Below are 57,671 nucleotides of genomic sequence, written 5' to 3' on the forward strand. Positions count from 1 at the left end.
AGCGTCGTGACCGGGCACGTCTCGGTCTGTCCGAAAGCGGAGAAGATCGAGGCCGACGGAAAAGTGTCGAGCAGTGTCCGGATCAGCGTCGTGGTGGCCGGCGCGGCTCCCCACGAGATCAACTGCAGGGCAGACAGTTCCCGTTCCGCGATTCCGGGGACCGCGCAGATAGCCTGCCACTGCGCGGGCACGAGGAAGCAGTAGCCGACACGCTCGCGTTCGAGGACGTCGACGATCTCGACCGCGTCGAAGGCCCCCGACCGGGCGAGCACGACCGTCGCGCCGACCTGGATCGCCGGCAGCATCCCGGAGAAGGCCCCGATATGGAACAGCGGGGTCGCGATCAACCACACGTGGCAGTCCGTGGGCAGACCGATGTGTGCGATCCGGCTCATGCACTGAACCATGAGGTTGTAGTGCGACAGCATGGCGCCCTTGGGCCGACCGGTGGTGCCGGACGTGTACATGATGAGCGCCGGAGCGAGTTCGTCGACCGCGATCGCGACCGGGGAGGGGTCGGCCGCACTCAACGCCGCGTCGAATCCCTCGGCGTCCGCGGTTCCGTCCCATGCGCCAACCACCAGACAGGTCCGCAGGGTCCGTCCGGTCGACGCCAGGGCAAGCACGGGAACCAATGCCGCGTCGACGACGACGTGCTCGGCGCCGCTGTCGTCGAGCAGGTACTCGACTTCGGCTGCGGCGGAACGGAAGTTGAGCGGAACGCAGATCGCACCGATGCGGGCGCACGCGAAGTACGTTTCGATCAGCTCCGGGCTGTTGTGGCACAGGGTGACGACACAGTCACCGGCCGTGACGCCGCGGTCGAGGAGTGTCCGGGCGAGCCGGTTCACCCGCTCGTCGAGTTCGCGATACGAGCGGTCCAGTCCGTCGAAGCGCAGTGCCGAGACGTCGGGGGTCCGTCGGGCATGTCGGGCGAGCTGATCGCTGATCGTCATTCCACCGCCGGGAGATGGTGTCTCGACCGTGTGCATGGAATTTGCCTCCTGAATATGTCTGCGGAGCAGTTGTTTTCCTCAGAAATGCTCGAATCGTGTGATGTGGATCGCACCATCCGACACGGAGCTGAGCAAAGATCGATCGGCTCATGCCGTGTTCGGCCGAAACTATGTGCATTCGGGCGTCGAGTCCGATATGCCCGAATGCAGGTGGAGTGAACCACCAGTGTCGGCTATCCGACTGCTCGGCCTTTCGTATTGGACTCCCCGTTCCGTACCGCGGAGGGTTGAACACGTGCCGGGTACGCCGGACACGCGAGCGATGCCCCACTCAAAGGAGCGAGAAGTGAACCCTTCCCCGTCGGCCACGCCGGTGCTGTCTTACCCCGATGTTTCCATGGCCGCCGTGGCACCCAGTGTCGCGTCCCTCTACGGTGAGCGGGTCGCGATCGTCGACGGCGACGAGGTGTGCACCTAGATCGACCTCTATCGGCGCGCCGCCGGGTTCGCGGCGGGACTGCGGCGGGCGGTCGTCCAGGAGGGGATGTCGTGCTGCTCCACCTGGCGAACAGCATCGATTTCGTCGTCGCCTATCACGGGATCCTGATGGCCGGGGCGACGGTGACACCCGTGAACCCACTCCAGCCGGCGGGTGGCCTACGCCCACAGATCGTCGACACGGGGGCCGTCGTGGCGGCGGGGCAGACGTCGACGATCGATACGCTGATCGAAGCCGCGTGGGGCACCAGTATTCGTGTCGTCGTGGTGTCTGGGAAGGACGGGGACATCCCGCCCGACCGGCGGGACGGGGCCGTCGTCGGGTTCGCCGACTTCGTCACCGGCGGCGACGTCCCGGACGAGGTCCTGCCGCCGCGCTTGTCGCAGGTGGGCGGTGAGTCGGTCGCTCATTTGGCCTATACCGGAGGCACGACCGGGACGCCGAAGGGTGTCCGGGTGTTGCAGCGCAACGTCATCGCCAATGTCGCGCAGATGACCGCGCAGCGTGCCGGGATGCTGCCGGTGGCGGACCACCGTGGGCTGCTCACACTGGAGCCGATCGCCGGGCTCGAGGACTGCGCAGTGTCGCCGGGGCACGGGTCGACCGTGGTCGTCTCACCGCTCTTCCATGCGCATGCACTGATCAACATGTCGTTCCTGATGCTCTCGGGAATCACCCTCGTGCTGGCGGGGCGCTTCGCCCCGGAGCGGATGCTCGAACTGATCGAGCGCCACCGTGCCGTGTATCTCACGGGAAGTCCCGCCATGTGGCACGCCCTCACCGGGCACCCGGACATGCGGCGTCGCGACCTCTCCTCGGTGCGGGTGGTGTCCTCCGGTGCCGGCCCGATCGACCGTCCCACGCTCGACAGGCTTCGGGAGGGCTTCCCGGAGGCGCGGATCGTCGAGGGGTACGGACTGACGGAGGCCACCTGCGCGGTGACGACCGCACCGGCGTCGGCAGCGGACGGGTTCAAGATCGGCAGTGTCGGGGTGCCCCTCTTCGACACCGAGGTCGAGGTGAGGTCGCTCGACACCGGCGGCCGAGTGCTCGCGGCCGGGGAGCGGGGCGAGTTGTGGGTGCGCGGGCCGCAGGTCGCGGACGGCTACCACCAGCGTCCGGAGGCAACCTCGGAACAGTTCGTCGACGGGTGGCTGCGAACCGGGGACATCGCGTACCGCGACGAGGACGGTTTCGTCTTCATCGCCGACCGCGCCAAGGACATGCTGATCTACAAGGGCTACAACGTGTATCCGCGGGAGCTAGATGTAGGAGGCCAACACGTTGCTGACACTCGCCGTGAGTCGTGATGCTGGCGAGTCTCCGTCGGCCGCACTGTGGGGCCGGTGGTAGTTGTAGTGGATGTTCCAGACGCCCAGAGCTTCTCGGCGTTGGTCTTCTGATGTCCAGGTCCGGGCGTAGAGAAACTCCTCAGAGAGGATCCTGTTGTACCTCTCCACTTTCCCGTTATGGCGCGGCGTGTACGGAGTAATCCGCTGATGCCGCGAGCCGAGCAGCGCCCGGGCGAAAGCCTCGGCGCGGTAGCAGGCTCCGTTGTCGGTGACGATCCGCTCGATATGGGTGATGCCGTGGGCGGCGAACCAGGCTCGGGCCCGGTGCATGAACGCGATCGCCGTGATGGCCTTCTCGTCGGGGAGAGCTTCGGTGTAGGCAAGCCGGGAGTAGCCGTCGATCGCGGGATGGAGGTAGACGTAGCCGCCGCGCTTGGTCTTCCTCTTTGACTGTTCGGCCGCTTTGGCTTGGTCTGTGCCGCGTCCGTGGGCTCTCCATCCGCCGCCGTCGGGGATGCGGCCGACTTTCTTCACGTCGATGTGGACCATGTGCCCTGGGCGTCTGGCGATGATCTTGCGCGGCTCGCGGTTCGACTCGCCGTTGGGATCGATGAAGCGTCGGTGATTCAGCCCGAGCGCGGCCAGGTGGCGGGTGACGGTGCGGCGACTGATGTCCAGGTTGTCTGCCTGGAGCTCGAAGGTGATCCGTGACGCCGACCATTTGTGGGTGCGGCGCATGACCTCGATCCGGGCCACGATCGCTGGATCGGTGGCGGTTGGTTGGTGATGGGGTGCGGATGCACGGTCGAGCAGGCCAAGTTCGCCGTGGCGGCGGTAGCGGTTGACCCACTTCGACGCGGTGGCGCGTGAGATGCCCATCTCGGCCGCTACGTGCGCGATGGGACGGGTCCGGCAGCGCTCGATCAGGCGCTTACGGCCCTCTGGGGTCAAGGGGCTGTTGCGGTGAGTCATGAGGACCGGGATTGCTGGCTTCGTGCGACGCCGAGGCAGAGCAGGCCGGCGAGGACGAAGAGGGCTGCTGAACCTATGAACAGCGCAGTCGAGTGTGAGCTGAAGCCAGGCGCGGTTGCAGACCCGGCGACGGCGGCGAAGACCGCGATGCCGAGCGCTCCGCCGGTCTGCCGGGCGGTGTTGCTCGCACCGGAGGCGAGGCCAGGTGCGCGAGGCGTGGCCTTCAGCGCTGCCGCGACGATCGCCGGAGTGAGAACGCCGAGGCCGGTGCCCCACAGGGCAAGGAAGCATGCCAGGACGATGTAGCCGGTTCCGGTGTTGGTGAGGCTGACGGCGATCCCGACCATTCCGGCCGCGGCGACGAGCAGGCCGAGAGCGGCGGTGCGCCATACGCCGATGCGAGTGGAGAGTCGCCCTGCTGGTGCTCCGAGGAGCGGAAGCGGCAGCATCGCAGGGAGGGTCAGAAGACCTGCGGCGAGCGGGTCTAGCTTGTGTACGTCCTGGAATGCCTGCGTCAACAGGAACAGCCCTCCCAGCGCGCACAGGTTCATCAGTCCGGCCACCAGGGACGCCAGCCCGAGCGGGCGTCGCGCCTCGCGGGATACCGGGAGCAGCGGTCGCGGCACCCGCCGCCCGATGACGAGCAAGGCCGCCAGCGCGCAGGCGGCGACCGCCGCGAACAGCACCGCCGACGACGGCGCGGCGGGAGCCTGGATGATCGCGGTGACGAAGCAGGTCAGCGCGGCCACGAGCAGCGCAGCGCCCGTCCAGTCCACGTTGCGTCCCGGTTGCTGCCGGGGCGTGGACCTCGGTAGCCGGATGACCGGCACGAGTGCGAGCGCGATGACCGGGACGCCCAGCCAGAACACCGCCCGCCATCCGGCGGCCTGGACCAGGAGCCCGCCGATGACGGGGCCTGCCGGGTGGGCGGCCCCGCCGATCGCCGCCCACGCCCCCGACGAGCCGGTTTCGGGAGGTCTCGTCCGGGCTGTTGTCGATGAGGAGCGCGAGCGTGCCCGGTAGCATCAAGGCCGCGCCGACGCCCTGGACTGCGCGTGCCGCGACGAGCACGGCGATGGTCGGTGCCAGGGCGCACAGTACGGACGCGCCACCGAAGCCGATGAGGCCGAGCAGGACGACTCTGCGGTGGCCGATGAGGTCGCCGATCGCGCCGGAGGCCAGCAGGAGCGCAGCCAGTGGCACCGAGTAAGCGTCCACCGTCCACGCCAGCCCGTTGCTTCCCGCGTGTAGCTCAGCGCCGATCTGTGGGAGCGCGACGTTGACGACGGTCACGTCGAGCAGGACGAGGAAGTAGCCGCCGCACAGCGCAAGGGTCAGAGGCCATCGGGAGGGATTTGGTGCCATGCTCCCGATCCTCGGTCCGGGACGTTTCAGCGGGCGTCGAAGTGTTCCGCTCGTAGCATCGAGGTATGAGCCAGGATCGGACATCACCGGGTGAGCCGGACATCGCCGGTGTCGCCTCCGCCTTCGCTGACCCCAGACGCGCCCGTGTGCTGATGGCGCTGGCCGATGGGCGTGCGCTCCCGGCCGGACGCCTTGCCCAGGAGGCGGGCGTGTCCGCCTCCACGATCAGCAACCATCTGACGGTGCTTCTGAACCACGAGCTGGTAGCCGTCGAGCAGCAGGGTCGCCACCGCTACTACCGCCTGGCCACCGACGATGTTGAGGGAGTCCTGGAAGCTCTCGCTCGCCTCGCGCCACGTACTCCGATCACTTCCCTGCGTGCCCACTCCCGCGCGCATGCGGTCCGGAGCGCTCGGACCTGCTATCGCCATCTCGCCGGGCAGGCCGGGGTTGACCTGTTCCAGCGGTTCATCACGGCAGGCTGGATCGCCGGAGGCGATGGACTCCACCACCCGGAGATCACTGGTGACCGGCTCTCCTCATCGGGGAAAGGCGACCAGTACCGGCTCACCGCTGACGGAGCCGAGTCGTTGATGGCGTGGGGCGTAGCGCGCGACCGGCTCTCGACCGTGCGACCGCTGCGCTACTGCATCGACTGGACCGAGCAGGCACATCACCTCGCAGGGCCGCTCGGCACAGCGATCACCGACAGACTCTTCGAGCGCGGCTGGATCACACGAGGCCTGGTCCCACGCAGCGTCAACGTCACCGCCGAAGGAGTAGCGAACCTGGCGGCGTGGCTGTCACCTCGCTGACATCGACGTCAGATCGCCGGTCGCACTCTGTCAATAACGTCCCGGCCAGCAACAGCTAGAGGACATCCTGGCCCGCCACCCCGATGTCGAGAGTGCCGCAGTCGTAGGTCGGGAGAACGCGGCGGTCGGCCAGGAGCCGGTGGCCTTCGTGGTCCCGAAATGGGGACGGTCGGTGCAGCCGCAGGCCGTCGTCGACTTCGTCGCCCGGGAAGTGCTGCCGTACAAGAAGTTGCGAGATGTGGTCGTCGTCGGCTCGCTGCCCGTCTCGGCGGCGGGCAAGGTCCTCAAGGCCGAGTTGCGGAACCGACTCGACCGGGGCGCGGCGTCACCCTCCTGATCTCGCGATTCCCGTCAGCCGGCGAGTTCGCGGGTCAGCGCGACGAACGCGGCCGCCGGCGGCTGGAGCGAGGACTCGTCGAACACGAGACCGAAGGGTCGGGTGATGCGTGGTTCGATCGCTCTGACGATGACCCGGCCCCGGGCGGATTCCGCAACCGAACGCTCGAGGAACGTTCCACCGAGTCCGGCCGCCACCATCGGGAGTCGGGCCTCGCGGTGCTCGGTCACCACCGAGGCGCGAAGCGTGTATCCGGCGCGTCGAACCGTCTCCTCGATTTCGTCGGCGTACGACGAGCCGGGCGGCACGATGATCATGGGGATGTCGGGCAGGTCCGCCAACGGAAGTGGATCCGCGTCGGGCACGTCCGCGTCCGGGGGATAGACCAGCCAGTATTCATCCTCGCCCAACTCGAGCGTGTCGAGTTCGTGCCCGTCGACCGATGGCAGATGCGCGACGACGATGTCGCACAGGCTCTCCCGGAGCAGTCCGGCACCGCGCGCCTCGTCACGGAGTTCGCTGATCCGGATGTGGACACCCGGATGGCGCTGCCGGTACTCGGTGACCACAGACACCACCCCGACGACCAGCGACGGGGTCGACGCGATGTGCAACTGTCCGCTGATCTCGCCGTCGGGCACGGTCACCGACTCGACGGCGGCGGTGACGTCGCGCAGGATGACCCGGCCCGGGCCGATTAGTGCCCGCCCGGCCGACGTGAGGATCATGCCCCGACCGATCCTCTGGAACAGTGACGTCTTCAACTCGCGTTCGAGCACTTGGATCGCCTGCGACACGGTCGGCTGCGAGACCCCGAGGGCCGCTGCGGCGCCGCTGATGCCCTCGTGCTCCGCGACCGCGAGGAAGTACTCGATCTGACGTAGTTCCATCGCTCAGTTCCGAATCTCGCCGGTGGACAGTGCCTTCACCGTCTCGAGGAATCGCTCGGCGGCCGGAGACAGAGCATCCTGCCGCACGACTGCGCCGATCATCCTGCGCAGCGGCGGCTCGGTGGATCTCCGCTCCATGTTCGGAAGCTCCTGTTCTGCAACATTTCTCGGCATGACGGCGGCAGCGGATCCCTGGGACACGAGATTCCAGAGCCCGGGCATGTTGTCGCAGTCGACGACCACGTGCTCGAGCGTGGACTCCCCGATCGCGTCGAGACCTGCGCGGGTGCCCTTGTCGGACAGGTCGGCGACGAGCGGGAGCTGCGAGACGTCGGCCAGTGGAACGGGGTCGGCGAGCCCGGCTGCGAGGTGGGTGGGCAGCACGACGACCATCTCCTGCTTGCAGATCGGCCAGGAGCGGAGGGACCCGATGTCGACCGAGAGGTCCGTGACGCCGACTTCGGCCACCCCCTGCCGCAGTGCGTTGAGGACGCCCAACGGGCCGTCGGTGTCGATGATGTTCACCACCACCTGCGGATGCGCCTCGCGGAACCGGGTGACGAGCGGTACGAGCGGGTCGATGGACAACGACGAGTGCGCGACCAGGTCGAGCCGACCCGACTGCAACGTACGGACCGTCTCCACGGCCTGCTTCGCGCGCTCGACGTCGGTGAGGATGCGACGAGCGAACACCTCGAACGTGCGGCCGTGGTCGGTCAGTTCGAGTCGTCGACGGCTGCGGTCGAACAGGTCGACCCCGAGTCGGCGCTCGAGGGTTCGAATGGCCTGTGACAGGGAAGGCTGCGAAATGTACAGTTCGCGCGACGCCGGTGTGATGCCGCCGTGGTCCACGACCGCTACGAAATACGTGACGAGGTGGAGGTCCATTGGAACATCTTAAGGCCGCCCGCCCGCTCCGGATTCCGCGGTCGCTCCCGCCCCCACGGCGCGAGCGAGATCCGTTCAGGCTCAGTGGTTTCTTTCAGGAAGAGCGGTCGACCCACCGCGCCGGCTCGCTCTCGGCCCGGTGGGCGCGACCCTGGTCCGCGAGCACGATCAGATGGGCCTGGGTCTCTCGCACGGCGAGGCGGCGCAGACGATCCGGCATCGCCTCGATCGGGCGTGACCAACTGATGCGTTCGGTGATCTCCCAGGCGTTGGATCGTGGCGACTCGGAGACGGCCTTCTCGATCTCGTTCAGGCGCAGACGATGGTGCTCGATGAGTTCACGTGCGCGCTCTGGCAGGCCGCGGAAGCGGTAGTCGTGCGCGGGGAGGGCCTCGCCGGCGGAGACGTTGGCAATCCTGTCGAGTGATTCGAGATACTGGCCCAACGGGTTGCTCAGGTAGCCCGGAATGCTGGAGATGTTGGGCGAGACCCGGGGCAACACGTGGTCGCCGGTGAACACCAACGACCGTCCGTGCTCCACCAGGCAGATGTGTCCGGGCGTGTGTCCGGGTGTCCACACGACCTCGAGATCCCAACCGGGAAATTCGATCCGGTCGCCGTCCCCGACCACGACGTCCACAGTCTCCGTTCGGGCGAACCGGACCAGATCGGCCGACCTTGCCGCGGTCACCACAGTTTCGGGGGAGCCGAGCCAGCGCAGTTGCTCCGCGTCGATCCGCTCGGTGACGGCGTACTCGGTCTCGTCGAGGTAGCGCAGCCGGTGCGCATCGGCCGCATGCATCACGATCGAGGCGCCGCTGGCCTTCCGTAGCCGTGGAACGAGACCGAAATGGTCGGGATGGAGATGGGTGATCACCGCGGTCTTGACGTCGGTGATGTCGTGGCCGGTCGCTCGGACGCCGGCAACCAGCGCGTCCCAGGATTCGACGTCGTCGAGTCCGGTATCCACGAGAACCAGACCGTCAGGAATGACCAGCGCGTAGACGAGTGTGTAGCGCAGGGGATTTCGAGGCATCGGCACCGGAATCGACCATAGGCCCGGACGGAATTCCTCGACCGGCGGAAATCGCCCGTCAATCCAGGCTTCCCGCTGCACGACTCCCGTGACCTCGAACAACGCTGCTTCCCTTCGCCTTCGGACGTGTCCTCGTAGTCGACCACCGCGGGGGCGTCGGGGCAAAGATCGAAGTCCTCACCGCGCGTTAGGGGCAACCTATCGTTCAACGCTCGAGCCGACTGGTGGCCCGTTCCGGGTCCTAAATCGGTCAGGGTGCCTGGAAGAGTCCGAACCCAGGACGGGCAGAACGCCGAGGACATGCCGCGCATCCTCGCCCTGGCCCTGCGTAACCTGGCCCCACGCTGAGTCGGCACCGGCGGCGGGGCGGTCAGAATGATCGGGTGTTCCGATTCCGCCGGCCCCGGCACTCCGATGACGGACGAGGTCCGTTCGATCCGCGAGACCTTTTGCGTGCCTACGAGACCCGGGCCTCGCGCGAGATCAGGCCCGGCGGCGAACTGCTGGTCGTGATCCCGCTACGAGACGAAACGACGCTGGAGATCAGCGTCCCTGATCCCGCGGCGGACTGGATCGAGTCGCGGATCCGCGGGCTGTGCGCCACATTGTGCGAGATCGACCGCCGCGCCCAACTCACCCTGCGCGGCGAGTTCTGCATCGGCTGGATCGAACTGGACTCGGCCGACCACGGCACCGTCGACTACTGGGAGAACGGCGTCAACAGCGAGTATCCCGTCGACATCGGGTGGACCGGGGACGGCTGGGCGCAGTCGTCGACGTCCGACTGAACCCAACCGGGCCCGTCCGGCGTCAGCGGGCGACGCGGCCGCTGCGGTATTCGCGGCCGCCCCACACCCCGGACTGGCGGGTGGCCGCGGCGTAGTCGCCGCACGCCGCGGCAATGGGGCAGCGCGCGCAGACCCGCGCGGCGTACTCGAACGACTCGCTCGGATCCGGGAACCACCGGTCCGCGTGCACGTCGCCGCGGCAGGCGGCGTCGTCCCAGTCAGGCGTCGTCGGCAGCGGTTCGGCCGACTTCAACAGGGTCATGAGGTGCTTCCTTCCAGGGCGAGGTCGCGCCAGATGCGCCGCTGCCGCTTGACGTCGTCGCGTGGCGCGCGCGGTGTCCACAGCAGCGGCATCGCGGCCTCCTCGGGTGTGCGGTCGGCCTTGCGCTGGTTGCAGGGTGCGCAGGCGGCGACGAGATTGCCGTAGGTGTCGCCGCCGCCGCGGCTCCGCGGGAACACATGGTCGACCGTCCGGGCGTCCCGGCCGCAGTACGCGCACCGGTACCGGTCGCGCCGCAGGATCGCCACGAAGCACGCGCGGGTGTCGTCGTCGACGACCGGGCGCGGCGGCGTGTGGACGTAGTCGACCAGTCGCACGACCCGGGGGAGCGGCACCGCGACATGCTGCGAGCGGACCACGAACCGTGGGGCGTGTTCGACGACGGTGACCGCGAGAGCTTCGACGACGAGCACGACCGCGCGGGCGGCCGGCACGACGTCGAAGTCCTCGAACGTCGAATTCAGCACCCGCACTCGATGATTCATCCAGGTGCGTGCGGTGGTCGCGGTGGGATTGGGGTGTGCCATGACAACACGGGCCTCGTCTCGGGTATCGGGTGGATGGGTCGGACCCGAGGTCGTGACTGTCCCGTGCGCGGCGGAGCGCCGGCCGATGCTGGTGCGAGTGGGGCGGTCACGCCCCGGGCAGGGGCGTCAGCGGATGCCGGACTCCGGCAGCAAGCCGAAATGCTGCGGCTGCATGGGCCGGCGGACGTCGGCGGCATACTGCGCCATCGACCCGATCGGGGTGGTGCAGAGATTCGATGCACGCATCGCGCCGGCCGTCCTTCCTGAGCTCGCGGTGACTGGGGAAACCGAGCGAACGGTCTCACACCGTCGACCGCATGCGCACGTGATTTTCGGCACCGGAAGCGCCCGACGCCCCGGTCGCCGTTCGGTCCCACGGGCGGGCGCCTCCTACGCTGCTCGCCATGCGGAGGTTCAGTCTGTGGCTGCGGGAGCGGCCGATGGTCGCCGATGGGATGCTCGCCGGGCTGCTGTTCGCCCTCGAGATCGCGTCGGCGTTCGGTCGGACGGCACCGGTGCTGTATGCACTCACCGGCGCCGGGCTGTCCCTGCCGATCGTGTGCCGCCGCCGGCACCCGCGCAGCGCCGCGACCGCCGTGCTCGTGATGTCGATCGTGTGCACCCTGACGCTGTACGCGACCGGCGACCTGAACGCCGACGAGAACTCGCATCCGGCGGTGTTCGCGCTCGCGGTGTCGCTGTACACGCTGGTGGCGTACGTGGGTCGGCGGGCGGCGGCGCTCTACACGGTCGGGCTCGTGATCGACACCACGGTGTCGATCACGCTGCTGCAGCAGGAGGCGCTCGCGTCGGTGATCTTCTCCGCCCTCGCGTTCGCGCTGTCCTGGATTCTCGCCGAGTTCATCGGCGCGCGCCGCGCCTACGACGAGGAGGTCGCCGCGCGCCTGGCGGTCGCCGAACACGAACGGGACCGCAGCGCGGACGACGCCGTCTACGCCGAACGCACCCGCATCGCCCGCGAACTGCACGACGTCGTCGCCCACGCGGTGAGCGTGATGATCGTGCAGGCCGACGGCGCGTCGTACGCCCTGCGCCGCGATCCGGAGAAGGCCGAACGCGCGCTGTCGAACATAGCCGGCACCGGGCGCGAGGCACTCGCAGAGCTGCGCCGCACCGTCGCCCTGCTGCGCACACCGCAGACCCCGGAGGAGATGCCGCAGCACGGCACCGCCGGGGTCGCCCGGGTGGTGGAGACGATGCGGGCCGCCGGGCTGGCGGTGGAGCTGACCCAGGCCGGTGCCATCGACGACGTCCGTCCCGCGGTGAGCCTCGGCGTCCACCGGTTGGTGCAGGAGTCGCTGACCAACGTGCTGCGGCACTCGGGCGCCGATCCGAAGGCCTGGGTCCACATCGCCCGCCGCGAGCGGGACGTGCTGGTCGAGATCGTCGACAACGGCAGCGCCCGGTACGGCAGTGCGGCCCGTCGCCGACGCGGCGCCGGCGGGGCACTCGGCGGCAGCGGCAACGGACTCGTCGGCATGCGGGAGCGGGTCGCGGTCCTCGGCGGCACCCTCGAGGCGGGTCGTCGGGCCGACGGCGGGTGGACCGTCCGCGCCGAACTACCGCTCGACCCGGACGAATGAATGTGCGGCGGGCGGCCGCGACCCACTAGATTCGTTCCGTGCCGATCTCCGTTCTCCTCGTCGACGATCAGGAACTCATGCGCATGGGCCTGAACATGGTCCTCGACGCCCACGACGACATCGTGGTGGTCGGGGAGGTCGCCGACGGTGCGGCGGCGATCCGCGCGGCGCACGATCTGCGGCCCGACGTGGTGCTCATGGACGTGCGGATGCCCGTCGTCGACGGCGTCACCGCCACCGCGCGGATCCTCGAGGCCGACGGCCCCACCAAAGTGCTGGTGATGACCACGTTCGACGTCGACGAGCACGCGCTGGGTGCGCTGCGCGCCGGTGCCAGCGGATTCCTGCTCAAGGACACTCCGCCCGAGGACCTCGTCTCGGCGATCCGCAGCGTGGCCGCCGGTGACGCGGTCGTCTCGCCGCGCGTGACGCGGCGTCTGATCTCCCGTTTCCTCCGCGACGACCTGCCCCCGACCCGTGATCCCGCGATCCTCGACGTCCTCACCGACCGGGAACGCGAGGTGCTCGTGCTGGTCGCGAGCGGGCTGTCGAACTGCGAGATCGCCGCGAAGCTGTTCGTGTCCGAGGCGACCATCAAGTCGCACGTGGGGCGGGTGCTGGCGAAGCTGGACCTGCGCGACCGCGTCCAGGCCGTCATCCTGTCGTACGAGACGGGGCTGGTGCGCCCCGGAACGGCATCGACGCAGCGTCAGCCGTAGCGGTGCTCGGGTCCCGGGTATTCGCCGGCCAGCACCTGGTCGGCATACGCCCGCGCCGCGTCCACGAGTGCGTCGCCGAGATGCCCGAAGCGTTTGACGAACCGTGCCGTGCGGCCGCGGTTGAACCCGGACATGTCCTGCCAGACGAGCAGTTGCGCATCGGTCAGCGGCCCGGCGCCGATACCGATCGTGGGGATTGCGAGGGTCCGGGTGATCTCCGCGGCGACGTCGGTGGGGACCATCTCCAACACGACCGCGAACGCGCCGGCCTCCTGCACCGCGACGGCGTCGGCGATCAGCGCGTCCGCGTCGTCGCCGCGCCCCTGCACGCGGTAGCCGCCCAGTCCGTTGACGCTCTGGGGCGTGAATCCGATGTGCGCCATCACCGGCATCCCGGCGGCGGTGATCGCGGCGATGCGCGACGCCACCCGCCGTCCGCCCTCCAACTTCACCGCGCGGGCCCCGGTCGCCTCGACGAACCTCGCCGCGGACTCCCGTGCCGCGGCGGGGCCGTGCTCGTAGGCGCCGAAGGGTAGGTCGGCGACCACCAGCGCGTGCGGGGCACCCCGCACCACGGCGCCGACGAGCGGCAACAGTTCGTCGACGGTGACCGGGACGGTGGTGTCGTAGCCGTACACGACGTTCGCCGCCGAATCACCCACCAGCAGAACGGGAATGTCCGCGGAGTCGAGGATGCGCGCCGTCGAGTAGTCGTACGCGGTGAGCATCGACCACTTCTCGCCCCGGATCTTCCAGGCGGCGAGATGCTCGGGTCGGATCGCGACGCGTGTCGTCACGTCCGGAGCGGCAGTTCCGAAAGTTGCCATCGGTGTTCTCTTTTCGTCCCTCGAGTCCACTGCGGGTACCCGGGTGTCCATGTGTGGCAGGGAATCTAGCCACACGCGGTCCGCGGCGGAACGGGCACGTGAGATACACCACACTCACGCGGTCGTGGGACACGCCTGTCGTGAAGGGTTCCTCCCGACGCCCGGGAGGAACCCTTCACGACCGGGAACCGCGGCCTAGGCGGTGAACTGTCCGACGGTGCCGAGCGCGGTGCAGGTGGTGCCGGACTCGTACGTCACCTGGCCGAACAGCGCGGCCAGCACGTTGCCCTCGCCGGTGTCGACCGTCTTCGACAGCGTCGGCACGTTCAGCAGCGTGTCGTCGAGCGGCACCACTCCGCCCTTGAGCGTGGTGGTGTTGAACCAGGCCACCTGCAGATCCGACTGCTTGGGGATCTCGAGGTGTGCCGGGACGGCCTGGAATCGCAGGTTTCCGCGCGCGATCCACGGCGGCAGCGGGAAGTTGGGGCCGGCCTGCGCGCTGGCGACGGTCACGGTCATCGGATTGTCGGCGACGCCGCAGCCGAAGGTCGGTGCCGGGAACAGGAATTCCTTCGCGGTCGTCTTCCCGACCTCCTGGCCGGTGACGCCCTCGATGAGATCGGTGACGCCGGGCGCGCCCAGTAGGCCGCCGAACAGATCCGTCGCCTGCGGCGCGTTCTTCGTGAACTGGCCGATCAGCTCCTGCAGCGACGGGGGAGCGGCCGGTACGGGGTCCGCGACGGCGACGCCCGAGAACACGACGGCACCGGCCGCCGTGGCCGCGACGGCGGCGGAGAGGCGGACGAGCACTCGGCGGGCGGTGCCTCGCTCGAAACGTCGTGACATATGAACTCCTCCCTGAGGGATCGGCCCTCCCAGCCGATCGGTACCCGTACTGCACCATGCGCGAAGTCTCTACGTCAACTTTAGGGTTAGACCGTTACGGGATCGAATCCGGACACGTGGGAGCATTCCGGGGTCGTCGATCGTTGAGCAGTCAGAGTGCCCGCCATCGTCCGGCCGGCGCGCCACCGAAAGGACCCACCATGATCGCCCTGCTGTTCGTTCTCTACGTGGTGGTGGAGCTCGGCGCCCTGATCTGGGTGGGCAGCACCATCGGCGTGCTGTGGACGGTGCTGCTGCTGATCGCCGGTTCGGCCGTCGGCATGATCCTGGTGAAGTCCCAGTGGCGCGCGGTGATGGTCGGCTTCCGCCGCGCCTCGCGCGGCGAGGGATCGCCGACCGGCGCCGTCGCGGACGGGGCGATGGTCGCGGCCGGTTCGGTGCTGATGTTCGTGCCCGGCCTGGTGACGTCGGTGCTCGGTCTGCTCATGCTGCTGCCGCCGACGCGGTGGGCGCTGCGCCCGGCCGCGGTGCTGCTCGCCGGCAAGAAGGCGAGCGTCACGCTCACGGGTGTCGAGTTCGCGTCCCGCGCCGCGGGTGCGCGCCGGGGGACCGTCATCGACGGCGAGGTCGTGGACGTGTACCCGGACTTCCGGCCCGACACCCCGCCCCAGGGACCCCGCGCCCTGCCGTAACAGGCAGACTGGACGTCCGTGAGTACCCAACTGTTGGTCGACGGCCGTATCTACAGTCCCAGCGCACCCGACGCGACCGCGATGGCGGTCACCGACGGCATCGTGGTCTGGGTCGGAGAGGACCGCCCGGGCCGCGCACTGCATCCCGACGCGGAGATCGTCGAACTCGACGGCGCGTTCGTCACGCCCGGTTTCGTCGACACCCACGTCCACGTCACAGCGCTCGGTCTGCAGCTGACCGGGCTCGACCTCGGCGGCGCGCGCAGCAAGGCCGAATGCCTGGATCTGGTGCGGCGATTCGCGGGCGAGCGGGACGACGCCGTGATCTGGGGACAGGGATGGGACGACACCCGCTGGCCCGACATCGCGCCGACCACCGCCGAACTCGACGAGGCCGCGCCGGGTCGGGCGGTGTACCTCACGCGCATCGACGCGCACTCCGCGCTGTGCTCGACCCCGCTGCGGCAGGCGACCCCGGACCTGGCGGCGGCCGCCGGGTTCTCGCCCGACGGCCCGCTCACCGGCGCCGCGCACCACGCGGCCCGCGCCCAGGCGCGCGCGCTGCTGACCCCGACGCAGCGCGCGGCCGCCCGCACCGCGGCCCTCGACCACGCCGCCGCGCAGGGCATCGTCGCCGTCCACGAGTGCGGCGGCCCCGACATCGGCGGTCTCGACGACTTCCGCGAACTGCTGGCGCTGGCGCACGGCGTCGAGGTGCGCGGCTACTGGGGCGAGGCAGTCGACACCCCGGAGGCGGCCACCGCACTGCTCGCCCGGACCGGCGCGCACGCGCTCGGCGGGGACCTCTTCATCGACGGCGCGCTCGGCTCGCGCACCGCGGCCCTGGTCGAGCCGTACCACGACTGCGCCGGCCACCACGGAAACACCTACCTGGGCGTCGACGCGGTCGCCGCGCACGTGCGGGCCTGCACGGTCGCCGGGATCCAGGCCGGCTTCCACGTGATCGGTGACGCCGCCGTCGCCACCGCCGTCGCGGCGTTCGCGGCCGTGGCCGCCGACCTGGGCGGCCCGGCGCTCGCCGCGCGCGGGCACCGGCTCGAGCACCTCGAGATGGTCACCCCGGACCAGGCCTCCCAGCTCGGCACATGGGGCGTGATCGCGAGCATGCAGCCGGTGTTCGACGCGCTGTGGGGTGGACCCGACGGGATGTACGCGCAGCGCCTCGGCGCCGAGCGGGCCGCGGGGATGAACCCGTTCGCGCCCATCGCCGCCACCGGGATGTCGCTCGCGTTCGGGTCCGACGCCCCGGTGACCCCGGTGGATCCGTGGGCGATGCTGCGCGCGGCCGTCCACCACCACACCCCCGGCAGCGGGGTCTCGCCGCGCGCCGCGTTCTCCGCGGCCACCCGCGGCGCCTGGCGGGCCGGCGGTGTGCGCGACGGCATGGCCGGCACCCTGACGCCGGGCGCGCCCGCGTCGTACGCGATCTGGGACGCCGACGAACTGGTCGTCTCGGCACCCAAGGACTCGGTGCAGCGGTGGTCCACCGACCCCCGTTCCCGGGTGCCCGCGCTGCCGCGACTCGAGGACGGTGCCCGCACGCCCGTGTGCCTGCGCTCGGTGCACCGCGGAGTCACCGTCCATGAGCGGTGACGACCGCACCAGCCGACGGCCGCTGACGGCGACACTGCGCGACTGCGTCCCGGCGGTCGCGTCGGGCCTGCTGCTGTTCGCGAGCTTCCCGCCCCGGCCGCTGTGGTTCCTGGCGCCGCTCGGCGTCGCGCTGCTCACCGCGGTGCTCGCCGACTACGGGCGGCGCGGGCGCACCCTGCGCGCCGGCTTCGGCTACGGCTACCTGGCGGGCCTCGGTTTCCTGGTGCCGCTGCTGCCGTGGATCGGCGAGTACGTCGGCCCACTGCCGTGGCTGGCGCTGTCCGCGGCCGAGGCCGTCTTCATCGGCCTGTTCGGTCTCGGCGCCGTGCTGGTGGCCCGACTGCGCGCGCCGCGGTGGGTGGGGGCGCTCGCGATCGCCGCGGTCTGGAGCCTCACCGAGTGGCTGCGCTCGACGCTGCCGTTCGGCGGATTCCCTTGGGGCAGGCTCGCATTCGGGCAACCGGAGGGCTGGCTGCTGCCGCTGGCCGCGCTCGGCGGCGCACCGCTGCTCAGTTTCGGTGTGGCCCTCACCGGCACCGGACTGGCCGCGGTCGCCTACGTCGTGGCGCGAGACCGGTCGCTGCGGGCGCTCATCGGGCCGGTCGTGGTGGCCTGTGCCGCGTCGGTCGTCGCGCTGGCGACCGTGCCGTACGTGCACGCCGACGCGGACGGCGACCGGACGATCACCGTCGCGGCGATCCAGGGCAGCGTGCCCCGGTTGGGGCTCGAGTTCAACGCCCAGCGCCGCGCGGTGCTCGACAACCACGTGCGCCGCACCTACCAGCTCGCCGACGACATCGCCGCCGGGCGCGAGCCGCAACCCGACCTGGTCGTGTGGCCCGAGAACGCGTCCGACATCGACCCGCTCCGCAACGCGGACGCGGCCGAGGAGATCACCGCGGCGTCGGAGGCGGTGGGGGCGCCCATCCTGGTCGGCGCGGTCCTGGTGAACGCCGACCGCACCACCACCAACTCGGTGATCGTGTGGGACGGCGCGAACGGACCGGGCGAGCGGCACGACAAGCGGATCATTCAGCCGTTCGGCGAATACCTGCCGTATCGGGACTTTTTCCGCCACTTCTCGTCCTACGCCGACCAGGCCGGCAACTTCGTGCCCGGCCACGGCAACGGGGTCGTCACCGCCGACGGCATCCCCGTCGGCATCGCCACCTGCTACGAGGTGGCGTTCGACCGCGCGCTGACCCAGTCGGTGCGCGACGGCGCGCAGTTGATCGCGGTGCCGACGAACAACGCGACGTTCGGCGACACCGAGATGACGTACCAGCAGCTGGCGATGTCACGGGTGCGCGCCGTCGAGCACCGCCGCGACGTCGTCGTCGCCGCCACCAGCGGTGTGAGCGCGATCATTGCCGCCGACGGTGCGGTGGAGCAGCAGACTGCGCTGTTCGAGCCGGCCGCCCTCGTGTCGCAGGTCTCGCTGCGCACCGGAACCACGCTGGCAACCCGCCTCGGTCCGATTCCGGAGGTTCTCCTGTGTCTCGGGGCCGCCGTCGCCCTCGTGTTCGCCGCCGTGCGCGGCCGGCGGGGTGACGGGTCGGCGAGCACGACGACGCAGCGGACAGACAGCGCCGTCGAGGACGCACACGAAGCGCCGGGTTCGCCGTAACCGAGGTGCTGATCACGTTCACCGAACGCGAGCTCGGTGAGTCGAAGATTAGCGGCAACATCGTCCGTGAAGCGCTGCCGAAGGTGAGCCGGTGGGGGCTCACCAACCGGCTCGCGAAGGCGAAAGCGCTGGTCGCCTCGGCTCGGTAGCGGCTTCTCCGGCCACCGCGAACATGTTCTCCACGCATGCGCCCCGTGGGTGCTCTCCCGTCCAGGGACGGCATCGACGGGGCGCAACTGCGTTCGAGTCGCCTAGCATGGTGTAACGGACCCGGCAGGGAACTCGATCTAACTTGTGGTGTGCACCACTCTGCATCGGAACACGATCGAGAGGTGAAGTGGTGACAAGTCCATCAAGTCCCTTTGATGACCCCGAGGCTGACTATCTGGTGCTGGTGAACGAAGAGAACCAACACTCGTTGTGGCCGGCGTTCGCCGACGTTCCCACCGGCTGGGCGATAGTGCACGGGAAGGCGTCCCGCCGTGCCTGCGTCGACTACATCGACCGCAATTGGACGGATCTCCGGCCTACCTCCGCGGTGGCCGCGAGGGACCATGATCCGTCGCTCGACTAGGCGGCCCGGTGACGCCGCGAGGCGTCCTCGATCCGGCCTCTCCACGGGGGCCGGACCATTCGGACCGAAGGGTCATTTCTGCCTATCTACCAGGCCAAATGAGGTCCTGGCGCGGGTCGGGAAACCGTCCGAGCGCCGAAAGGATCTTGATATGGTGTGGTCCCGATGCAACCAGGGCATTCTGCTCTCAGGGGGCGAGTAAATGAAGATGTCAGGATCTCGGGAACCGAACACTCACGGTTCCGATACTCCGAATCTTCCCGCCGAGGCATTCCCGCTTTCCTCGGCCCAGCGGAGTATGTGGTTCGCGCAGCAGCTCACACCGGGCGTCCCCATATTCATCGCCCAGTACGTGGCCCTGCACGGCGATCTCGACGTCGACCTGCTCCATCGCTGCGCGCTGACCGTCGCCGAGGAGTTCCAGTCGCCGTACGTGCGGCTGATCGACGTCGACGGCGAGCCGTGGCAGCTGATCGATCCGGAGACCGACACCTCGATGCGCCTGGTGGACCTGCGCGATCGCCCCGATCCGATGGCGGCCGCGCACGAGTGGATGGACCACGACTATTCGGTCCCGATCGATCTCACCCGCGAGCGACTGATCGACTTCTCGATCCTGCGCGTGGGCGACCGAGACTACTTGTGGTACACGAGAATTCACCATGTCGCGCTCGACGGGTACAGCGGTATGACGCTGGCGAATCGCATGGCCGCGCTCTACACCGCGGCGGTCGAACATCGCGAACCCGAACCCAATCGGGCCCTCGACCTCCGTGAGCTGCTCGAGATCGACCGGAAGTATCGGGCATCCAGCCGATTCCAGGCCGACCGCGAGTACTGGGCCGACCACATCGCCGGCATCGAGGCCGGCTCGACCCTCGCCGAGACCGACGGCCCCGCCGCCGCCGTCAGCCGGCTCGCGAGTGCCCCGCTGCCCGCCACCGTGATCGAGGCGCTCGACTCCAGCGACCGCCGCTTCGAGGCCACGCCCGCAGCGGTCCTGATCGGGGCCTTCGCGTGCTATCTCGCCAGGATGACCGGCCGCACCGACGTGCTGGCCAACATGCCGGTCTCGGCCCGGACGACGGCCCCGCTGCAGCGCTCGGGCGGCATGCTGGTCAACGTGGCGCCGCTGCGGGTCACCGTGCTGCCGAACGACACCGTCGCCGACGTCGTGGGTCGGATCCAACTCGAACTGATGGGTGCGCTGCGGCACCAGCGCTGCAGCATCGAGGACATCCGCCGGGACGCCGGGCTCACCGGGACGGCGCGCGGGCTGGCCGGGCCGATGGTCAACGTGATGCTCTTCCACCAGAAGATGACACTGGGCCCGATGGAGGGCGAGTACCACATCGTCACGTCCGGCCCGGTCGAGGACCTGCTCATCAACTTCTTCCAGAGTGGCAGTCCGGCAAGGACATTCGTCGAATTCCGGGCAAACCCCAACCGGTACGGCGAGGAGGAGCTGCGCACCCACCACCGCCGGTTCCTCGAACTGGTGGAGGAGTTCGTGCTCGCGGCCCCGCAGACCCGCGTCGCCGACATCCACGCCGAGAGCTCGGTCGTCGGCGCCCGGCTGTTGCGGACCGCCGCGCAGCTCGAGTTCTGGTCCCGGGAACTGGACGGGCTGCCGGACATCCTGTCGCTGCCGTCCGACCGGCCCCGGCCGGCGCGGCGGGCGCTCGACGGCGGACGCGTCGACTTCGCGATCCCACCGGAGACGCATCGGGCGCTGGTGGAGATGGCACACGAGCGCGGTTGCACGGCGTTCACCGCGGTCCATGCCGCACTGGTGGTGCTGCTGGCCCGGCTCGCCGACGTCGACGACGTCGCGGTCGGCACGCCCGTCGTCGGACTCGGCGCGTCGGGGTCGTTCGTCAACACGCTGGCGCTGCGCACCCGGCTGCGCTCGGGGGTGACGTTCGACGACCTGCTCACCGAGGTGTGCAACGCGGACCTCGACGCGTTCCGGCACGCCGAGACACCGTTCGCGCAGATCGTGGAGGCGCTCGACCGCACCCGGGAGAACGCGCACTCGCCGCTGTTCCAGGTGATGCTCGAATTCGTCGACGGCCGCAATCCGCATCTGGAGGACGACGGGCTGGTCGTCCGCGGCACCGACGCCGGTCCCGACATCTCGGCACTCGACCTGCGCCTGTCGATCGAGGAACGCTTCGCCGGCAACGGCTCCGGCGACCACGTGCCCGCCGGCATGGACGCCGCGTTCACGTACGCGACGGACATGTTCGACCACGAGACCGTCGAGGAGCTGGCGGGACGCTACGTGCGGGTCCTCGACGCGGTGCTCGCCGACGCCGCCGCCGCCGTCGCCGACCTCGAACTCCTCGCCGAGGACGAGCGGCGCGCCCTGTCCGGGGTGTGGGGCGGTGACGGGGTGGCCCCGCGCACCCTGGCGGACCTGCTGGGCTCGGCCGCACAGCGCGATCCCGACCGGCCTGCGCTGTCGTACGAGGGCCGCGAGGTGAGCTACCGCGAACTCGACGAGCAGTCGAATCGCCTCGCCCGCATGCTGATCGCCCGCGGGGTGGGGCCGGAGACGGTGGTGGCACTGTCGATGCCCCGGTCGCTCGAGTCGGTGACGTCGGTGTGGGCGGTCGCGAAGACCGGCGCGGCGTTCGTGCCGGTGGACCCGAACTACCCGGCCGACCGGATCGAGCACATGCTCACCGATTCCGGTGCGATCCTCGCGCTCACGGTCGCGGCGCACGCCGACGCGGTGGCCGATACGGTCCCCACGCTGGTGCTCGATGCGCCCGGCTCCGCCGAGCAGGTGCGGCAGTGGTCCGGCGGTGCGGTCACCGACGCCGACCGAATCGGGGCCGTGCGGATCGAGAACCCCGCGTACCTCATCTACACGTCCGGTTCGACCGGTACACCGAAGGGCGTCGCGGTCACCCACCGTGGGCTGGCCAACTTCGCCGAGGACGAACGCACCCGCTACCGGGTGGGCCCCGTGTCGCGCACGCTGCACTTCTCGTCGCCGAGCTTCGACGCGTCGGTGCTCGAGCTGATGCTCGCGTTCGGGGCCGGCGCCACGATGGTGATCGCGCCGCCGACGATCTACGGCGGCGCCGAGCTGACCCAGCTGCTGCGCCTCGAGCGGGTCACCCACGCCTTCGTCACGCCGGCCGCGCTCGGCTCGGTCGACCCGGTCGCGCTCACCGACCTCGAGTGCGTCGTCACCGGCGGCGAGGCGTGCCCGCCGCATCTGGTGGAGCAGTGGGCGCCGCGGCACCGAATGTTCAACGCGTACGGCCCCACCGAGGCGACGGTGGTGTCGAGCGTGTCGTCGCAGCTCGAGGTGGGCCGCGACGTCACGATCGGCAGCCCGCCGCTCGGGATCGGCGCGCTGGTGCTCGACGGCCGGCTGCGCCCGGTGCCGGTGGGGGTGGCCGGCGAGCTGTATGTCTACGGCGACGGTCTCGCCCGCGGCTACCACGACCGCGCCGGCATCACCGCCGAGCGGTTCGTCCCCAACCCGTTCGGGGCATCCGGCGAACGGATGTACCGCACCGGCGACCTCGTCCGCTGGACGCGCGGCGGCCAGCTGGAGTATTTGGGCCGCACCGACTTCCAGATCAAGATCCGCGGCTACCGCATCGAGCTCGGCGAGGTGGAATCGGCACTGCGGGCGCACCCCGAGGTCGGGTTCGCGCTCGCGACCGGCTTCGTCGGACCGTCGGGCGACACGCTGCTGGTCGCGTACGTCCAGCCGGACACGAAGCAGGACCTGCACGCCGGCGGTGCCGGCAGTCGACACACCGGCGGTGCCGGTAATCGGCTCGGCGCCGACGTCATCGCGCACGTCGCCGACGTGCTGCCGCCGCACATGGTGCCGGCGAGCGTCGTCGTGCTCGATTCGCTGCCGCTGACCCCCGCCGGCAAGCTGGACCGGCGGTCGCTGCCGGAGCCCCGATTCGACATCGGCGCCGGGGAATTCCGGGCGCCCGCGACGCTCGACGAGAAGAAGATCGCCGGGGTGTTCGCCGAGCTGCTCGGCGTCGAACGGATCGGTACCACCGACAGCTTCTTCGACCTGGGCGGCAACTCGCTGACCGCCACCCGCATCGTCGCCAGGATCAACGCCACCCTCGGCACCGAACTCGGTGTCCTCGACCTCTTCGAGGCGCCGACGGTCGGCGAGCTGAGTGCCCGTGTCGAGGCCGCCGGTCCCGGGCACGGGGCGCGGCCGCCGCTGGTGCCGCGCGAGCACACCGGACCGGTGCCGGTGTCGCTGTCACAGCAACGGATGTGGTTCGTCAACCAGTTCGACACGGCGTCCGCCGCCTACAACATCCCGATCGCGGTACGACTGACCGGCGACCTCGACGTGCCGGCGATGGAGGCGGCGATCGGCGACGTGCTCGAACGCCACGAGTCGCTGCGCACCGTCTTTCCCAACACCGCCGACGGACCGATCCAGTCGGTGCTGCCCGCCACAGCGGTCACCGTCGGCCTCGACCCGGTCGAGGTGACCGAAGAGGAGCTGGCGGCCGGCATGCGCGCGTCCGCCACGGCCGGGTTCGACGTGACGGCCGAGCCGCCGGTGCGCGCGAACCTGTGGCGGTTGGGTCCGCAGCAGCACGTGCTCACGCTGGTCGTGCACCACATCGCGGCCGACGGGCTGTCGATGGCCCCGCTGGCCCGCGACGTCATGCTCGCCTACGGTGCCCGTGCCGCCGGCGCCGCACCGGAATGGTCGCCGCTGGCGGTCCAGTACACCGACTACTCGCTGTGGCAGCGGGAGTTGCTCGGCGCGGAGGACGATCCGCACAGCGTCATCGCGCGCCAGCTCGACTTCTGGCGCGACGAACTGGTCGGCGCGCCGGACCTGCTGGAACTGCCGACCGATCGACCGCGACCGCCGCAGCAGTCGATGCGGGGCGGATCGGTGGAGTTCACCATCGCGTCGCACCTGCACCGTCGGCTCCTCGACGTCGCCGGTGACCACGAGGCGAGCCTGTTCATGATGCTGCACGCCTCCCTCGCGGTGCTGCTGGCGCGTCTGAGCGGCTCGTCGGACATCTCGGTGGGATCGCCGGTGTCGGGGCGTGGCGAGGCCGAACTCGACGACCTGATCGGCATGTTCGCGGGCACCATCGTGCTGCGCAGCCTCGTCGAACCGGAGTCGACTTTCAACGACCTGCTGGCGCGGACCCGGACTACCGATCTGGCCGCGCTCGGCAACACCGATCTGCCGTTCGAACGGCTGGTGGAGGTGCTCGACCCGCCCCGCTCGGGCGCGTACTCGCCGCTGTTCCAGGTGATGCTGGTGCTCCAGGGCGACGACCGGAACCGGATCGAGCTGCCCGGCCTGACCGTCGAGGTGGACGAGATCGACACCGCGACAGCGAAATTCGACCTACAGCTGATCCTCACCGAGACCGCGGACGAGGAGGGGCGCCCGGGTCCCATCGAGGCCACGTTCTCGTACGCGACCGACCTGTTCGACGAGGACACCGTCGCGGCGTTCGCCGACCGGTTCGTCCGTGTCCTCGAGTCGGTCATCGTCGACCCTGCCGTCCGCGTCGGCGACATCGACGTGCTCGTCGACGGCGAGCGCGAACTGGTCCTGGAGGAATGGAACGCCACCGGGCACGACGTGCCCGCCGCCACGCTCGCGGACCTGTTCGACGCACAGGTGCGCCGGACCCCGCACGCCGTGGCGCTCACGTTCGGCGACGACGAACTCACGTATGCGCAGTTCGCGTCCCGCGTGCACCGACTGGCCCGCGAGTTGATCGCGCGCGGGGTGGGCCCCGAATCCCGCGTGGCGCTGTCGATGCGCCGCTCCCTCGACCTGCTGGTCGGGATGTATGCGGTGGTCGAGGCCGGCGGCGCGTACGTCCCGCTCGACCCCGACCACCCGTACGCCCGCACCGAATACGTGCTCGGCAGCGCCGAACCGGTGTGCGTGCTGACCACCCGGCGCGACCACGGCCGGCTGCCCGACGGCGTCGAGGTGCTCGAGATCGACCGCCTCGACGTCAGCGGGCACGACGACGGGCCGATCCGCCCCGGTGAACGCCGCGGCGTGCTGCGCGGCGCCGACACCGCCTACGTGATCTACACGTCCGGATCGACGGGCCGCCCCAAGGGCGTCGCCGTCAGCCACGCCGCGATCGTCAACCGTCTCGCCTGGATGCAGGCCGAGTACGCGCTGACGGCGTCGGACGTGGTGGTGCAGAAGACGCCGGCGACGTTCGACGTGTCGGTGTGGGAGTTCTTCTGGCCGTTGCAGACCGGCGCCGGCCTCGCGATCGCCGTCCCGGACGGCCACCGCGATCCCGCATACCTGTCGCAGCTGATCGCCGACCGCCGCGTCACGGTCGCGCACTTCGTGCCGTCGATGCTCGCGGCGTTCGTCGTCGGCGCCGACGCCGAGCAGTGCCGGTCGCTGCGGACGGTGTTCTGCAGCGGCGAGGCGCTCCCGCCGCCGACCGCGGCCGCGTTCACCGAGTTCGCCGCGTCCTCGGGTGCGCGGCTGCACAACCTGTACGGGCCCACCGAGGCCGCCGTCGACGTGACCTACCGCCCGTACACCGACACCGACACGGTGTCGGTCCCGATCGGCGCGCCCGTGTGGAACACCCGGGTGTACGTGCTCGATTCACGGCTGCACCCGGTCCCGGCGGGCGTGCCCGGAGAGCTGTACCTCGCCGGCGCCCAGTTGGCCCGCGGCTACGTCGGCCGGCCCGACCTGACGGCGGATCGGTTCGTCGCCGACCCGTTCGGCGCGCCGGGGGCGCGGATGTACCGCACCGGCGACGTCGTCCGGTGGCGGCGATCCGGCGGACTCGACTACGCGCTCGACTACCTGGGCCGCTCCGACTTCCAGGTCAAACTGCGCGGCCTGCGGATCGAGCTGGGCGAGGTGGAAGCCGCGCTGCTCGACCGGCCCGGGGTGGCGCAGGCGGTGGTCGTCGCCCGGCGTGACGAGATTGTCGGGGAGGCACTCATCGGCTACGTGATCGCCGAGCCCGGCGCCGACGTCGACCCGGCCGCGCTGCGGGACGCGGTCGGTGCGTCGCTGCCCGCGTACATGGTGCCGTCGCAGATCATGATCCTCGACGAGTTCCCCCTGGGCGCGACCGGCAAGCTCGACCGGCGGTCGCTGCCCGAACCCGAGTTCCGTTCCACCGAAGCCGAATTCGTGGCACCACGCAACCCGGTGGAGGAGATTCTGGCCGGGATCTTCACGGAACTGGTCGGCGCGCCGCGGGTCGGCGTGTACGACAGCTTCTTCGACCTCGGCGGCAACTCGCTGACCGCGACCCGCCTGGTCGCCCGCGTGAACGCGGCCCTCGACACCCGGGTCGGGGTGCGGGAGGTCTTCGACACCCCGACGGTGGCCGCGCTCGCGATGCGGATCGAGGCGGCGGGCGCCCACGGCGCCGATCAGCCCGCTCTGGCCGCGACGGAACGCCCGCCGATCGTGCCGGTGTCGCTGGCGCAGAAGCGCATGTGGTTCATCAACCAATTCGACACCGCCTCGCCCGCCTACAACGTGGTGCTGCCGGTGCGCCTCGACGGGGACCTCGACCGCGGTGCGCTGCGCGCCGCGATCGCCGACGTCCTCGGTCGGCACGAGTCGCTTCGCACCCGGTTCCCGATGGTCGACGGCGAGCCCACCCAGGTGATCGTGCCGACCGCCGCCGTCGCCCCCGACCTCGAACCGGTCGCGGCGACCGAGGTCGAGGCCCCGGAGCGGATCGCGGAGTTCGCGGGCGAGGGCTTCGACGTGACGGTCGCCCCGCCGGTCCGGTCGATGCTGCTGCGGATGGGGCCGCGGGCGCATGTGCTCGTGATCGTCGTGCACCACATCTGCGCGGACGGCTTCTCGCTCGCGCCGCTGACGCGGGACGTGATGAGCGCCTACGTCGCCCGCGTGGAGGGACAGGCCCCGCAGTGGCACCCGCTGCCGGTGCAGTACGCCGACTACACGCTGTGGCAGCAGCGGGTGCTCGGCGACACCGACGACGCCGACAGCGTGCTCTCCACCCAGTTGGACTACTGGGCGGGTGCCCTCGACGGGCTGCCCGAGGTGCTGGAACTGCCGACCGACCGCCCGCGACCCGCCCGCCGCTCGATGCGCGGGGCCCAGCACGCGTTCCGCATCGACGCCGACGCGCACCGGCGCCTGGTGGCGATCGCACACCGGCACCACTCGACGGTGTTCATGGCGGTCCACGCGGCCGTGGCCGCGCTGTTGGCCCGGCTCGGCGACACCGACGACGTCGCGGTCGGCACCCCCATCGCCGGTCGCGGTGAGGCCGCGCTCGACGAGCTGGTGGGCATGTTCGTCAACACGCTCGTGCTGCGGAGCCGGTTCGATCCGGCGGCGTCGTTCGCCGAGCTGCTCGACGGCGTCCGGGACACCGACCTCGACGCGTTCCACCACGCCGACCTGCCCTTCGAACGATTGGTGGACGCCCTCGCCCCGGAGCGCTCGACCGCACACTCGCCGCTGTTCCAGGTGATGCTCGAGTTCCGCAACACCGACCAGCCGCGGCTCGAGCTGCCCGGCCTGACGGTCACGGTCGTCGACACCGGCGCCGCGATCGCCAACTTCGATCTGCAGCTGACGCTCACCGAGGAGTTCGCCGAGTCCGGTGAACCCGCCGGCATCGCAGCCGGATTCACCTACGCCACCGACCTGTTCGACCGGACCACCGTCGCGCGCCTGGCCGAACGGTTCACCGCAGTGCTGCAGGCGGTCACGACCGATCCGGCGACCCGGGTCGGCGACATCGACCTGCTCACCACGCCCGAGCGCGCGGACCTGGCGCCGGTGAGCGGCGGCGCCGGGGTGCCCGCCCGCACCCTGCCCGAGCTGCTCGCGGCCGCCGCGGTGGTCGACCCCGACGCCGCCGCGGTGGTGTTCGACGGCACCACCGTGTCCTACCGCGAGCTCGACACCCGATCGGATCGCCTGGCGCGGATGCTGATCGGGCGCGGCGTCGGGCCCGAATCGGTGGTGGCGCTCGCGCTGGCCCGCTCGGTCGAATCGGTGACCGCGACGTGGGCGGTCGCCAAGACCGGGGCGGCGTTCGTGCCGGTGGACCCGAACTACCCGGCCGACCGGATCGAGCACATGCTCACCGATTCCGGTGCCGTCGTGGGCATCACCGCGACCGCGCACCGCGACACCCTGCCGGCGTCGACCCCGTGGGTGGTGCTCGACAGCGACGAGGTCCGTGCGCTGGTCCGACGCGAGGCCGCCGGCGCGGTCACCGACGCCGACCGGGTGCGCCCGCTGCGGCTCGACGACCCCGCCTACCTGATCTACACGTCCGGGTCGACGGGCACCCCGAAGGGCGTGGTGGTCTCGCACCGCGGTCTGGCGAACTTCGCGGCCGAGGAACGCACCCGGTTCGGGGTGACCCCGCACTCGCGCACACTGCACTTCTCGTCGCCGAGCTTCGATGCGTCGATCCTCGAACTGCTCCTCGCGATCGGCGCGGGCGCCACCATGGTCGTCGCCCCGCCGACCGTGCTCGGCGGCGACGAACTGCGCGAGCTGCTCCGCGAGCACGACGTCACGCACGCGTTCGTGACCCCCGCGGCGCTGGCATCGGTGGACCCGTCCGGGCTGCACCGGCTCGAGTGCGTCGTCACCGGCGGCGAGGCGTGCCCGCCGGAACTGGTGGCGCAGTGGGCGCCCGGCCGCCGCATGTTCAACGCGTACGGGCCCACCGAGTCCACCGTCGTCGCGGCCGTCAGCGAGCCGCTCGCGGTGGGCGTGCCGGTGACGATCGGCCGGCCGCCGATGGGCACGAGCCTCGTGGTGCTCGACGCCCGGCTGCATCCGGTGCCCGGCGGGGTGCCGGGCGAGCTGTACATCCTCGGCACCGCCCTGGCCCGCGGCTACCACGAGCGACCCGGCACCACCGGGGAACGGTTCGTGGCGAACCCGTTCGGCGCGGCCGGCAGCCGCATGTACCGCACCGGCGACCTGGTCCGCTGGAACGGCTCGGGCCAGCTCGAGTACCTGGGCCGCACCGACTTCCAGGTCAAGATCCGCGGGTTCCGCATCGAGCTCGGCGAGATCGAGTCGGCGCTGCGCCGATACCCCGGGGTCGCGCGCGCGGTGGTCGCCGTCGACGGGTCCGGTCCCGCGAGCCGGCTCGTCGGATACGTGGTTCCCGAGGACGGCGAGAGCACCGCCGCGCTCGACCCGGCCGCGATCACCGCGTTCGTCGGCACGTTCCTCGCGTCGTACATGGTGCCGTCCGCGGTGATGGTCCTCGACGCGCTGCCGCTCGGCCCGGCCGGCAAGATCGACCTGAAGGCGCTGCCCGCACCCGACTTCGGGGCCCGCGCGGCGACCGGACGCGCACCGCGCACCGAGCGGGAGCGGGTGCTCGCCGACCTGTTCGCCGAGGTGCTCGGGCTCGACGCCGTCGGGGTCGACGACTCGTTCTTCGCGCTCGGCGGCGACAGCATCATGTCGATCCAGCTGGTGTCGCGGGCCAAGGCGGCCGGCCTGCACTTCTCGCCGCGCGACGTGTTCGACCACAAGACGGTGGTGGCGCTCGCGGCTGTCGCGCAGGCCGGCGCGGAAGCGGCGGTGCTCGCCGAACTCGACGGCGGCGGGACCGGCGACGTGCCGCTGCTCCCGGTCGCCCGCTGGCTGCAGGGCCGCGGCGGCCACCACGACCGGTTCTCGCAGGCGGCCCTGCTCACCGCGCCCGCCGATCTCGACGAGGCCACCCTCGCCGGAGCCCTGCAGGCCGTCCTCGACCGGCACGACATGCTCCGGGCCCGCATCCGGCCCGGCGAGCACCGGATGACGGTGCCCGCACCCGGCACGGTGTACGCCGAGTGCCTGATCCGCCGGGTGGAGCTCGACGCGGTGCCCGGCACCGACGCGTTCGTCGACGTCGTACGCGCCGAACTCGACGCCGCCGAGGACCGCCTCGATCCCGCTGCCGGGGAGATGGTCCAGCTGGTGTGGCTGGACTCGCGCGCCGACGGCGGTCGGCTGCTGGTCGTCGTGCACCACCTGGTGATCGACGGTGTCTCATGGCGGATCCTGGTGCCCGATCTCGCGACGGCGTGGGCGCAGATCGCCGCGGGGGAGCGGCCCGAGCTGGCGCCGGTCGGCACCTCGATGCGCCGGTGGGCGCACGGGCTCGTGGACGCCGCCCCGCAGCGTCGCGACGAACTCGAACACTGGCGGGAGGTGCTCGCGGGCGACGACCCGCTGCTGGGGGCGCGCCCGCTCGACCCGGCCGTCGACGTCGCCGCGACCGTCGACTCCGTCACCGTCGAGATGTCCCCGGACGTCACCGAGGCGCTGCTGACGACCGTCCCGGACGCCTTCCGCGGCTCGGTGAACGACGGGCTGCTGACGGCGCTGACCCTCGCGCTGGTGCGGTGGCGCCGCGATCGCGGGATCGACGTCGACGCGGACCGGACCGACGCCCTCGTCACCCTCGAGGGGCACGGCCGCGAGGACCGGGTGCTTCCAGGGGCCGACCTCTCGCGGACCGTCGGCTGGTTCACCACGCTGTTCCCGATCCGGCTCGACCTGACCGGCGTCGACATCGACGACGCGTTCACCGGCGGCCGCGGCGCGGGCGCGGCGATCAAGGCGGTCAAGGAACAGCTGCTGGCCGTTCCCGACCACGGCATCGGCTTCGGCATGCTGCGCTACCTCGACGGCGAGGGCGCCGACGGAGGCCGGGCTCTGCGCGATCTGCCGACCCCGCAGGTCAGCTTCAACTACCTCGGCCGGCTCACCTCGGCGGTACCCGACGACCAGCGCGACGCGGGCTGGGTACCGACCGACGACGCGGACCTGGGCATCCTGCAGGACGCGGACCTGCCGGTGGCGTCGGTGCTCGACATCAACGCGGTCACCACCGACGGCGTCGACGGCTCGCGCATCCGCGCCACGTGGGGCTTCCCGTCCGGGGTGCTCGGGGTGGACGAGGTCGAGGAACTGGCGGGGCTGTGGTCCGAGGCACTGATCGCCCTGGCGCGGCACGTGTCCCGGCCCGGCGCGGGCGGTGCGACCCCGTCGGATCTGGACCTGGTCGCGCTGGACCAGCGCGAGATCGAGGACCTCGAGCAGCGCTTCCCGGACCTGACCGACGTGTGGTCGCTGTCCCCGCTGCAGTCGGGTCTGCTGTTCCACGCGCTGCTCGCCGACCGGTCCGTCGACTCGTACATGGTGCAGATGATGCTCGACGTCCGCGGCGCCGACCCCGGACGGCTCCGCCGCGCCGGGCAGGCGATGCTGGACCGGCACCCGAACCTGCGGGCCGCGTTCGTGCACAGCGCCGACGGCGCGGCGGTGCAGGTGGTCCAGGATGCGGTGACGTTGCCGTGGACCGACGTCGACCTCTCCGAACTCGACGAACCGGAACGCGCCGCGGCGATCACGCGGCTGCTCGCCGAGGACCGGGCCCGCCAGTTCGACGTGACCAGCGCACCGCTGATCCGCTTCACGCTGGTGCGCACCGGCCCCGACGAGCACCGGCTGGTCCTGACCAACCACCACATCCTGCTCGACGGGTGGTCGACACCGCTGATGATGCAGGAACTGCTGACGCTGTACGCCACCGACGGCGACGCGACCGCATTGCCGCGGGTCCAGCCGTACCGCGACTACCTGAGGTGGATCGCCGAGCAGGACTCCGCCGCGTCGATGCAGGCGTGGGTCGACGCGCTCGCCGGTCTGGAGGAGCCGACGCTGCTCGCGCCGCTCGACCGCGGCCGCGAGCAGTCCACGGTCCCGGACGCGGTCGAGATGTCGCTGGATCCGGCGCTCACCACCCGGCTGACCTCGCTCGGGCGGCAGTGCGGCGTCACCCTCAACACGATGGTGCAGACGGCGTGGGCGATCGTACTCGGCGCGCTGACCGGCCACGACGACGTCGTCTTCGGGGGCACGGTCTCCGGGCGGCCGCCGCACATCCCGGGCATCGAGTCCATGGTCGGGCTGTTCATCAACACGCTGCCGGTGCGGGTGCGGCTCGATTCGCGCGAAACCGTCGGCGAGTTGCTGCGGCGGGTGCAGGCCGAGCAGGCCGGCCTGCTCGATCACCACCACGTGGGCCTGACCGAGATCCAGGACGCCGTCGGCTCCGCCCTCGGGTTCGACACGCTGACGGTGTTCGAGTCGTACCCCGTCGACCGCACGGCCGTCGAGGACACCGACATCGCCGGGTTGCGCCTGGTGCGCATCCACGACGGCATGGACGCGGCGCACTACCCGATCACGCTCATCGCGAACGCCGACGACCGGCTGCGGATGAAGCTCGAGTACCTGCCCGAGCTGTTCGACCGCGGTGACGTGCAGGCCCTGGCGCGGCGTGTCGCCCGGATCCTCACCGACATCGTCGACGACCCGCAGTGCCCGCTCGCGCGGTTGCGGTTGCTGTCCGACGACGAGTGGGCGGACCTGGTGCCGCTGCGCGGGCGGCCCGGCCGGTCGGTGCGCACCCTGCCCGATCTGTTCGCCGACGCCGTGGCCGCCGATCCCGACGCCGCCGCCCTCGTGTTCGGCGACGTCGAGGTTACCTACCGCGAGCTCGACGAACGCTCCAACCGCCTGGCCCGTCTCCTGATCGGGGAGCATGTCGGGCCGGAATCGATTGTCGCGCTGGGTATTCCGCGCTCGATTGAGTCGGTGACGGCGGTGTTGGCGGTGACGAAGGCCGGTGCGGCGTTCGTGCCGGTGGACCCGAACTACCCCGCAGACCGCGTGGTGTTCATGCTCGAGGACTCCGGGGCCGCCGTCGGGCTCACCGTCGCCGTCGCCCGTGACCGGCTGCCCGACACAGTGCCGTGGACGGTTCTCGACGACCCGGGCCTGGCGGACCGCTGCGCCGTCCTGTCGGCTGCGCCGATCACCGACGCCGACCGGCGGGCCCCGCTGCACCTGCAACACCCGGCGTACATGATCTACACCTCCGGCACCACCGGACGCCCGAAGGGCGTCGTCGTCACCCACACCGGCATCGACAACCTCGCGGACGAGTGCCTCACCCGCTTCTCGACGCAGCCGACGTCGCGGACGCTGCACTTCTCGACCCCGAGCTTCGACGCCGCCGTTCTCGACTACCTGATCGCGTTCGCCGCCGGCGCGACGATGGTGATCGCACCGCCCACCATGTATGGTGGCGCCGAATTGGCCCGGCTGATCCGCGATCAGCACGTCACGCACGCGTGGATCACGGCGGCCGCCGCGGCCACGATCGACCCGACCGGCCTCGACGAGTTCACCGAAGTGGTAGTCGGCGGCGAGGCGGTCCAGCCGGAACTGGTCGCGCGCTGGGCGCACGAGCGCCGCTTCTACAACGGGTACGGCCCGACCGAGGCGACCATCCTGGCCAACATCAGCTCGCCGCTGGTGACGGGGGAGACGGTGATGATCGGCGCACCCGTCCGCGGCGAAAGCGAACTGGTCCTCGATGCGAGTCTGCGGCCGGTCCCTGCCGGAGTCCTGGGCGAGCTCTACATCACCGGGCCCAGCGTGGCCCGCGGCTACCACCGGCGCCCCGGGCTGACCGCCGAGCGATTCGTCGCCAACCCGCACGGCGCGCCCGGCGAGCGGATGTACCGCACCGGCGACATCGTGCGCGTCGGTGCCGAGCACGCGATCGAGTACATCGGCCGCAGCGACTTCCAGGTCAAGATCCGCGGCTTCCGCATCGAACTCGGCGACATCGACAACGCGTTCGGCGACCACCCCGACGTCCGGTTCGCGGTCACCGTCGGCCGACCCGGCCCCACCGGGGACACCGCGCTGGTGACGTATCTGCTGCCCACCGCCGACGCCCGACCGGAGCCGGGGGAGCTGCGCGACTACGTCGCCGAACGGCTTCCCGCGCACATGGTTCCGGCGAGCATCATGATCCTCGACGAGATCCCGCTCACCCCGATCGGCAAGCTCGACCGCAGGGCGCTGCCGGACCCGGAGTTCCTGCCGTCCGCCACCGCGTTCCGGGCCGCGACCAATCCCACCGAGCAGACGATCGTCGACGTCTTCGCCGAGGTGCTCGGCCTGGAACGGATCGGCATCGACGACGGCTTCTTCGACCTCGGTGGCAATTCCCTGATCGCCACCCGCGTGGCCGCGCGACTCGCCGCTGCGCTGGGCATCGACGTCGGCGTGCGGGCGCTGTTCGAGGCGCCGACCGCGCACGAACTGGCACGCTGGGTCGCGCGCGAGAGCGCGACCGAACCGACCCGGCCGCCGCTCGTCCCGGTCGCGCGGCCGACCCGTGTGCCGTTGTCGTTGGCGCAGAAGCGCATGTGGTTCATCAACCAGTTCGACACCGAATCGGCCGCCTACAACATCCCGCTCGCAGTCCGGCTGACCGGCGACCTCGATCCGGCGGCATTGCGTGCCGCCGTCGGCGACGTGCTGGAGCGGCACGAGTCGCTGCGCACGTACTTCCCGATGGCGACGACGGCGGTGCCGTCCACGGCTTCGATGCCGTCCGGTGACCCGACCGGCGGTGAACCGGAGCAGGTCACCGTGCCGGCCGCGGAGGCCGCACCCGACCTGACCGTGCTCGACGTCCCGCCCGAGGAGGTGGCGCCGCGGGTCGCGGCGCTGATCTCCGGCGGCTTCGACGTGACCACCGCGGTGCCGGTGCGCGCGCAACTGCTGCGGCTCGGGCCGGCCGAGCACGTGCTGGCGATCGTCGTGCACCACATCTGTGCCGACGGCTTCTCGATGGCGCCGCTGGCCCGGGACGTGATGACCGCGTACATGGCACGCACCGGCGGGCACCTGCCGCAGTGGGCTCCGTTGCCGGTGCAGTACGCGGACTTCGCGGCGTGGCAGCGCGAAGTCCTGGGCTCGGAGGACGATCCCGCGTCGCTGGTGAGCCGACAGCTGGCGTTCTGGACCGCCGGGCTGGCCGGCCTGCCGGAGGCGATCTCGCTGCCCACCGACCGGCCCCGCCCGACACAGCTGAGTTTCGCCGGTGCCCGCGTGCAGTTCGAGATCCCGGCCGGCGCGCACCGATCGCTCGCCGCGCTCGCCCGCCGCGAGGGCGCGACGATGTTCATGGCCGCGCACGCCGCGCTGGCGGCGCTGCTGGCCCGGCTCAGCGGATCGGACGACATCGCGATCGGCACCCCGATCGCGGGCCGCGGCGAGGCCGAACTCGACGGCCTGGTGGGCATGTTCGTCAACACCCTGGTGCTGCGGTCGCAGGTCGACGCGGCCGCCGGCTTCGGTGAGCTGCTCGCCCGCACCCGCGAGTTCGACCTGGCCGCCTTCGGGAACGCGGACCTTCCGTTCGAGCGGTTGGTGGACGTGCTCGCGCCGGAGCGGTCGACCGCGCACGCACCGCTGTTCCAGGTGATGCTCGAGTTCCAGAACAACGAGCTGCCGCGGCTCGAGCTGCCCGGGTTGACCGCCGAACCGGTCGACGCCGAACTCGCGGTCGCCAAGTTCGACCTGCAGCTCACCCTCGCCGAACGCCACGACCCGGACGGTGTCCCGGCGGGGATGACCGCCGCGTTCACCTACGCCACCGATCTGTTCGACGCCGAGACCGTCCGCGACCTGGGAGCGCGGTTCGTCCGCCTCCTCGACGAGCTGACCGCCGACCCCGCCCGGCCGCTCGGCGACGCCGCGATCACCACGGCCGGCGAGCGCGCCACGCTGCTGCGCGAGTGGAACGCCGCCGGACGCCGCGCCCCGGCGACGACCCTCGCCGGCCGGCTGGCCGACGCCACCGCGCGGTTCGCCGACGCCGACGCCGTCACGTTCGGCGGGGAGACCCTCACCTACGCCGAACTCGACGCCCGCACCAACCGCCTCGCCCGCCACCTGGCGGCGCTGGGCGTGGGCCCGGAGTCGCTGGTCGCGGTCGCGTTGCCGCGGTCGGCGGAGCTGGTCGTCGCGCTGCTCGCGGTGGTCAAGGCCGGTGCCGGCTATCTGCCGCTGGATGTGACGTACCCGCCCGAGCGGCTCGCGTTCATGCTCGAGGACTCCGCGCCGGTGTGCGTGCTGACCACCGTGGCCGACGCCGACGCGGTCCCCGACGCCGGGGTGCCGCTCGTCCGCCTCGACGCGGACGACGTGGCCGCGGCGGTGGCGGCGCTGCCCGGCGGCCCGGTCACCGACACCGACCGCCGCGCGCCGCTGCGCCCGGACGACGTCGCGTACGTCATCTACACCTCCGGGTCGACCGGCCGGCCGAAGGGCGTGCAGGTCACGCACCACAACGTGCTGACGCTGTTCGAGAACACCGCCGAGACGTTCGGGTTCGACGACACCGACGTGTGGACGATGTTCCACTCGTACGCCTTCGACTTCTCGGTGTGGGAGCTGTGGGGTCCGCTGCTGCACGGCGGGCGCCTCGTCGTGGTCGACTTCTACACGGCCCGCTCGCCGGAGATGTTCCTCGACCTGCTGCACACCGAGCGCGTCACGGTGCTCAACCAGACCCCCACCGCGTTCTACCAGCTCGCCGAGGCGGACCGGATCGCGGGCGAATCCTCGTCGTACGACACCGATCTCGCACTCCGGTACGTGATCTTCGGCGGCGAGGCCCTGGACCTCGGTCAGCTCGGCCGCTGGTACGCGCGGCACGCCGAGGACGCGCCGCGGCTGGTCAACATGTACGGCATCACCGAGACCACGGTGCACGTCACCCGGCTCGGACTCGACCGCGCATTCGCGGCCGCGGCCAACGCCAGCGTCGTCGGGCGCGCGATCCCCGGGCTGCGGGTCACGGTCCTCGACGAACGCCTGCACCCGGTGCCGCCGGGGGTGACCGGCGAGATGTACGTGGCCGGCGACCAGGTCACCGGCGGCTACCTCGGGCGGGCCGCGCTCACGTCGGGCCGGTTCGTCGCCGACCCGTTCGGGGCGCCCGGCGCGCGGATGTACCGCACCGGCGACCTGGCCCGGTGGAACCGCGCCGGCCAACTCGAATACCTGGGCCGCAGCGACTTCCAGGTCAAGATCCGCGGGTTCCGCATCGAGCTCGGCGAGATCGAGTCCGCCCTGCTCGGCTTCCCCGGCGTCGCGCAGGCGGTGGTCACCGTGCGCGAGGAGCCGCACGGCCCCGCCCGCCTGGTCGGCTACGTCGTCCGCGAGCAGGGCGGCACCGAGCTCGACCCGCAGGCGGTGCTCGACCACGTGGGCGGCGAGCTGACGTCGTACATGGTGCCGGCCGCGCTGGTGGTGCTCGACGAGCTGCCGCTGACCGCGAACGGCAAGCTGGACCGCAAGGCGCTGCCCGAGCCGGACTTCGGGATGCGCGCCACCGCCGGCCGCGAACCGCAGACCGACGCCGAACGCGCGCTCGCCGACCTGTTCGCCGAGGTGCTCGGGCTCGACGCCGTGGGCGTCGACGACTCGTTCTTCGCGCTCGGCGGCGACAGCATCATGTCGATCCAGCTGGTGTCGCGGGCGAAGGCCGCGGGCCTGCAGTTCTCGCCGCGCGACGTGTTCGAGCACCGGACCGTCGCGGGCCTGGCGGCGGTCGCCGAGGCCGCCGGCGGGCAGGCGGCCGTCCGGCTCGAGGAGCTGCCTGGCGGCGGGGTCGGCGAATTCCCGGCGACCCCGATCGTGCGGTGGCTACTCGACCGGGGCCGCGACGTCCGCCGCTACACCCAGACCGCGCTGCTGACACTGCCGCCGGGTATCGACGAGGACCAGCTGACCCGGACGCTGCAGGCCGTCGTGGACCACCACGACATGCTCCGCGCCCGCCTCGACCGGTCCGGCGACCCGAGTGTGCAGGTTCCGGCCGCCGGGACGGTGCCCGCCGCCGACCTGCTCACCCGCGTCCCGGTCGGCACGCTGCACGGCCCGGCCTTCACCGACGTCGCGCAGGCGGAACTCGACGCGGCCGCCGGCCGGCTCGACCCCGAGTCCGGGATCGTGGTGCAGGCGGTGTGGTTCGACGCCGGCACCGCGGGCGGACGCCTGCTGCTGGTGGTCCACCACCTGGCGGTCGACGGCGTCTCGTGGCGCATCCTGGTGCCGGACCTGGCGTCGGCGTGGTCGCAGATCGTCGACGGCGCCGTCCCCGAACTCGCGCCCACCGGCACCTCGATGCGGCGCTGGGCGCACGGGCTCGCCGACGCGGCCGTCGGCGACACCCCCGGCCGGGAGCGCGAACTCGACCTGTGGCGGGCCACCCTCGACGTCCCCGACCCGGTCATCGGATCGCGGCCGCTCGACCCCGAGATCGACGTCAACGGCACCGTCGACAAGGTGTCGGTGGAGCTGCCCGCCGCCGTCACCGACGCGCTGCTGACCACCGTCCCCAACGCCTTCCACGGCAACGTCAACGACGGGCTCCTCGCGGCGCTCGCGATGGCGCTGACCCGCTGGCGCCGCACCCGCGGCAGCGACACCGCGGCCGCGCTGGTCAACCTCGAGGGACACGGCCGCGAGGACCAGGTGGTGCCGGGCGCCGACCTGGGCCGCACCGTCGGCTGGTTCACGACGATCTTCCCGATCCGGCTGGACCTGACCGGGATCGACCTCGACGACGCGTTCGCCGCCGGCCCCGCCGCCGGTGCCGCCGTCAAGGCCGTCAAGGAGCAGCTGCTCACGATCCCCGACCACGGCATCGGCTACGGGATGCTGCGCTACCTCGACCCGCAGACCGCGCCGGTCCTCGCCGACCGGCCGACGCCGCAGGTCAGCTTCAACTACCTCGGACGGCTCGGCGCACCCGCGCAGGCCGCGAACGTCGACTGGCTCCCGGTGGGCGACATCGAGCTCGACGAGGCGCCGAGCGCCACCATGCCGGTCGCGAGCGTCCTGGACGTCAACGCGGTCGTCGACGAGACCACCGACGGCCCCCGCCTGCGCGCTACGTGGGCCTACCCGCGCGGTGTCCTCACCGCCGTCGACGCCGGCGAACTGGCGGACCTGTGGGTGCGGGCACTGTCGGCGCTGGCCCGGCACGCCGAGCACCCCGGCGCCGGCGGACTCACGCCGTCCGACCTGGATCTGGTGCGGCTGGACCAGCATGCGATCGAGACGCTCGAGCACCGGTACCCGAACGTCGCCGACGTGTGGTCGCTGTCGCCGCTGCAGGCGGGGCTGCACTTCCACTCGATGTTCTCGGACGAGTCGGTCGACGCCTACCTGGTCCAGCTCGTCCTCACGCTGAACGGCGTCGTCGACACCGACCGGCTGTGGCGGGCCGGGCAGGCGCTGCTGGACCGGCACCCGAACCTGCGCGCCGCCTTCGTCCAACCCGACGGAGCGGCCCCGGACACCGCTGCCGTCCAGGTGATCCCGCAGCACGTCGAGTTGCCGTGGACGGAGGTCGACCTGTCCCGGCTCGATCCGGCCGCCCGCGACCGCCGCTACGCCGAGCTCACCCTCGCGGACCGGCTCACCAAGTTCGACCTGACGCTGGCACCCGCATTCCGGATGACGCTCGTCGACATGGGCGCCGGCGAGCACCGCCTGGTGGTCACGAACCACCACATCCTGCTCGACGGCTGGTCGACGCCGCTGGTGATCCGCGATCTGCTGACGCTGTACGCGACCGACGGCGACGCCTCGATGCTGCCGCGGGTGCACCCGTACCGCGACTACCTCGCGTGGATGGATCGGCAGGATGTCACCGCGTCCACCGACGCGTGGCGCCGCGCACTGGTCGGGCTCGAGGAGCCGAGCCTGCTGGTGTCGACCGCGCGCGTCGAGGAGACCTCGACCGGCACCGACGAACTCGAGATCGCGGTGTCGGCCGCCGACACGGACGCGCTGCGGGCACTGGTACGCGAGCGCGGCCTCACACTGAACACGCTGGTGCAGGCCGCGTGGGGAATCGTCCTGGGCGCGTTGACCGCCCGCACCGACGTCGTGTTCGGCGGCACGGTCTCCGGCCGGCCGCCGCAGATCCCCGGCATCGAGTCGATGGTGGGCCTGTTCATCAACACGCTCCCGGTGCGGGTCACGCTCGATGCGGGTGAGACGCTCGGCGACCTGCTCGACCGCATCCAGCGGGAGCAGACCGCCCTGCTCGACCACCACTACCTGGGGCTGGCCGACATCCAGCGGGCCGCCGGGCCGGCCGTCACCTTCGACACGCTCACGGTGTTCGAGTCCTATCCGGTCGATCGGAACGCGCTGACGGCGGACACCGACATCGCCGGGATGAAGGTCACCGGGATCGCCGGCCGCGACGCCGCGCACTATCCGCTGTCGCTGGTCGCGTCGGTGGGCGAACAGCTGAACCTCAAGTTCGAGTACTTCCCGCAGTACGTCGACCGCGAGACGGCGGCGTCGATCGCGACCCGGGTGACCGTGGTGCTCGATCATCTCCTGGCCGACCTCGAGCAGCCGCTCTCGCGGGTGGATCTGCTCACCGAGCCCGAACGCCGTGAACTCGCGCCGGTGCTCGGCGAACCCGGTGGCTCGGTCCGGACGCTGCCGGAGATCTTCACCGACGGCGCCGCCCGCGATCCCGACGCGATCGCCGTGTCCTTCTCCGGCCGCGAGGTCAGCTACCGCGAACTCGACACCCGCTCGTCGCGGATCGCCCGCGTGCTCATCGACCAGGGCGTGGGGCCGGAATCGTATGTGGCGCTGGGCATCCAGCGGTCCGTGGAGTCGGTGCTCGCGGTGTGGGCGGTCGCGAAGACCGGTGCCGCTTTCGTCCCCGTCGACCCGAACTATCCGCTCGAGCGAATCGAGCACATGCTGGCCGACTCCGGGGCCGGGCTCGGGCTGACCGTCGCCGCGCACCGGGAGCAGCTCCCGGACACCGTCACCTGGTTGACGCTGGAGGATCCCGCGTTCACCGCCGAGTGCGATGCCAGCTCCGACGCGCCGGTCACCGACGCCGACCGCACCGCACCGCTCGGCATCGACCACGCCGCCTACGTGGTCTACACGTCGGGCTCGACGGGCCGCCCCAAGGGCGTCGTCGTCACCCACCAGGGCCTCGACAACTTCGCGATCGACCAGATCGAGCGGCTCGGCGCCACCGCCACGTCCCGGACCCTGCACTTCGCCACCCCGAGCTTCGACGGCGCCGTGTTCGAGTATCTGCAGGCGTTCGGCCCGGGGGCGACGATGGTGATCGCCGAACCCACCGTGTTCGGCGGCCCCGACCTGGCGCGGCTCATCGCGGACGAGCACGTCACGCACGCGTTCATCACCACCGCGGCGCTCGCGACGGTCGACCCGACCGGACTCGACGAGTTCGCGGAGGTCGTGTTCGGCGGCGAGGCGTGCCCGCCCGAGCTGGTGGCCCGCTGGGCGCCCGGTCGGCGGTTGCACAACGCGTACGGGCCGACCGAGACGACCATCATGACGAACATCAGCGCCCCGATGACCGTCGGCGACCCGATCACGATCGGCGGACCGATCCGCGGGGTCGCCGAACTGGTCCTCGACGGACGCCTGCAGCCCGTCCCGGTCGGTGTCCCGGGTGAGCTGTACATCGCCGGCACCGGGCTCGCCCGCGGCTACCACCGACGTCCCGGTCTGTCGGCGGAACGGTTCGTGGCCAACCCGTTCGGCAAGCCGGGGGAGCGGATGTACCGCACCGGCGACATCGTCCGGTGGCGCCCCGACCACACGATCGAATACGTCGGCCGCACCGACTTCCAGGTCAAGGTCCGCGGCTTCCGCATCGAACTCGGCGAGATCGACGCCGCGCTCATGGCCGACACCTCCGTGAGCCTCGCGGTCACCCTCGGGGTGCCCGGCCCCGCCGGCGACACCGTGCTCGCGTCGTACGTGGTGCCGCACGCCGGCGCGGTGGTCGAGCCGGGCGCGCTCACCGAGCGGCTGTCGTCGCACCTGCCCGCGCACATGGTGCCGGCCGCGATCACGGTGCTCGACGAGATCCCGCTCACCCCCGTCGGCAAGCTCGACCGGTCGGCGCTGCCCGCCCCGCAGTTCGCGTTCGCCACCGGCGACACCGGCGCGTTCCGGGCCCCCACCAACCCACTCGAGTACACGCTGTCGGACATCTTCACCGAGGTCCTCGGCGTGGAACGCGTCGGCATCGAGGACAGCTTCTTCGACCTCGGCGGCAACTCGCTGATCGCGACACGGGTCACCACCCGCCTCGGCAACGTCCTGGACGTGGACATCCCGGTGCGGGCACTGTTCGAGGCGCCCACGATCCACGGCCTCGCGCAGTGGATCGCGCGCGAACGCGAGACGTCGACGGCGTACGGCCGACCGGAACTGGTGCGGCGCTCGCGCCCGGAGCGGATCCCGCTGTCCCTGGCGCAGCAGCGGATGTGGTTCATCAACCAGTTCGACACCGCCTCGGCCGCCTACAACATCCCGATGGCCGTCACGCTCACCGGCGCCCTCGACGTCGACGCATTGCACGCCGCGGTCGGCGACCTGCTCCAACGGCACGAGTCGCTGCGCACCGCGTACCCGATCGTCGACCAGGTGCCGACGCAGCGGGTCTTCCCGGTCGGCGAGGTCCTCATCGACCTGACCCCGGTGTCCATCCGCGACGAGCAGGAACTCCACGACCACCTCGCGACGTTCGCGGCGGCCGGCTTCGACGTCACCGTCGCCCCGCCCGTGCGCGCCCAACTGATCCGCATCGGCGACGACCGACACGTCCTGGTGATCGTGATGCACCACATCTGCGCCGACGGCTACTCGATGGCGCCCCTCGGGCGCGACGTCATGGCCGCGTACACCGCGCGCGCCGCGGGCGCGGCCCCGCACTGGGCGCCGCTGCCCGTCCAGTACGCGGACTTCACGCTGTGGCAGCACGATCTGCTCGGCTCCGACGCCGACCCCGATTCGCTGCTGCGCCGCCAGCTCGACTTCTGGACCCGGGAACTGGCCGGCCTGCCCGACGTCATCCAGCTGCCGACCGATCGCCCGCGCCCGATCCAGCAGTCGTTCCACGGCGGCCGCGTCGAGTTCGCGGTCCCGGCCGACCTGCACGCCCGCATCGCCGCCCTCGCGCACCGGCACGGCGCGAGCATGTTCATGGCGATCCATGCGGCGCTGGCGACGCTGCTCGCGCGGCTCGCCGACACCGACGACATCGCGATCGGCACCCCGATCGCCGGCCGCGGCGAAATCGACCTCGACGACATCGTCGGCATGTTCGTCAACACCCTGGTACTGCGGACGCGCGTCGACCACGGCGCCACGTTCGACGAGATCCTCGGGCGGGTCCGCGAATCCGACCTGGCGGCGTTCGGGCACGCCGAGGTCCCGTTCGAGCGGATCGTCGAAGAGATCAACCCACCGCGCTCGACGTCGTATTCGCCCCTGTTCCAGATCTCGATCGAGTTCCAGAACAATGAGCGTCCACGCCTCGAGCTGCCCGGTCTCGTCGTCGAGGGCCTCGGCATCGACGCCCAGGTGGCGAAGGAGGACCTCGAACTCGTCCTCGCCGAGGAGTTCACCGAGGACGGGTCGCCGAACGGGATGAACGCGTCCCTCGACTTCGCCACCGACCTGTTCGACGAGGGCACCGTCCGCAGCCTCGCAGAGCGGTTCCTCCGGATCCTCGAGGCCGCCACCACCGACCCGACGCGCCCGGTCGGCGACATCGAGATCCTCGACCCGGAAGAACTGTCCGAGCTCGCGCCGGCGGACGGTGAGATCGCCGTCTCGCCGCACGTGTGGCCCGAACTGCTCACCGGCGCCGCCGCGGTCGACCCGGACGCGATCGGGCTCACCTACCTCGGCCGCACCCTCACCTACCGCGAACTCGACGAGCAGTCGAACCGTCTGGCCCGCGTGCTCGCCGGCCGTGGCGTGGGGCCGGAGACGTTCGTCGCGCTCGGCATGCCCCGCTCGATCGAGGAGATCCTGTCCATCTGGGCCGTCGCCAAGGCCGGCGCCGCGTTCGTCCCGGTGGATCCGAACTATCCGGCCGAACGGATCGCCCACATGCTCACCGATTCGGGCACGCGGGTCGGCCTGACGACGGCGGCGCTGCGCGAACGGCTGCCCGACACGGTGCCCTGGCTGGTGGTCGACGACGGCGAACTCGCCGACCGCATGGCCGAGGTCTCCGCGGCGCCGGTCACCGACGCCGACCGCACCGCCGCGCTGCACCTCGCGCATCCGGCCTACCTGATCTACACGTCGGGGTCGACGGGCCTGCCCAAGGGCGTCATTGTCACCCACCTCGGGATCGCGAACCTCACCGAGGAGGAGCGGCTCCGCTTCACCGTCACCCCGCAGTCGCGGGTCTCGCATCTGGCGTCCCCGAGCTTCGACGCCTCGGTGTTCGAGATGATGATGGCGTTCAGTGCCGGCGCCCGCCTGGTGATCGTGCCGCCCACCGTGTACGGCGGCACCGAACTGACCGAGCTGCTCTCCCGCGAGGGCGTCACCCACGGTTTCATCACGCCGACCGCGCTCGCCTCCATCGAGGACGAGGGCCTCGAGGCGCTGCGGGTCCTCGCGGTCGCGGGCGAGGCCTGCCCGCCGGAACTGGTCGCCAAGTGGGCGCCCGGACGCCGGATGTTCAACGGCTACGGCCCCACCGAGACGACCATCCAGGCCAGCGTCAGCGAGGCCATGCAGCCGGGTGAGGTCGTCAACATCGGCGGGCCCGCGATCGGGTTCCGTGAGGCCGTGCTCGACGGGCGGCTGCGGCCCGTCCCGGTCGGCGTGCCGGGCGAGCTGTACATCTCTGGTCCGGGCCTGGCCCGCGGCTACCACAACCGCCCAGGCCTGACCGCGGATCGCTTCGTCGCCAACCCGTTCGGCGAACCCGGCACCCGGATGTACCGCACCGGCGACGTGGTCCGGTGGCGGCCCGACCACACCATCGAGTACATCGGCCGGTCCGACTTCCAGGTCAAGGTGCGCGGCTTCCGCATCGAGCTCGGCGAGATCGACGCCGTCCTCACCCGGCACCCGGCGGTCACCTTCGCCGCGACCCTCGGCCACACCGGCCCGTCGGGCGACACGCTCCTCGCGTCGTACGTCCGGCCGGTGGAGGGCCACGCCGTCGAATCGCGGGATCTGCGGGCGCACGTGGCCGCCCAGTTGCCCGCACACATGGTGCCGTCGGCGATCGTGGTGCTCGACGACATCCCGCTCACCCCGGTCGGCAAGCTCGACCGTCGGGCGCTGCCCACGCCGGACTTCACCTCGCTCACGACCGAGTTCCGGCCGCCGACCACGGCGACGGAACGCGCGGTCACCGAGGTGTTCGCGGAGGTGCTGGGCATCGAGCACGTCGGCATCGACGACAGCTTCTTCGACCTCGGCGGCAACTCGATCATCGCGACGCGCATCATGTCCGAGCTGCAGTCGCGCCTGGGCCGCCAGATCCCGCTGCAGACGATGTTCCTGGATCCGACGCCGTCCGGGCTGGCCAAGCGGATCGACCTGCCCGTCGGGTACCTCGGGCACGGGGAATCGCCCGTCGACGACGCCCTGGGCGTGATGATCCCGCTGCGCCCGGTCGGCGAACGTCCACCGCTGTTCTGCATACACCCGGGGATCGGTCTGTCGTGGGGCTACGCCGGCCTGGTGCAGTACCTCGCCAAGGACCGGCCCGCGTACGGGCTGCAGCTGCCGCTGCTCAGCGGCGGGCCGGACTTCGACTCGGTCCAGCAGCTGGCGCACCGCTACGTGGAGGAGATCCGCGTCGTCCAGCCGCACGGCCCCTACCACCTGCTCGGCTGGTCGCTCGGTGGCGTGATCGCACACGCGATGGCCGTCGAACTACGCAGTGCCGGTGACGAAGTCGCCACACTCGCCATCATGGACAGCTACCTCACCGAGGACGAGGAGGAGCCCGGTCCGCTCAGCGTGGTCGAACTACTCGAGGGACTGGGCCTGGACCTGCCGTCGTCCGGCGGCGTCCGCGAACTGACCTACGCGCAGGCCGTCGACCTGCTCAACGAATCGCTGGGCCAGGAAACGGGATTGACGCCGGCGCATCTCAAGCGGATCAACGAGGGCTTCACCACCTCGGCGCGGATCATGAACCGCTACTCGCCGGGCGTGTTCGACGGCGACCTGCTGTTCTTCACCGCGGGCCGCGGCGACGGCACCGAGGCGGTGCTCGACGCCGAACACTCACCGCAGGTGTGGCAGTCCGCGATCACCGGGCGGATCCGCGAGTTCACGATCGACTGCGAACACAACCAGATGATCGAGCCGAGCGCGCTCGCCGAGATCGGCCCACTGCTCGAGGACTACCTGGTGGAACACTGAAATCGGTCCTGCCGCAACAAATTTCACATACAAACCGAAGACCGCCGATTCCTGGCGAAGGAGGCGCCCGGATACTAGCGTCGACACAACCGGACTGCCTTCCGTCCACACAGTTTGGAGACCGCCATGAAACTTCTGAAGGCATCGGCCGCATCGGTTCTCGTCGTCGCTGCGCTCGGCGCAGGGGCCGGCACCGCCTACGCGACACCCGCCCGACAGGCCGTCTCGGGCGATATCTCCGTACCGCTCGCGCAACCCGTCGTCGACAAACAGACGGCGCAGGACGACCTGATGCGGGAGATCAGTATCGGGTGGGACAGAGGCGGTGCGGCCGGCATGGCCACCGGGGCCGGCGTCGGACTCGCGATCGGCTGCGTCTCGATCTTCCCGAACTTCATCGCGGGCTGCATCGTCGGCACCGGCATCGGCGCGGCCATCGGCGCCTACAACGGCATCACGCAGTCGAACCCGAACGTGCAGCCCGCCTTCGACGCGTGGATGAACGCCACACCGTGACGGTGTCGGATCTGCTCGGACGATTCGCGGACGACGACCACACATGAGCAAGCGCATCCTGATCGTCGTCACGAACGTCGGCCACTACGACGACCCGTCTCGTCCGACCGGCCTGTGGTTGTCCGAGCTGACGCACGCCTGGCAGGTATTCGAACAGCACGGATTCGACCAGGACCTCGTCGCCGGTCGCAAGGTCACCGGTTTCGCCTGGCGGGAGGAAGTCCTCGCCCGGGTGGACAAGATCGTGCCCTACAACGCCGAGGCCGAGATGAAGCGGCGCGGCGCCCTCTATCGGAAGGCCAAGCTGCCGTTCGTCTCCTACACCGTGGTCGACGGCAACCTCGTCACCGGGCAGAACCCCGGGTCGGCCGCGGAGACGGCGAAGAAGGTGGTCGCCCTCCTGTGACTCCGACGTGGCCGGTGGGCGACCGCCGCGGAGGTCACCACTCGTAGGGGACCTCGTCGGCCACCCCCAGGTCGTCGCACAGGCGCCGGATCACACCGCAGTCCTGGACCAGCTTCCGACGCGCGGTGTCGTGCGCGGCGTCGGCCACCAGCGCCCCGCCGTCGCGGACATCCTCGGCGTCCATCACGGTCGTCCACGTCGTGAAGTCGTTGGCGCTGAACGCCTCGAGAGCGACGGCGAGACCCGCCAACAGGATTCGCCGGTCATCGGTGCCGAGCCGCTCGTAGACGATCTTCAGCAGTTCCCCGGCGATCGACGCGTGGCAGTACTCGTCGCGTCGATGCAGCACCACGGTGGACCGGTTCACCGGCTGGACGTTCTCGTCGCCGGTGATCAGCCCCAGGTACGAGCTGATCGACGTCTCGGCCACCGTGGTGAATGCCAAACTGACCAGCGCCGATTCGCGCGGGGTGTCGGCCTTCGCGACCGCCGCGCGCTGCCCGCGCACCGTCGGGCCGTACGGCAGTCGCCGCTCCGGCAGGTTCCATCCGCGGCGTCGCCGCGTGAGCGCGCTGGCGTTCAGGTGCATCAGCGTGTGGTACTGCTCGTCCACGATCGCCTGCAGCGTGGCGACGGTCAGGATGTCGCCGAGCCCGGTGCCGAACGCGTCCTGTGACAGCAGCCGGAACCCGGGATTGACGACGTACTGCTCGACGTCCATAACGTTCTTGTTGTAGGCGATCCACGCCCAGGCCAGGACGCGGGCGCGGGTCGGCTCGTCGAGGCGACGGAAGCGGTCGTCGTCGTGGAACGGGATCAACTGCACCGGGTAGTCGTCCTTTTCCGCGTCGAACAGGTCGTCGAGGTCGGGTTCGGGGCGCTTGACGGTGGCCCGGCGCGGCCAGCTGTTCGCGAGCCCGCTGATGATCGCGCTCTCGACCGGGTCGCCCGGATCGAACGGCGGCAACGACGGCAGCCGCAGGAGGGTTTCGTTCTCGGCGGCCTCGTCGCCGAACGGGTTGGCGGTCACGGCGATCCTCCTTCCGGCGGTGGGTCCCGCAGCTGCTCGAACACCGCGGCGCACGTCGCGCGATAGCCCGCGAGGCGGTCGCCGAGCGGCCGCACGGCATCGGCCATGAGATCGGCGAAGGCACGGTCGTCGCCGCGCTCGACCGTCTCGGACAACCGGGTGAGCGCCGACGCCAGCGCCTTTCGCGCCTCGCTCGCCGCCGGGTTGCCGGCCTGGACGTCGTGGTAGACCTCCGGGACGCCGGAGCCGACCCGGGCGAGCAGCGCGAGCAGCGTCGTGTGCGGTGGGGGAGCCGTCGCCGCCAACACGGTGGAGTCGACACCGGTGTCGGCGAGGGCCAGCCCGAACGCCAGGACCGCCGCGTGGGTGAGCGCCTGCGTGGACGCGGTGACGCGGTCGTGTTCGGCGGCGTCGAGGCGAACGACCCGGCCGCCCCAGCTGCCGACCGCATCGAGGTACCGGTCGACGACGGGTCCGGGGTGGTGCACCACCGCCGCCACCGGCCGGCCCGCCATGCCCAGCCCGGGCGCGAACATCGGATTGATCCCCACCGCAGGGCGTTCCGGGGCGCCGTCCCGCAGCGCCTGGTGGATCCGCGTCTTGACGGACAGCGTCTCCACCAGCAGCGCCCCGCGCCGCATGGCACGGTCGACGACGGGAACCGCGGCGACCGCGACGGTCTCGGGCAGCGCCAGCACCACCGTGTCGGCATCGGCGAGGACGGCGCGCACCGGACCCGACGGCGCGGTGACGTCACCGATCAGGGCCGCGCCGCCGTCCGGGCGGACCCGGTCGATCACGGTCACCTCGTCGCCGTCCGAACGTGCCAGGGCAGCGAGCATCGCACCGACCGCACCCGCACCGCCCACGACCGCGACCTGCGCGGCCTCCGAGTCAGTGCGCGTCATCATCGAGTGAAATCTCCTCGGTAGTAGCACCTTTGGATGTAGCCGACAGGCAGCGCCGCATCGTGACGGCCTTGACCATCGTCTCCTCGAGCTCCTCGTCGGGGTCGGACAGCGCGACGATCGCGCCGCCGACACCGAACGTCACCCGGTCCTCCGTCGCCACCATCGTGCGGATGACGATCGAGAAGTCGGCGGTGCCGTTGATCGAGAAGTAGCCGATGGCACCGGAATACACCCCGCGCGGACCTTCCTCGAGCTTGTCGATGATCTCCATGGTCCGCAGCTTCGGCGCACCGGTCATCGAGCCGCCGGGGAAGGCCGCGCGCACGCAGTCGACGCTGGAGACGTCGTCGCGCAGGGTACCGCGCACCGTCGACACCAACTGGTGCACCGGCGCGTAGGTCTCCACGTCGAACAGCTTGGGTACGTGCACCGACCCGGGCACGCACACGCGGGACAGGTCGTTGCGCACCAGGTCGACGATCATCAGGTTCTCGGCGCGGTCCTTCTCGCTGTCGAGCAGGTCCTGGCGCAGCGCCGCGTCCTCCGCGGGCCGCGCGTGCCGCGGACGGGTTCCCTTGATCGGCTTGGACTCCACCACCCGGTCGGCGCCGATCCGCAGGAACCGCTCCGGCGAGGCACTGAGCACCGACACGCCGGAGAACTGCAGCAGCGCGCTGTACGGGGTGGGGCTGATCTCCCGCAGCGTCTCGTAGCTCTGCAGCGGATCGATCGCCCGGTCGACGGTCGCCGCGTTGGTCAGGCACACCTCGTAGGACTCGCCGGACCGGATCTCGTCGAGGCACTGCCCGATCAGCGCCAGGTACTCCTCGTTGCCGTGGCGCAGCCGCGGTTTGGTGTCCTCCTCGAGCTTGACCAGCGGGTGCGGCGGCGGCGCCTCGACGGCCTCGTCGAGCTCCCGGATCTCCGCCTCGACGTGCGCGAACCACTCCGGCACCCGCGGATCCTGCGGGTCCTCGCTCAACGCCAGGAGGTAGCAGGCGCCGCCGAGATGATCGATCACCACCGCGCGGTCGGCGAACACGAACGCCGCGTCCGCGGTCGGCGACGTGTGGACCAGCTGGCTGCCGGCGTCGGCCTTGAGCTCGTAGCCGAGGTAGCCGACGTACCCGAGCCCGAACGCGAACGGCAGGTCGGGTATCGCGGGCACCGCCCGCTCCCGCAGCTGTCGGTCGATGTAGTCGAAGAAGCGCTGGTGGACCTGCTCCACCGGGCGGCCCGCCCGGTGGACGCACACGGTCGTCTCGGCGACCCGGTACGTGAGGTACTCGGCCAGCGGCCCGGAACAGTCGCCCAGCACCGAGAACCGCGACTCCGGTTCGATCGCGGCGCTCCCGTCCAGCCAGAAGCTGCCCGCACCCTCCGCGAACAGCCGCGCGTAGACCGCCTGCGGATCCACCGCCCGGTCCACGCGTCGGCTGTGGACGACGTACTTCGGCGGCGGGGCGGGGGATTCGGCCGGCGGCTCGACCGCAACCGCGGGTCGGGCGCGGCGGCGCGGCGGCGAGTCCTCACGGACCTGCGACAGGTCCCGGAAGTTCGCCAGCAGGTCGTGCCCGTACTGCGTGCAGATCGACTCGGGATGGAACTGCACACCCCACAACGGGTCCGTTCGATGCTTGGCGGCCATGATCAGACCGTCGTCGGTCCATGCGTGCGGCTCGAGCTCCGGCGGCAGATCCTCGACTATCAGGGAGTGGTAGCGCACCGCCCGGAACGGGGACGGCACACCGGTGAAGATTCCGCGTCCGGAGTGCCGGATCGACGACAGCCGGCCATGCATCGGCACCGGCGCCAGTCCGACGGTGCTGCCGAACAGGTGGCACAACCCCTGATGCCCCAGGCACACCCCGAGCACCGGCACCTCCCGGTTCGCGATCGCCCGGGCACTGATCCCGAAGTCGCGCTTGCGGTCCGGCCGTCCCGGCCCGGGGGAGATGACGATGTTGTCGAAGTCGTCCAACGGAACCGACGCCCAGTCGGCGTCGTTCTTCACCACGTGCGGCGGTATTCCGTTCACCTCCGACAGCAGGCTGTAGAGGTTGTAGGTGAACGAGTCGTAGTTGTCGATGAGCAGGGTTCGCGTCGACATGATCCATCAGCCCATTGCGCGCCTGGGGCCACCGTCGGGCCCTATGACGTCGTCCTCGACCCGGCAGGTCTCGGCGATCATCACGTCGTACAACCGTCGCAGAAACTCCGGGGACAGCCCGTTCGCCTGTGCGAACCGTTCGGCGCGGGTCTGCACGAGACCCACCCGGTGAGGCTGCATCATGGGAATGCTTTGCCGCCGCTTGACCTCTGCGATGCGGACGCACACGCCGACACGAGCGCGGATGTCCTCGAGAAGCCGACCGTCGATCGCGTCGAGCTCCGCCCGCAGGCGCTCGAGCTCGGGTTGCTGGTTCGAGAGCATTCCCGCCGGGGGCTCTTCTGAGGTGTTGGCTCTGGTCGAGCCGCTGGTGTCGTCCATGCGCCACCTCGCCTTACGTGTGCTGGACCGGCGCGGTAGTCCCTCAGTTCCTCGAGTTCAGTGAACCCTCGCGTCAGCCGCGATATTCGCCAAGCTGCGTACGTTCTCTCCATGATGTCATGGGTAGGTAGAAGTGGCGAATCTTCGCCGACGATCGATTCCGGCTGAACACCCGGTGCGTCCGGTTCGGTGACGGACCGATCACGACCGCTCCCGATGTGTCCGGATTCGGTTGCGCCGCAGCCGATCATGCGGTATCCGACGCCTCGAATCATTCGTCGCCACAAAGTGGTTCGCGCATCCCCGCAGAAAACCCGACGGCGTCGCATAGGCTGGCTCGCCGTTCGGTCCGAAACAGCATCGGAACGGACGCCGGCGGCCGTCGAAATGCGAGGTCCGGCAGGAACACACCAAATGTGGAAATGCAGTCCGAGGGGGTTTGTGGATGCTGTCACCGCGATTGTCGCCGTCGCCGGCACGGAGACGCGGTCGAGTAGGTAGGGCCGTCGCGGCAGCCCTCGTGATCGGGTGTTCGACGGTGCTCGCGCAGACCGCGGCGTCCGCGGCGCCGTTGTATCCCGTCGCCGACGCGGACGGGTTCTACGGCACCCCCGACGGCCTCGCCGCGCGGTCGCCGGGCGACGTCCTCGCGGTGCGGCGGATGCCGCCGCTGCCGTTCTTCCCGAACACCGCGGTGTGGCAGATCGCATTCCGATCCACGAACTCGCAGAACGCGCCCATCGCCGCGGTCACGACGATCCTGGCACCGGAGAATCGGAGCCCGAACGGCCCGCTGCTGTCGTACCAGCACATCGTCAACGCGCTCGGCACCCGGTGCGCGCCGTCACGCGCGCTGTACACCGACGACCCCGACCTGACGATCCGCGAGGCCCCGGCCCTCAACATCGCGCTCGCGCGCGGCTGGACGGTGGCGTTGCCCGACCATCTCGGGCCCGACAGCGCGTACGGGGCGGCCCGACTCGGCGGACAGATCACCCTGGACGGCATCCGGGCGGCGCAGCGGGTACCCGAGTTGGCGCTCGGAGCGAGCCCGGTGGCGATGGCGGGATACTCCGGCGGCGGCATGGCCACCGCGTTCGCCGCAGCCCTCGCTCCGGCCTACGCGCCGGAGCTGAACATCGTCGGGGTCGCCGAGGGCGGGGTCCCGATGAACCTCGGCAAGATGGCGCAGGCGCTCGGCACCGCACCGCACCCGGTGTTCGGGCTGGCGCTGGCCGCCGCGATCGGACTCGAGCGGGAGTACCCGAACCAGTTGCCCGTCAGCGACCAGCTCAACGCGCGGGGCATCGCGATGCGCGACGCCGTCGCGAACGCGTGCACCAACCAGATCCTCGCGACCGGTGCCGGGCACAGCGCGGCGGAGATCTCGACGACCACCGGCCTGCTCGACAGCCCGGCCGCCGCGGCGGTGCTCGCCGACAACAGCGTCGAGGACTACCCCGGGGTGCCGACCGCCCCGGTGTTCGAATGGCACAGCCCCACGGACGCCCTGATTCCGGTCGACTCGATCGACGCCACGATCCGGCGGTACTGCCGGGCAGGTGCGACCGTCGAGTCGGAACTGTTCCCCAGCCCGGACCACCTCACCACCGCGGTGCTCGGGGCGCCGAGGGCGCTGGAGTACCTCGACGCGCGGTTCCGGGGTGAGCCGGCACCGCGCAACTGCTGACCGGACCCGTTTCGGTCCGGAAACAGTCCGGCGCCGCCACGGATGACCGTGGCGGCGCCGGACTGGGATCTGTGTGCGGTCGTTACGCGCCGCGACGCTTGGCCTTGAGCAGGTCCAGGCGCTCCTTCAACAGCTCCTCGAGCTCCTCGACCGAACGACGCTCGAGCAGCATGTCCCAGTGGGTGCGCGGGGGCTTGACCTTCTTCACCTCGGGCGCGCTGCCCTCGAGGAGGGTGCCTTCGAGGCCGTTCTTGCACAGCCAGGTGCCGGGGATCTCGGCTTCGTCCGCGAACGGGACGTCGAACTCTTCGCCGTTGTCGCACCGGTACCGGGCGATGCGGCGGGGTGCCAGGTCGTGGTCGCGATCGGTCTCGTAGCTCACCGCTCCGAGTCGACTGCCTCGAAGTACACGATCTGCCATGGTGTGTCCTCTCTTCGTTCGTCACCGCGCCAGGTCGCCTCGAGCGGCTCACCGAGCGTTCACAACCATCTACAACGTCCCGAAATCCCGAATCGTTCCCGAGATTTCCGTGCATGCGGCCGCACCATCTTACCGGGGCCGTGTCCGGCGGCCCGCAGTAAGGTGTTCGACCATGGCCGCAGCTTCCCGCAAACCCGTCTCGTGCGCGTGGTGTGGGCGGGACGTCGCCTCGGTGGCAGTCGGCCGCCGTCGCCGGTACTGCCGTCAGTCGTGCCGCCAACGCGCCTACGAGCAGCGCAACGCCGTGAAGGGGACCTCGATCCCGGCCGACGCGGTCGTGCTCACCGCGGAGGAGGCGTCGGCGCTGTCCGACCGGATGTTCGAACTGCGCTGCGCCGCGGAAGACATCGCCACCGCGATCGCCGAGGACGCCGACCGCACCGAGCTCACCGATCTCGCGGAGCGACTCGTCGCGATGGCCCGCGACGCCGAGCGGTACCGATAGATCGAGAATCGCTACCACGGCGCCGCCGACGCCACTAGCGTGGACAGCGTCAGAGTGGAGACGATCGAGAGGCAGGGGTCATGACATCGTCCGAACATCATCCGCACGACCCGTCCGATCACCCGCACGTCCACGGCGAGAACTGCGGACACGAGAAGATCCAGCACGGCGACCACGTCGACTACCTCCACGACGGCCACCGGCACGCCGAGCACGAGGGCCACTACGACGAGCACGGCGAGGCCGACTGACGACCGGTGGATGTCACCGCCGACCAGCCGTACGGCGCGCTACACGAGACGCATTCGGGAGTCGTGCTGCTCCTCGGGGACCGCGTGTACAAGGCGAAGAAGCCGATCCGCACCGAGTTCCTCGACTTCCGCACCCGCGACGCCCGGCGCGCCGTGTGCGCACGTGAGATCGAACTGAACCGGCGCCTGGCCCCCGACGTGTATCTCGGTGTCGTCGAACTGCCCGACCCGGCCACCGGGGAGGGCGAACCGCTGGTGGTGATGCGCCGGATGCCCGAGGCAGCCCGGCTGTCGACGCTGGTGCGCGACGGCACGATGGGCAGCGATGTGGGGGCCCGGATCGACGCGATCGCCGACACCGTCGCCCGCTTCCACGCCGGGGCGCAGCGCGGGGCCGAGATCGCGGCCGAGGGCACCGTCGACGCCGTTCGCCGGCGGTGGTGCAACAACATTCGCGAGACGCGGGCGCTCGACCAACACGTCCTCGACGACGGCCGGCTCGACGCACTCGAACGGCGCGTGCTGCGCTACCTGGACGGTCGCGGCCCGCTGTTCGCTGAGCGCATCGACGCCGGCCGCATCGTCGACGGGCACGGCGACCTGCTGGCCGACGACATCTTCTGGCTCGACGACGGCCCGCGCATTCTGGACTGCCTCGAGTTCGACGACCGGCTCCGCTACCTCGACGAGATCGACGATATCGCCTGTCTGGCAATGGATCTCGAGTTCCTGGGCCGAGCAGATCTGGCCGCGCGGCTGTTCGACCGGTACACGGGGGCAGCCGACGACCCGGCGCCGGCGTCGCTGCGCCACCACTACGTCGCGTACCGCGCGTTCATGCGGGCCAAGGTCGACTGCGTCCGCTACCTGCAGGGCCGGGAGGAGTCGGCGGGCGACGCGCTGCGCCACGCCGCCCTCGCCGAGGACCACCTGGACCGCGGCGCCGTCCGGCTGGCGCTCGTCGGCGGGCTGCCCGCCACCGGGAAGTCGACGATCGCGAAGGCCCTGGCCGCGGAGGTGGGCGCGGTGCTGGTGTCGAGCGACGCGGTCCGGCGCGAGCTGTTCGCCGGCGAACGCGCCGCCGACCCGGATCCGGGCTACGGCCGCGGCCGCTACTCGGGAGAGGCGACCGCCCGCGTGTACGCGGCGCTGCTGGACCGGGCCCGCACGCACCTCGACCGGGGCGAATCGGTCGTGCTCGACGCCTCCTGGACCGACGCCGACCGACGCGAACACGCGTCGGAGGTCGCCGCGGCGGCCCGCGCCGATCTGGTGCCGCTGCGGTGTGTCGCCCCTCCGGAGGTCACCGAACATCGCCTCCGTGCCCGCGGCGCCGACCACGACTCCGAGGCGACCCCCGACATCGCCCGTGTGATGGCCGGGGCGGCGGACCCGTGGCCGGACGCCACCGCGGTCGACACCGGCGGGTCGGTCGACGACGCGCTGGTCGCCGCGACCGACCGATGGGTCTGTGCCGCACGCGGCGATCAGTGACCGCCCGCGCGAGCCGCCGTGGAACCGTCAGCGCGTGTCCGCGCGCGCCTGCAGCCGCGCGGCCAGCACCGCCGCCTGGGTGCGGCGCTCGACCCCCAACTTGGCCAGCAGCCGCGAGACGTAGTTCTTGACCGTCTTCTCCGCCAGGAACATCCGCGCGGCGATCTGCCGGTTCGTGAGCCCCTCGCCGAGCAGCGTGAGCAGCCGCCGCTCCTGCGCCGTCAGGTCCTCGGGCAGCGGGTCCCGCCGCGGCGGGACCGCGGGCGCCGCGGGGAGCGCCAACGTGCGGCCCGCACCGACCTCGCGGACCGCCTCCACCAACTGCATGCCGCGAATGTCCTTGACGACGTAACCCTTCGCACCGGCCGCCGCGGCGTCCCGCATCGCCCGCTCGTCCCGGAACGAGGTCACGATCAGGCAGCGCAGATCCGGCATCCGCGTCCGCAGCTGGCGGCACACGTCGATTCCGCTGCCGTCGGGCAGGCGGACGTCGAGCAACACCACATCCGGCCGCAGCGCGGGAATGCGGGCCAGCGCCTGGGAACGGGTCTCGGCCTGGCCGACCACCCGCATGTCGTCGTCCGCATCGACGAGTTCGGCGAGGCCGCGGCGCACCACCTCGTGATCGTCCACGAGGAACACAGTCAGCATCTCGGCACCTCCCGGGTGCGTATGAGCCGATGGTACGACGATCCCGGCCGTCCAGAGGCCCGGCCCGACCCGCCGGGGTGCGGGTGACTTCCGGCCCTACCCGCGCTCGCCGACCGTGGCGACGATGGGGGCACTCGAGTGTGTGGAGGTTCCACCGTGGACACAGTCGAGACGAATGCACCGGTCGTCGTCGGAATCGACGGTTCCGACTCGTCCTTCGACGCGGTGGGCTGGGCCGCGCGCGAATCCCGTCTGCACGGCTGCCCGCTCCACCTCGTCTCCGCGCTGGGGGCGCCCACCCCGTACGGCGACGGCATCCGGCTGCCGCCGAGCTACTTCGCCGACCGCGACCGGGCCGTCCACGGGCACCTCGCCCGGGCCGCGGCGATCGCCCGGGACGTCGACAGCGCCGCGGCGGTCACCGAGATCACCACCGCGGTCCTCGAGGGTCCCGCCCGTCCCGCGCTGATCGAGGCCTCCAAGTCGGCCCGCATGGTGGTCGTCGGCAGCCGCGGGCTCGGCCAGGTGACCGCCGCACTCGCCGGATCGGTCGCGGTCGCGCTCGCCGCGCACGCACACTGCCCGATCGTCGTGCTGCGTCCACCGGCCGCGCCGACGCCGGGCGGAGGGATGGTCGTCGTCGGCATCGACGGCACCGAGAACAGCCGACCCGCGTTGGCGGCCGCACTCGAGGAGGCGGCGCTGCGGGGCGTCGGACTGGTCGCGATGCACACGTGGTCGCCGTCCACGCTGTCGACCGTGTTCGACGATCAACTCGACCTGCCCTGGGACGAGGTGGAGGTGGCCGAGCAGGCGGTCCTCGCCGAGAGCCTCGCCGGTTGGGCCGAACGCTATCCAGAGACGCGCGTGTCCCGTGTCGTCGTCCGCGGCAACTCGGCCGACGAACTGCGCGCCCGCGCGGCCGAGGCGGCACTGCTGGTGGTCGGCACCCACGGCCGCGGCGGCTTCGCGGGCATGCTCGTCGGCTCCACCAGCACGGTGCTGC

General features: G+C 71.0%; 33 protein-coding genes and 3 pseudogenes (2 of these 36 cut by a window edge). 19 read left to right on the top strand and 17 right to left on the bottom strand.

What is annotated here, in order from left to right:
- On the bottom strand, nucleotides 1-956 hold the 5' portion of the coding sequence (locus ACQ5DX_RS10355) for a long-chain-fatty-acid--CoA ligase (protein ID WP_430332544.1). Its footprint begins 604 nt before the window's first position; 956 of the gene's 1,560 nt are visible here — the first part of the coding sequence; its start codon is at nucleotides 954-956; the stop codon falls past the left edge of the window.
- Between the two features lie 322 nt (nucleotides 957-1,278).
- On the opposite strand from ACQ5DX_RS10355, the pseudogene ACQ5DX_RS10360 reads away from it, so the two are divergent.
- A pseudogene (locus tag ACQ5DX_RS10360) lies at nucleotides 1,279-2,723 on the top strand (class I adenylate-forming enzyme family protein); the annotation flags it as partial.
- Here ACQ5DX_RS10360 and ACQ5DX_RS10365 read toward each other — a convergent pair.
- From ACQ5DX_RS10365 to ACQ5DX_RS10375, 3 genes and pseudogenes are all read right to left on the bottom strand, one after another.
- The gene (locus ACQ5DX_RS10365) at nucleotides 2,718-3,719 is read right to left on the bottom strand and encodes an IS481 family transposase (protein WP_430335613.1); all 1,002 of its coding nucleotides are present in this window, start codon (nucleotides 3,717-3,719) and stop codon (nucleotides 2,718-2,720) included. The pseudogene ACQ5DX_RS10360 and the gene ACQ5DX_RS10365 sit on opposite strands and share 6 nt — an antisense overlap.
- On the bottom strand, nucleotides 3,716-4,660 hold the full coding sequence (locus tag ACQ5DX_RS10370; protein WP_430335614.1) for an MFS transporter: 945 nt from the start codon (nucleotides 4,658-4,660) through the stop codon (nucleotides 3,716-3,718). The genes ACQ5DX_RS10365 and ACQ5DX_RS10370 overlap by 4 nt, the downstream gene beginning before the upstream one ends.
- A 67-nt stretch (nucleotides 4,661-4,727) precedes the next feature.
- Nucleotides 4,728-5,168, bottom strand: a pseudogene (locus tag ACQ5DX_RS10375) (MFS transporter); the annotation flags it as partial.
- Here ACQ5DX_RS10375 and ACQ5DX_RS10380 point away from each other — a divergent pair.
- Nucleotides 5,150-5,899: an ArsR/SmtB family transcription factor gene (locus ACQ5DX_RS10380; RefSeq protein ID WP_430332545.1), complete on the top strand. Its 750-nt coding sequence runs from the start codon at nucleotides 5,150-5,152 to the stop codon at nucleotides 5,897-5,899. The pseudogene ACQ5DX_RS10375 and the gene ACQ5DX_RS10380 overlap by 19 nt on opposite strands.
- A 49-nt stretch (nucleotides 5,900-5,948) precedes the next feature.
- Nucleotides 5,949-6,236: pseudogene (locus tag ACQ5DX_RS10385) on the top strand (AMP-binding enzyme); the annotation flags it as partial.
- Between the two features lie 14 nt (nucleotides 6,237-6,250).
- On the opposite strand, the gene ACQ5DX_RS10390 reads toward ACQ5DX_RS10385, so the two are convergent.
- The 3 genes from ACQ5DX_RS10390 to ACQ5DX_RS10400 form a co-directional block, all read right to left on the bottom strand.
- Nucleotides 6,251-7,126 carry a LysR family transcriptional regulator gene (locus tag ACQ5DX_RS10390; protein WP_430332546.1) on the bottom strand — a complete coding sequence of 292 codons (876 nt, stop codon included), beginning with the start codon at nucleotides 7,124-7,126 and terminating at the stop codon, nucleotides 6,251-6,253.
- A 3-nt stretch (nucleotides 7,127-7,129) separates the two neighbouring features.
- Nucleotides 7,130-8,014 (bottom strand): LysR family transcriptional regulator, encoded by an 885-nt coding sequence (locus tag ACQ5DX_RS10395; RefSeq protein ID WP_430332547.1) that lies wholly within the window; start codon nucleotides 8,012-8,014, stop codon nucleotides 7,130-7,132.
- 94 nt (nucleotides 8,015-8,108) lie between these two features.
- A complete protein-coding gene (locus ACQ5DX_RS10400; RefSeq protein WP_430332548.1) occupies nucleotides 8,109-9,050 on the bottom strand; it encodes an MBL fold metallo-hydrolase in 942 nt (313 codons plus the stop codon).
- Between the two features lie 449 nt (nucleotides 9,051-9,499).
- Here ACQ5DX_RS10400 and ACQ5DX_RS10405 point away from each other — a divergent pair, with 449 nt between their 5' ends.
- Nucleotides 9,500-9,838 (top strand): hypothetical protein, encoded by a 339-nt coding sequence (locus ACQ5DX_RS10405; RefSeq protein WP_430332549.1) that lies wholly within the window; start codon nucleotides 9,500-9,502, stop codon nucleotides 9,836-9,838.
- A 22-nt stretch (nucleotides 9,839-9,860) separates the two neighbouring features.
- Here ACQ5DX_RS10405 and ACQ5DX_RS10410 read toward each other — a convergent pair whose 3' ends face one another.
- Both ACQ5DX_RS10410 and ACQ5DX_RS10415 read right to left on the bottom strand, forming a co-directional pair.
- Nucleotides 9,861-10,100: a WhiB family transcriptional regulator gene (locus ACQ5DX_RS10410; protein ID WP_430332550.1), complete on the bottom strand. Its 240-nt coding sequence runs from the start codon at nucleotides 10,098-10,100 to the stop codon at nucleotides 9,861-9,863.
- Nucleotides 10,097-10,645 (bottom strand): HNH endonuclease, encoded by a 549-nt coding sequence (locus ACQ5DX_RS10415; protein WP_430332551.1) that lies wholly within the window; start codon nucleotides 10,643-10,645, stop codon nucleotides 10,097-10,099. Before ACQ5DX_RS10415 ends, ACQ5DX_RS10410 begins: the two co-directional genes overlap by 4 nt.
- A 404-nt stretch (nucleotides 10,646-11,049) precedes the next feature.
- Here ACQ5DX_RS10415 and ACQ5DX_RS10420 point away from each other — a divergent pair, with 404 nt between their 5' ends.
- Nucleotides 11,050-12,249 (top strand): sensor histidine kinase, encoded by a 1,200-nt coding sequence (locus ACQ5DX_RS10420; protein WP_430332552.1) that lies wholly within the window; start codon nucleotides 11,050-11,052, stop codon nucleotides 12,247-12,249.
- Between the two features lie 38 nt (nucleotides 12,250-12,287).
- Nucleotides 12,288-12,968: a response regulator gene (locus ACQ5DX_RS10425; protein ID WP_430332553.1), complete on the top strand. Its 681-nt coding sequence runs from the start codon at nucleotides 12,288-12,290 to the stop codon at nucleotides 12,966-12,968.
- Here the strand turns inward: ACQ5DX_RS10425 and panB are convergent.
- Together panB and ACQ5DX_RS10435 are read right to left on the bottom strand one after the other, a co-directional pair.
- The gene (gene panB, locus ACQ5DX_RS10430) at nucleotides 12,959-13,795 is read right to left on the bottom strand and encodes a 3-methyl-2-oxobutanoate hydroxymethyltransferase (RefSeq protein ID WP_430332554.1); all 837 of its coding nucleotides are present in this window, start codon (nucleotides 13,793-13,795) and stop codon (nucleotides 12,959-12,961) included. The two genes, ACQ5DX_RS10425 and panB, sit on opposite strands and share 10 nt — an antisense overlap.
- Nucleotides 13,796-13,990: 195 nt before the next feature.
- Nucleotides 13,991-14,641 carry a hypothetical protein gene (locus tag ACQ5DX_RS10435; RefSeq protein WP_430332555.1) on the bottom strand — a complete coding sequence of 217 codons (651 nt, stop codon included), beginning with the start codon at nucleotides 14,639-14,641 and terminating at the stop codon, nucleotides 13,991-13,993.
- 200 nt (nucleotides 14,642-14,841) lie between these two features.
- Between ACQ5DX_RS10435 and ACQ5DX_RS10440 the strand changes: the two genes are divergently transcribed.
- The 8 genes from ACQ5DX_RS10440 to ACQ5DX_RS10475 all read left to right on the top strand — a co-directional run bounded on the left by ACQ5DX_RS10440 (nucleotide 14,842) and on the right by ACQ5DX_RS10475 (nucleotide 47,221).
- On the top strand, nucleotides 14,842-15,333 hold the full coding sequence (locus ACQ5DX_RS10440) for an FxsA family protein (RefSeq protein ID WP_430332556.1): 492 nt from the start codon (nucleotides 14,842-14,844) through the stop codon (nucleotides 15,331-15,333).
- A gap of 18 nt (nucleotides 15,334-15,351) precedes the next feature.
- Entirely contained in the window at nucleotides 15,352-16,947 is a 1,596-nt protein-coding gene (locus tag ACQ5DX_RS10445) for an amidohydrolase (protein WP_430332557.1), read from the top strand.
- Entirely contained in the window at nucleotides 16,937-18,574 is a 1,638-nt protein-coding gene (gene lnt, locus ACQ5DX_RS10450) for an apolipoprotein N-acyltransferase (RefSeq protein WP_430332558.1), read from the top strand. The genes ACQ5DX_RS10445 and lnt overlap by 11 nt, the downstream gene beginning before the upstream one ends.
- A gap of 5 nt (nucleotides 18,575-18,579) precedes the next feature.
- The gene (locus tag ACQ5DX_RS10455) at nucleotides 18,580-18,723 is read left to right on the top strand and encodes a hypothetical protein (protein ID WP_430332559.1); all 144 of its coding nucleotides are present in this window, start codon (nucleotides 18,580-18,582) and stop codon (nucleotides 18,721-18,723) included.
- A 191-nt stretch (nucleotides 18,724-18,914) separates the two neighbouring features.
- Nucleotides 18,915-19,148 carry an MbtH family protein gene (locus ACQ5DX_RS10460; RefSeq protein ID WP_430332560.1) on the top strand — a complete coding sequence of 78 codons (234 nt, stop codon included), beginning with the start codon at nucleotides 18,915-18,917 and terminating at the stop codon, nucleotides 19,146-19,148.
- A gap of 202 nt (nucleotides 19,149-19,350) precedes the next feature.
- The gene (locus tag ACQ5DX_RS10465) at nucleotides 19,351-46,299 is read left to right on the top strand and encodes a non-ribosomal peptide synthase/polyketide synthase (protein WP_430332561.1); all 26,949 of its coding nucleotides are present in this window, start codon (nucleotides 19,351-19,353) and stop codon (nucleotides 46,297-46,299) included.
- A gap of 126 nt (nucleotides 46,300-46,425) precedes the next feature.
- Nucleotides 46,426-46,815, top strand: a complete 390-nt coding sequence (locus ACQ5DX_RS10470; RefSeq protein WP_430332562.1) for a hypothetical protein — start codon at nucleotides 46,426-46,428, stop codon at nucleotides 46,813-46,815.
- Nucleotides 46,816-46,858: 43 nt separating this feature from the next.
- On the top strand, nucleotides 46,859-47,221 hold the full coding sequence (locus tag ACQ5DX_RS10475) for a hypothetical protein (protein WP_430332563.1): 363 nt from the start codon (nucleotides 46,859-46,861) through the stop codon (nucleotides 47,219-47,221).
- Between the two features lie 34 nt (nucleotides 47,222-47,255).
- Here the strand turns inward: ACQ5DX_RS10475 and ACQ5DX_RS10480 are convergent, their stop codons facing one another.
- Genes ACQ5DX_RS10480 through ACQ5DX_RS10495 form a run of 4 tightly spaced genes read right to left on the bottom strand, consistent with a single transcriptional unit; the run spans nucleotide 47,256 to nucleotide 51,653 of the window.
- On the bottom strand, nucleotides 47,256-48,251 hold the full coding sequence (locus tag ACQ5DX_RS10480) for an AurF N-oxygenase family protein (RefSeq protein WP_430332564.1): 996 nt from the start codon (nucleotides 48,249-48,251) through the stop codon (nucleotides 47,256-47,258).
- Nucleotides 48,248-49,162: a prephenate dehydrogenase dimerization domain-containing protein gene (locus tag ACQ5DX_RS10485; RefSeq protein ID WP_430332565.1), complete on the bottom strand. Its 915-nt coding sequence runs from the start codon at nucleotides 49,160-49,162 to the stop codon at nucleotides 48,248-48,250. The genes ACQ5DX_RS10480 and ACQ5DX_RS10485 overlap by 4 nt, the downstream gene beginning before the upstream one ends.
- On the bottom strand, nucleotides 49,146-51,272 hold the full coding sequence (gene pabB, locus ACQ5DX_RS10490; RefSeq protein ID WP_430332566.1) for an aminodeoxychorismate synthase component I: 2,127 nt from the start codon (nucleotides 51,270-51,272) through the stop codon (nucleotides 49,146-49,148). Before pabB ends, ACQ5DX_RS10485 begins: the two co-directional genes overlap by 17 nt.
- Before the next feature lie 6 nt (nucleotides 51,273-51,278).
- Entirely contained in the window at nucleotides 51,279-51,653 is a 375-nt protein-coding gene (locus ACQ5DX_RS10495; protein ID WP_430332567.1) for a chorismate mutase family protein, read from the bottom strand.
- Nucleotides 51,654-52,098: 445 nt separating this feature from the next.
- Here ACQ5DX_RS10495 and ACQ5DX_RS10500 point away from each other — a divergent pair, with 445 nt between their 5' ends.
- Nucleotides 52,099-53,343 (top strand): lipase family protein, encoded by a 1,245-nt coding sequence (locus ACQ5DX_RS10500; protein ID WP_430332568.1) that lies wholly within the window; start codon nucleotides 52,099-52,101, stop codon nucleotides 53,341-53,343.
- Between the two features lie 82 nt (nucleotides 53,344-53,425).
- Here ACQ5DX_RS10500 and ACQ5DX_RS10505 read toward each other — a convergent pair whose 3' ends face one another.
- Complete coding sequence (locus tag ACQ5DX_RS10505) at nucleotides 53,426-53,764, bottom strand: RNA polymerase-binding protein RbpA (RefSeq protein ID WP_430332569.1); 339 nt, start codon at nucleotides 53,762-53,764, stop codon at nucleotides 53,426-53,428.
- Between the two features lie 172 nt (nucleotides 53,765-53,936).
- Here ACQ5DX_RS10505 and ACQ5DX_RS10510 point away from each other — a divergent pair, with 172 nt between their 5' ends.
- The 3 genes from ACQ5DX_RS10510 (at nucleotide 53,937) to ACQ5DX_RS10520 (ending at nucleotide 56,014) form a co-directional block, all read left to right on the top strand.
- Nucleotides 53,937-54,269, top strand: a complete 333-nt coding sequence (locus tag ACQ5DX_RS10510; protein ID WP_430332570.1) for a hypothetical protein — start codon at nucleotides 53,937-53,939, stop codon at nucleotides 54,267-54,269.
- 80 nt (nucleotides 54,270-54,349) lie between these two features.
- Nucleotides 54,350-54,520: a zinc transporter permease gene (locus tag ACQ5DX_RS10515; RefSeq protein WP_430332571.1), complete on the top strand. Its 171-nt coding sequence runs from the start codon at nucleotides 54,350-54,352 to the stop codon at nucleotides 54,518-54,520.
- A gap of 6 nt (nucleotides 54,521-54,526) precedes the next feature.
- Nucleotides 54,527-56,014: an AAA family ATPase gene (locus ACQ5DX_RS10520; RefSeq protein WP_430332572.1), complete on the top strand. Its 1,488-nt coding sequence runs from the start codon at nucleotides 54,527-54,529 to the stop codon at nucleotides 56,012-56,014.
- Between the two features lie 27 nt (nucleotides 56,015-56,041).
- Here the strand turns inward: ACQ5DX_RS10520 and ACQ5DX_RS10525 are convergent, their stop codons facing one another.
- Complete coding sequence (locus ACQ5DX_RS10525) at nucleotides 56,042-56,665, bottom strand: response regulator transcription factor (protein WP_430332573.1); 624 nt, start codon at nucleotides 56,663-56,665, stop codon at nucleotides 56,042-56,044.
- Nucleotides 56,666-56,821: 156 nt separating this feature from the next.
- On the opposite strand from ACQ5DX_RS10525, the gene ACQ5DX_RS10530 reads away from it, so the two are divergent.
- Nucleotides 56,822-57,671, top strand: the 5' portion of a protein-coding gene (locus tag ACQ5DX_RS10530; protein WP_430332574.1) for a universal stress protein. 41 nt of this gene lie beyond the right edge of the window; only the first 850 of its 891 coding nucleotides appear in the window; the start codon lies at nucleotides 56,822-56,824; its stop codon lies beyond the right edge, outside the window.

It is taken from the genome of Rhodococcus sp. ACT016, assembly GCF_050477185.1.
Taxonomy (GTDB): Bacteria; Actinomycetota; Actinomycetes; order Mycobacteriales; family Mycobacteriaceae; genus Prescottella.

What these genes read in the sequence shown, in the direction of transcription:
- ACQ5DX_RS10380 (WP_430332545.1), top strand. Translation starts at nt 5,150, where the DNA reads ATGAGCCAGGATCGGACATCACCGGGTGAGCCGGACATCGCCGGTGTC.
- ACQ5DX_RS10505 (WP_430332569.1), bottom strand. Translation starts at nt 53,764, where the DNA reads ATGGCAGATCGTGTACTTCGAGGCAGTCGACTCGGAGCGGTGAGCTAC.
- ACQ5DX_RS10415 (WP_430332551.1), bottom strand. Translation starts at nt 10,645, where the DNA reads ATGGCACACCCCAATCCCACCGCGACCACCGCACGCACCTGGATGAAT.
- pabB (WP_430332566.1), bottom strand. Translation starts at nt 51,272, where the DNA reads ATGTCGACGCGAACCCTGCTCATCGACAACTACGACTCGTTCACCTAC.
- ACQ5DX_RS10485 (WP_430332565.1), bottom strand. Translation starts at nt 49,162, where the DNA reads ATGATGACGCGCACTGACTCGGAGGCCGCGCAGGTCGCGGTCGTGGGC.
- ACQ5DX_RS10465 (WP_430332561.1), top strand. Translation starts at nt 19,351, where the DNA reads ATGAAGATGTCAGGATCTCGGGAACCGAACACTCACGGTTCCGATACT.
- ACQ5DX_RS10390 (WP_430332546.1), bottom strand. Translation starts at nt 7,126, where the DNA reads ATGGAACTACGTCAGATCGAGTACTTCCTCGCGGTCGCGGAGCACGAG.
- ACQ5DX_RS10495 (WP_430332567.1), bottom strand. Translation starts at nt 51,653, where the DNA reads ATGGACGACACCAGCGGCTCGACCAGAGCCAACACCTCAGAAGAGCCC.
- lnt (WP_430332558.1), top strand. Translation starts at nt 16,937, where the DNA reads ATGAGCGGTGACGACCGCACCAGCCGACGGCCGCTGACGGCGACACTG.
- ACQ5DX_RS10395 (WP_430332547.1), bottom strand. Translation starts at nt 8,014, where the DNA reads ATGGACCTCCACCTCGTCACGTATTTCGTAGCGGTCGTGGACCACGGC.
- ACQ5DX_RS10525 (WP_430332573.1), bottom strand. Translation starts at nt 56,665, where the DNA reads ATGCTGACTGTGTTCCTCGTGGACGATCACGAGGTGGTGCGCCGCGGC.
- ACQ5DX_RS10420 (WP_430332552.1), top strand. Translation starts at nt 11,050, where the DNA reads ATGCGGAGGTTCAGTCTGTGGCTGCGGGAGCGGCCGATGGTCGCCGAT.
- ACQ5DX_RS10470 (WP_430332562.1), top strand. Translation starts at nt 46,426, where the DNA reads ATGAAACTTCTGAAGGCATCGGCCGCATCGGTTCTCGTCGTCGCTGCG.
- ACQ5DX_RS10400 (WP_430332548.1), bottom strand. Translation starts at nt 9,050, where the DNA reads ATGCCTCGAAATCCCCTGCGCTACACACTCGTCTACGCGCTGGTCATT.
- ACQ5DX_RS10440 (WP_430332556.1), top strand. Translation starts at nt 14,842, where the DNA reads ATGATCGCCCTGCTGTTCGTTCTCTACGTGGTGGTGGAGCTCGGCGCC.
- ACQ5DX_RS10515 (WP_430332571.1), top strand. Translation starts at nt 54,350, where the DNA reads ATGACATCGTCCGAACATCATCCGCACGACCCGTCCGATCACCCGCAC.
- ACQ5DX_RS10410 (WP_430332550.1), bottom strand. Translation starts at nt 10,100, where the DNA reads ATGACCCTGTTGAAGTCGGCCGAACCGCTGCCGACGACGCCTGACTGG.
- ACQ5DX_RS10510 (WP_430332570.1), top strand. Translation starts at nt 53,937, where the DNA reads ATGGCCGCAGCTTCCCGCAAACCCGTCTCGTGCGCGTGGTGTGGGCGG.
- ACQ5DX_RS10500 (WP_430332568.1), top strand. Translation starts at nt 52,099, where the DNA reads ATGCTGTCACCGCGATTGTCGCCGTCGCCGGCACGGAGACGCGGTCGA.
- ACQ5DX_RS10435 (WP_430332555.1), bottom strand. Translation starts at nt 14,641, where the DNA reads ATGTCACGACGTTTCGAGCGAGGCACCGCCCGCCGAGTGCTCGTCCGC.
- panB (WP_430332554.1), bottom strand. Translation starts at nt 13,795, where the DNA reads ATGGCAACTTTCGGAACTGCCGCTCCGGACGTGACGACACGCGTCGCG.
- ACQ5DX_RS10365 (WP_430335613.1), bottom strand. Translation starts at nt 3,719, where the DNA reads ATGACTCACCGCAACAGCCCCTTGACCCCAGAGGGCCGTAAGCGCCTG.
- ACQ5DX_RS10475 (WP_430332563.1), top strand. Translation starts at nt 46,859, where the DNA reads ATGAGCAAGCGCATCCTGATCGTCGTCACGAACGTCGGCCACTACGAC.